Source organism: Dorea sp. BIOML-A1, from assembly GCF_009875615.1.
GTDB classification, from domain to species: domain Bacteria; phylum Bacillota; class Clostridia; order Lachnospirales; family Lachnospiraceae; genus Dorea_A; species Dorea_A amylophila.
Genome location: NZ_WWSA01000023.1, coordinates 1 through 47,408 on the forward strand (window position 1 = coordinate 1; position 47,408 = coordinate 47,408).

The window sequence follows — 47,408 nt, forward strand, 5'->3', positions numbered from 1 at the left end:
CTCAAACATTCGTTTGTCTCAAGCGACAGCTTATTAAGAATATCACAAGCAGTTGTGTTTGTCAACTGTTATTTTATTCTTTTTTTCAGGAACAATTCCCGAAGATTTCTGATTATGATCCGGCATTTCCTGCTTTTCCGTAATCAGTTCCCGCCGTCTTCTACTTCGACTCTGTTACCTCACGGCCTTGTCTAACGCGACAGCTAGATTAATATACCACAAGGGCGTTTGAATTGTCAACGTTGTTTTTATATTTTCTTCAATTTAGACAATTCAGACAATTCTACTTCTATTCTCCATCCTTCTATAGACATATTTACAAGAAGATTATCTCTGCAGACATGACAATTCAAAAAAATAAGACCAGGAATATTCTCCCTGATCTCATTTCCCATACAGACAAAAAGCTATATCCATATTAAATCAATTTCACTGCCATCCGCATGACCGGATTGCAATCATATATCAATTTCAGAATGGAATTGTTCTGTACCATTTCATAGATTTCTTTTCCGACAGCCGTCGTATACATTAATGTCACAATCATAAACAGGATCCACACAATGATAAGTGCAATTCCGATTCCAAGTGCACCGCCTGCCAGATGATTAAAGAAACCGATTACCGGTAGTTCTGATACAATATCCAGGGCAAACACAACCGCTCTTATAATTACCGTCACCACAATAAACGTAAGTATGAATGCTATAATATTGATCACCAGTCTGGCAACATAGGCCCCTATATATTGCGGAAATGTTGTAACGCCCAATTCATCATACATTTCTTTATTATTGTTTTTAAGCAACAGATTCTTGAATACCTCCGGTATATCTGCAGACTTAATCATTGTCTCCTGCAGACTTTCTGGTATGTCTGCATTTTCTATAACATTTTCTACGCTGCTTCCACTTCCACCGGTAAGACCATCCAGCACATTTGCAGAGATTCCATACTTTGCAAGATCAGAACTGTCGATCTTTCCATTTACAATATCTGAAATCGAGATTCCATACCGGTTCAACATCTCTTCACTGACACCTGCTGCCTTCAAAGCCTTCTTTACCGCTGCTTCATTCAGCCCTTGTCCGGATACAGTACCTCCTCCGGTAATTGCCGAAGTCGCCGCATCTGCCATCGTACTGACTACTTTCTGCTTTATCATATCATCCAGCGGCGTATATTTCTCTACTGCCTGAGACACATACGGCGTTGCGAAGAAAACAATCACAAACGTGACAATTGTTGCGATCAACGATACCATAATCCGGATTGCACCTCTGACCAGTCCCGTTATGATACAGATCAGAAACACGATCCCTATGGATATTTCCAGCCAATTCATATGCATACTTTCTCCTTATTTTACAAGACGGATTTTTTCCATTCCATTCGCACTCAACACAATATACTGGTTCACCCCTCCAACCGGGAATATTTCCTGTATGTTATTATCCATCCTGCCTTTGAACTTCTGTACACCATTTTTCATAAATATACTGCATGTTTTTCCGTCATACATGATCACCTGATCATCACATAATTTCACATGATTATAATCACCGGTGAATTCTTTCGACAGCACGACTTTTCCGGTCTTATTGTATAACCTGAGCTCATAACCACTCTTTCCCTGATTCTTTAGGATCAGACCGATATATTTCTCATTATGAAATACACTTTTTATCTCCTTATCCATGGTTATCTTTACAGCTTGTTTCGGAATGTCTTTTCCGGTATAGATCACCATAGCATTGTCACCGATTGCCGCCGATGTATTCTCATCCATAAAAAATCCGGATGCCATAATTGTGTTCTTGTAGTTCTTTTTAGTAACCTGATGATCTGTCTTATCTTTTCCTGCATCCCCAAAGTTATAGTAATGTAATCTGCCCTCGATCCGGCCATCCTGCGTATAAAGATACAGCACTTGCATCATCTGACCATTTGCAGACAGAGCCACATCCACCGGATATCCGCTTCCTGCAAGTGATGTCTTATGCTCTACCAGTATGTTTCCTGCCGTATCATAACAGATTACTTTCATTGCTGTATCGCTTTTTAATATTGCACTCACAATTCCCTGTTCCGATACACTGACTTTTTCAATCGGCATCGTCGTATGCACTTCACCTTTCAGGCCATCTTCTTGGAAAACCAGAATATCATTGCCTTCTTTGTCCGCAACTGCTGCCGACTTTTCTGTAATATCTATCATTGGATTCTTTATCTGATAGGATTGATTCCACTTCTCTTTTCCGGTCTGACTCAGATACGAAATACCATCTTTACTATATTTCAATACACCGTCCGAAAACTGTACATAATTATTGTCCGATGCACTCTCACCAACATAGGTATCACTGATCCGTACCTTGGTATATGTCTGTAGATTGATCAGCAGATATATCAACACGCCCACTGCAGCCACTATCGCAATACCAACCATCATCTTTTTCTGTTTCTTTTTTTTTCTTTTCATCAGCTCTTCCCGGACTTCTTTCTCCGGCATCCCATCTTCACTGTTCAGTTCATCCATAATCTCATCTATGATCTTATCCGTGGGATCTTCCGGCTCTCTCACAACATGGAGATTGCTGTTCTTCCTGCGTTCCATCCGTCGGTCATCCTTTCAACGTTTCTTCTGATACTGTGTACCCTAGTATACCACATTTCACATTTATGGGAGTAATAATTTTTGTCCTATATAGATCAGGTTGCCGTCAGACAGCCCATTCATTTTGCAGATTGCCTTCACATGAGACGTATCTCCATATAATTTCTGACTGATTCCCGCAAGCGTTTCGCCTTTCTGTACTACATAATAATCCTGATCGGAGAGTTGTCCGTCCGATGTTTCTGATGTCGTTGTCCCTTCCGCTTTCTTTACCGTTCCAGACGCTTCTTTTGCATTGTTTTTCGCCGTTTCAGCGGTTTCGGTCCTTGTCTTTGCGTCAGCCTGTCCGCCACCGACTGTTTCCGAAAGTGTTTCCAGAGAATTCTGTACCGCTTTCATTTTATCAAAATTATTAACCGTTGTGATCCCAATCACCAATACGATCAGCACAAGCACTGCACTCGTAATATAGGCAAATGCCGAACTCTGATGCTGCTCTTTATATTCTATCTTTTCTCTCACTGCACTACGAAAATTCTTTGCAGCTCGATCCTCAACCACTTCACTGGGGGTTACTCCATTCTCCTTGCGTGTATTGATCATATAGTTCTGCATCTCAGGATTCTTTTCATAATAAATGTAATGCCCTCCGATCTGCATCAGTTCACCAAATTTGTACGCATAAAATATCTCGTCCTGCTCTCTTGCGTTTTTCCACAGGAACAGACTTCCTTCCTGCCCAAATTCTCTTTCCTGTATTTTCTTCACTTCCCGGTTGCGGCTCATCGGATTGCCTTCTTCAACAATTCCCCATCCGACAATATGACTTTCCGGAAAATACTGCGCTGCTTCTTCCATCATATGTTTCATTCCATCTTGTCCGATTTCAAGTTTACCATCCTTTTCCGATAATTCTTGCATCTGTACAGCTCCTGACACAAATACAGCCTTTTCGTCTTCCAGTTCCAGCACTTCTCCAGCCAGAATCACTCCAACCGGCTGTTCTTTCGCTTTTTCTCTTAATTGGTTCAGATATGTATCTACATAATCTTCTACATATATCTTTGGATTGTCACTTACATTTCCTATCTGTCTTACGTTTTTTGGAAGTTGTCTTTCCATGACACAATCACCTCGTCTTATATATTTTTGCCTATGATATCATACAAAATATGCGTATTTTATCAGTTGATGGGACCTGTCCATGGAATTTTCCGATACAATTTTTTATTTCCCGACACACTTCCGGAATTTCAGGCAGCTTTTCTTTCAGATTTTGGTACATAAAAAGAGATTCCCGAATAAATCATTCAGAAATCTCTATCTTATTATATTCTGTTCTTATGATATGACGATAATATTTCCACAGTCCCGGTATCCTTCCGGCATCTGATCTGTAACGATTTTTGCGCCTGCAAACGGAGCAAACGTTACAGAACTCACCTCACCGAACTTAGACTCGTCACATAATACATATTTTTCCTGGCACTGTTCCATCGCAATCTTTTTGACCATTGCTTCACTCGCATCCGGTGTCGTGAACCCTGTTTTCTTAGTCACACCATTGGTACCAAAGAACCCCTTGGTAAAATGATACTTTCTGATCGTCTCCATTGCCTCACTTCCGACAACCGCTTCCGTGGAACTTTTCAGTTCTCCTCCAACCAGTCGTACTTTCACCCCGGACTTTGCCAATTGCTGAGCATGCACTACCGCATTCGTCACAACAGTTACATCTTTATCCCGCAGAAATTCCAGCATATATCCGGTTGTGGTTCCTGCATCAAGATATATATATTCACCTTGTCCGATCAATCTTGCGGCATATTCTGCAATCTGCCGCTTTTCTGATACATGAACGGTTATTTTCTGAGCCACTGTCGGCTCCTGCGGTGTTACCACGTGATCTAATGCGACCGCACCTCCGAACACTTTCACCAGTTTTCCCGCATTATGAAGTGCTGTGATATCTCTGCGCACGGTCGATTCCGATGTATCCAGAAGTTCTTTAACTTCTGTCACGGTAATACTGCCTTCTTTTTCAAGAAGCTTCAATATCTGTTCATAACGCTGTTCTGTAAGCATATGTCCTCCTACAGGTTCTCCTGCATGAATTTGCTTACTGCTTCGCAAGCTGCTTCTTCATCAGCACCTTCAAATGTAAATGTTACTTCATGGTCTTTCTTAGCGCCAAGTCCCATAAGGCCGAAGATCTTCTTGCAGTCAGCTTTCTTTCCTTCTTTTTCGATCATCACTGATGATTCGAAAGATTTTGCAAGTTTCACCAGTTCTCCTGCCGGACGAGCGTGGATTCCTTCGTTATCTTTGATTACATACTTAAATTCTTTCATTCTTCATACCTCCATAGAATATTACATTGGTGATTTTCATTCTATTCATTTTTTACAGGTCTGTCAACATCTCTGCGGACAAACCTGTATTTTACTATTATTTTTATATAATTTTCTTTTTGAGTACTCCGAGTAATACCGCTGAAATTACAGTTCCTGCTACCAGTGCCACCAGATACATGATTGCATTTCCCACTACAGGGAATACGAAGATTCCACCGTGCGGTGCCATCAGTGTACATCCAAATGCCATAGACAGTGCTCCGGCTGCCGCAGAACCGGCAATGCAGGCCGGCAGTACGTGAAGCGGATCTGCTGCCGCATATGGAATCGCTCCTTCGGTAATAAATGCGAGTCCCATAATGAAGTTTGTCGGTCCTGCTTCTCTTTCTGATTTTGTAAATTTGTCTTTAAATAATAATGTTGCAAGTGCAATTGCACATGGAGGGGTCATTCCTCCAATCATAACAGCTGCCATGATATCATAATTTCCTGCTGCGATTGCGGCTGTACCGAACACATATGCCGCCTTATTGAACGGGCCTCCCATATCAATCGCCATCATTCCGCCAAGGATCAGACCAAGCACAAGCTTGCTTGAGCCACCCATTCCGGTCAGTCCGTTGTTCAGTGCAGTATTGATCGCTCCCATGACCGGCTCAATCGCAAAGTTCATAAGAAGGCCGATTCCAAGAATTCCGGCTACCGGATAGATCAGAACCGGTGCAATCTTTTCCAGTGCATCCGGAAGCTTGTCACACAGTTTTCTAAGAAGAAGAATCAGATATCCGGACACAAAACCAGCTACTAGCGCTCCGAGGAATCCGGATTTTCCGTTTGCTGCGATAACTCCGCCTACAAATCCAACCGCAAGTGCCGGTCTGTCGCCGATTGCTTCACCTATATATCCCGCAAGTACCGGAAGCATCAATCCAAATGCAAGTCCGCCGATCGTCTTAAGCTGCGCCGCTACCGGTGTAATAGTACCAAAGTTAGCTCTATCTGCTTTTGCCAATGCATTCATATCTACGCAAAGTCCGTCGATCAAAAATGCCAGTGCGATCAGAATACCACCGCCGACTACGAACGGAAGCATATGGGATACACCATTCATCAACTGTGTGTAAATCTGATGTCCGATGCTGCCGGATGATCTTCCACCTTTACTTTCCTGCACTTCTGCTCCATTTGCCGCATGATATACCGGAACGTCCCCGCTGATCACACGGTCAACCAGTTCACCTGCTTTACTGATACCATCAGACACCTGGCAGACAATAACTTTCTTTCCGTCAAAACGATCCATCGGAACCTGTGCATCTGCAGCTACGATAATTCCGTCTGCTTCTTCGATTTCTTTTGAAGTCAGTACATTTTTCGCTCCGCCTGAACCTCTTGTCTCAACTTTTACTGCACAGTCTTTTGCTTTTGCAGCTTTTTCAATTCCTTCAGCCGCCATATACGTATGTGCAATTCCGGTCGGGCAGGATGTGACTGCAAGAATCTTAACCTTTCCTCTGGTCTCTTCTTCTGCTGCCGTTCCTTCTCCCGCAAGTCTTTCATCAATTCCTGCTTCTTTTTCATCGGCATCATTGATGATACCCATAAATTCTTCTACTGTCTCCGCATTTCTCAAAGCCTCTGTAAATTCTTCATTCATCAGAAGAACAGATAACTTACTCAATACATCCAGATGGATATTGTCTTCTGTATTCGGTGCTGCGATCAGGAACATCAGTGTAACAGGCTCCCCATCCAGCGAATCAAAATCCACACCATCCTTAACTACCATTGCTGCCAGCCCCGGTTTTGTTACCGCATCGCATTTTCCATGCGGAATGGCGATTCCTTCTCCGATTCCTGTCGTACTTTCTTCTTCTCTTGCATATACCTGCTTTCTATATGCTTCTTTATCATTGATCTTTTCGCTCTTTACCATGAGATCAACGATCTGGTCGAGTGCTTCGTTTTTGCTCTTTGGCGATGCATTCAAAAGAATACTTCTTGCATCCAGCAAATCTGTGATTCTCATATAATTTTCCCTCCTGTTGATAAATCGTTTTCTTTGCAACACTTTTCTCTTTTATGCCTTACACCAGCTGTTTATATACTTCTTCTACTTCCGGTCTGGTTGCCAGATATTCGGAAAATGCACTTGCGCTTCCTGTTGCGACTCCCATACGGAAAGCATGCTCATAATCCTGCTTTTCCATCCAGCCTGTCATGAAACCTGCCACCATGGAATCTCCGGCTCCTACACCATTGACCAATGTTCCTTTCGGCGCCGGCGAACTATATACTTCTCCATTTTCCGCAATCAGCACCGCACCTTCTCCCGCCATCGAGATCAGCACATTTCTGGCTCCTTTTTCCTGAAGCTTTCTTCCATAAGGAATGACGTCCTCTCTCGTCTTAAGTGTCACTTCGAAGATCTCACCAAGCTCATGATTATTTGGTTTGATCAGAAACGGACAATACTCCAGTACATTCATAAGAAGATCTCTTGTTGCATCCACAACGATCATGATGCCTTTATCTTTCAACTCTTTCATGATTCTGCTATAGATATCGTCTGGCATAGATGCCGGGATACTTCCTGCAAGGAATAAGACATCGCCTTCTTTCATCGTATTCAGACGCTTCATCAATTCTTCTACTTTCTCTTTCGGAATCTTTGGACCACTTCCATTAATTTCTGTTCCGTCGATGGATTTCAGTTTCAAATTGATTCTTGATATTCCTTCTTCGATCTGAATGAAATCAGATGCTACACCTTCTTCTTCCAATCGTCTTGCAATTTCTTTTCCCGTAAATCCGGCCATAAATCCAAGTGCCGTACTTTGGATTCCAAGATTCTTAAGCACGATAGAAACATTAATCCCTTTTCCACCCGGAAGCATGAGTTCTGAGCTTGTACGGTTTGTAAGTCCGAGTTTAAAATCGTCCACTGAAACGATGTAATCCAACGATGGATTAAACGTAACTGTATAAATCATATTTCTTACTCCTTTCAACTTGTTGAGTTCATTATATCGTCAAATCCAGTCATTTTCAATCACATTAGTCCACAAATATTTTGACTGTTTTTGGTTGATTTTGCACAAACAAAGAACGAATCTGACTGTTTTTAATTGCTTACCGCAAAAAAGCTGCCGCCCAACGAAATTTCTTTCGTTAAAGCGACAGCCTCTGACTATCCGTTCTATATTATTATTTTACGAATGCTTTTACTTTTGCATAAATGCTGTCTGCGTCAAGACCGTATTTCTTAATCAGTTCTACAGCCGGACCAGACTCACCAAATGTATCATTTACACCAATCTTCATTACTTTAGCCGGTGCTTTTTCTGCAACCACATCACATACAGCACTTCCAAGTCCGCCGATAACAGAGTGTTCTTCAACTGTTACGATCTTTCCTGTCTTAGCTGCTGCTGCAACAACCGCTGCTTCATCCAACGGTTTGATCGTGTGCATATTGATCACTTCTGCACTGATTCCGTCTGCTGCGAGCTTCTCTGCTGCTGCGAGGGATTCAGATACCTCAAGACCTGTTGCGATGATTGTTACATCAGTACCTTCACGAAGTGTGATGGCTTTACCAATCTCGAATTTGTATTCTGCATTATCATTGATAACTGGAACTGCAAGTCTTCCGAAACGGAGATATACAGGACCTACGTGCTCATAAGCTGCTTTTACAGCTGCTTTTGCTTCTACATCATCAGAAGGATTGATCACGATCATTCCAGGAATTGTTCTCATAAGAGCAATATCTTCGTTACACTGATGTGTAGCACCGTCTTCTCCAACAGAGATTCCGGCATGTGTAGCACCGATCTTAACGTTTAATTTTGGATATCCGACTGAGTTGCGAACCTGCTCAAATGCACGTCCTGCTGCAAACATAGCAAATGAACTTGCAAACGGAACTTTTCCTGTGGCAGCGATACCTGCTGCAACTCCGATCATGTTACACTCAGCGATTCCACAGTCAATGTGACGTTCCGGGAAAGCTTTTTTGAACATTCCCGTCTTGGTAGCTTCTGCAAGGTCAGCGTCTAACACTACCAGATCTTCATGTTCTTTTCCTAATTCTACCAAAGCATTACCGTAGCTTTCTCTTGTTGCGATTTTCTTTACTTCTGACATAATGCTTCACCTGCTTTCTCTAATTCTTCCATTGCCTGTGCATACTGCTCATCATTAGGAGCTTTTCCATGCCATCCGGCCTGATCTTCCATGAAGGAAACTCCTTTTCCTTTGATTGTCTTTGCAATAATTGCAGTCGGCATTCCCTTTGTCTTGCGAGCCTCTTTGAAAGCTGCTTCGATCTGGTCAAAATCATTTCCATCAATATTGATCACATGGAAGTTAAATGCCTCGAATTTCTTGTCGATTGGATATGGAGAGTTAACGTCTGTAATCTTTCCATCGATCTGAAGGTTGTTATTATCAACGATCACTACCAGGTTGTCCAGCTTTCTGTGTCCCGCTAACATAGAAGCTTCCCAGACCTGTCCCTCCTGGATCTCACCATCTCCGAGAAGTGTGTATACTCTGTAATCATCATCTGAAAGCTTAGCTGAAATAGCCATTCCTACTGCAGCTGAGATTCCCTGTCCGAGGGATCCACTTGACATATCAACACCTGGGATGTGTTTCATATCCGGATGTCCCTGAAGATATGATCCGACTTTACGAAGAGTTGTCAGATCTTCTACCGGGAAGAATCCTCTGTGTGCCAGTGTTGAATAATATCCCGGTGCTGTGTGTCCTTTTGATAATACAAAACGGTCACGGTCTGCTTTCTTAGGATCCTTAGGATCGATATTCATCTCTTCAAAATACAGATATGTATAAATGTCTGCTGCTGACAGTGATCCACCCGGATGTCCGGATTTTGCACTGTGAACTGCAGTAACGATGCCCTTGCGGACTTCGTTGGCTGTCTTCATAAGCTCTAATTTGTTCATGTTGTTCCTCCTGAATCATTATATATGATAGCTTTACTTATTCTTATTCTCCGAATACTGCTTTGTAATCAGCCTGGAATTTCTCGATTCCTGCATCTGTTAATGGATGATGTGTCATCTGCTCGATTACTTTGTAAGGTACAGTTGCGATATCGGCACCTGCTAATGCACAGTCTGTTACGTGGATCGGGTTACGTACGCTTGCTGCGATGATCTCTGTATCGATTCCTGCAACTTCGAAGATCTGTGCGATCTCTGAGATTAAGTCTACTCCTCTTGTAGAGATATCGTCCAGACGTCCAAGGAATGGTGATACGAATGATGCGCCTGCTCTTGCTGCAAGAAGCGCCTGGTTTGCATTGAAGATCAGAGTTACGTTTGTCTTGATACCTTCTGCTGCAAGTACTTTAACTGCCTTTAATCCTTCTACAGTCATAGGAATCTTAACTACCATATTCGGATGGATCTTAGCGATCTCTCTTCCTTCTGCGATCATGCCTTCTGCATCTGTTGTTGTAGCTTTTACTTCTCCACTGATAGGTCCGTCTACGATAGATGCGATCTCAGCGATAACTTCTTCAAATACTTTACCTTCTTTTGCGATCAGAGATGGGTTTGTTGTTACCCCGCAGATAACTCCCATATCATTTGCTTTCTTAATATCCTCTACGTTCGCTGTGTCAATGAAAAATTTCATGTTGTTTTCCTCCTTAAAATCGGTGAAATCTGTTCACCATTCCCTTGTTATCGTTTGATATAAATTATACTCTATTCATGGAACTCCGGTCAATAGCCATAATTTTTTATTAATAATTTTCTTTATTAATATTTTCAAATTATTAATCGAACTTTTTTTATTTTTTTGATAGAAATGTTAACATTATTTTTAATTTTTTCTTTTTATTATCGATTTTCACGCATTTATAAGGGGCATTAACATCTAACATGTATTTTCAGTTTGTAAAATCGAGCAATTATTAATAATAATTTTCGCAAAAGAATTAATTTTTCTTTTTTCGTGCATTTTTTGCATACGTTGTTGTTCCACGGACGATCAGCTGCGGTTCATATTCCACATGATAGGTACTGATCGGTGCTGTTTCCATATTCGCTGAATGATGTGATGCTATCTTCTTCATTATAATATCACATGCATCCCTTCCTTTAAAAGTCACAAAATGCTCGATCGTCGTCAGATTCATGTTATGCATTCTGGCAAACAGTGTGTTATCACATCCCATCACGGACACATCGGCCGGCACTTTTATCTTTGCCTCATAAAGTGCATCCATGACTCCAAATGCAATCATGTCATTTAATCCGACAATTGCTGTCACATCTGTCGTTTCATTCAACAACTCTTTCGTCAGTTCATATCCGATCTTATATTCGGAATCAATATGTGCCACATCAAGATCAATCTCTTCTTTTGCCGCCTTGATGATCACCTGGTCTCGTAGACCGGCTTTTTCATACTCTTTCAGGAAACCTTCCACCCGTTTTGAACGTTGTTTCTGTCTTGCTGTCAATGGCGGTGCTATATATGCAACCTTTCTGTGACCTAATTCCAGCAGATGCTTCGCCATCACTCTTCCAAGTTTTGAATTATCAAGTTCCACTGCATCTACATTCATCTTTTCATTCTGGTTATTTACGATCGCAACCGGTATCTGTTCTGCAATCTCTCCCACCAGATCCATAAAGCAATGGCTCGGATTACAGGTGTAGATAATCCCCAGCGGCCGTAACTGCCACATCATTTTCAGATAGCGTTCTTCCATCCGGAGATCTCTCTGTGTATTACATACAAAAAGACCAAATCCTTTTTCTTTTGCATGCGCCTCGATTCCCTGCAGCAGCATAACATAATACGGATTCGTCAGATTGGGGCAAAATACAACCAGAAGTTTCTCTCTTTTTGTCCCCTTCCTCGTTTTCCGTTTCGGCGGGACGTATCCCAGCTCTTTTGCAGCATTTTCTACTTTTTCCACAGTTTCTTTGGCAAATGACACATCATATTTTTTGTTCAGGATCATAGAAACCGTAGATTGTGATACTCCGGCAGCATGGGCAATATCTGTTGATGTAACCTTTTTCTTCATTCTCTCACCTCTGACGGGGACAAACGCTCTACAGTTCTGTCCTTCCTTCAAGTGCCCGGAGAAGCGTCACTTCATCGATATACTCCAGATCTCCTCCGACCGGAACACCGCTTGCAATTCTGCTTACTTTAATTCCCGTCGGTTTGATCAGCTTACTGATATACATCGCTGTAGTCTCACCTTCCAGACTCGAATTCGTTGCAATGATCACTTCTTTTACATCTCCCTGCAGACGCCCGATCAGTTCCTTTAATTTGATATCTTCCGGACCTATCCCAAGCATCGGAGAGATTGCACCATGAAGCACATGATACACACCATTATATTTCCCTGTCTTTTCATATGCCGCAAGATCTCTTGTATTCTCAACCACCATGATCGTCTGATGATCACGGTTACTGTTACTGCAGATCGGGCACAGTTCCTGATCGGTAAGTGTATAACATTCTTTGCAATATTTTATATTCTCTCTGGCTTCCACCATCGTAGAAGCCAGTCTTTTTACATCATCAACCGGCATATGGATCAGATGGAACGCAAGTCTTGCCGCAGATTTTGCTCCGATTCCCGGAAGGCATGACAGTTCCTCAATCAATTTGCTCATCTGATTACTGTAATAATCCATAATTTTTTAACTCCCTGTAAGAATCATTCTTTCCGGATCTTCTCTTAGAATAATCCCGGCATTCCGCCGCCCATGCCGCCGGTGAACTTAGACATTGCAGAAGTTGTCTCTGCGTCTACTTTCTCCAGTGCTTCATTGACTGCTGCCACAAGCAGATCTTCCAGCATCTCTACATCATCCGGATCTACTACTTCTTCATCCAGTTTTACTTTTAATATCTTCTTGCTTCCGGATACAGTTACTTCAACAGCACCGCCGCCTGCAGTTGCACTGAATTCTTTTGTCTCCATTTCCTTTGCCTGTTCTTCCATCTGACGCTGCATCTTCTGTGCCTGTTTCATCAGATTTGCCATATTTCCCGGCATCCCGCCTCCTGGGAATCCTCCTCTTTTTGCCATGATAATATCCTCCTATTCGTCTTCTACAGTAATTTCCATATTGATCAGATTCTCCAGATCCACAAAGTGATCCTCGAATCTGCGTCCTGCCTCCATCTGGCGGACGTCTATCTCTACTTTTTTACCGATCTTCTGCTCGATCAACGACTGGATCTCTTCTTTGTGATCCGGCGTCGCAACTGCACTGGCACTCAGTTCATCCGGCAGCACGATCAGAAGCCGGTTGCCTTCTCCGGCACTTAATCTCGCTTTTTTCAGATATGTGCGGAGCATCGGGGAAGCCTCATTGATGATCATCCGGAAATCTTTTGCCACCGCTTTCACGTCTTCATTTAATGCCTGCGGAAGTTCCGGTTTCGGCTTCGGTGCCGCTGCTTCTTTTGCATCGGATGCATACACAACACGCTCCCTGACCGGTGCTTCCCACGCTCCGTCCTCCAGCTGTTTTTCAATCGCACGGATGCGGTCCAGCAGGGCGTCCTTATTCTGATCCATTGCCGGACGGCATAATTTGATCAGGGTTACTTCCAGCAGAACCCTCTTCTGTGTCGCATATTTCAACTGATTCGTCAGATCCGAAAAAATGCGGATGTAGCGGATCAGTGTATCACTGTCAATCATCTGTGCTTCTTCTTTTAACAGTGCCAGATTCTCCGATGATACATCCAGTACATCTTCCATATCATCCGAGCTCTTCACCAGAAGCAGATTCCTCAGATACCATGTGAAATCTGCCGCCAGCTGAGACAATTCTCTTCCCTGCATTACCAGCTCATCTACCGTCTCGATCACCTGATGTACATCCATCGCAAGCAGCTGTCTTAACAGCCGGCTGAATACTTCCGTATCCACCGCTCCCAGCACTTCCAGTACATGATCATATGTCAGTGTCTCATTCATATAGAATGCCGCACACTGATCCAGAAGGCTCAGTGAATCCCTCATAGAGCCATCCGCCATCTTTGCGATATAGCGGACCGCCTTATCTTCCACATCCCATCCTTCTTTATCGATCAGTTCACGCAATCTCGCTGCGATCGTCTCAATGGAAATTCTTTTAAAATCATATCGCTGGCATCGGCTCAAGATCGTAATCGGAATCTTGTGTGCCTCCGTTGTCGCAAGAATAAATATAACATATTCCGGAGGTTCTTCCAATGTTTTTAACAATGCATTGAATGCGCCGATCGACAGCATATGCACCTCATCAATAATATATACTTTATATTTCCCTTCTGTCGGGCGATATGTGACCTCTTCACGGATCTCACGGATGTTATCCACACCATTATTAGATGCCGCATCAATCTCGATCACATTCATCGATGTACCAGCTGCGATCGACCGGCACATTGCACACTCCCCGCACGGGCTTCCATCTACCGGATGTTCGCAGTTGACTGCTTTCGCAAATATCTTCGCAACGGTTGTCTTTCCGGTTCCTCTGGTCCCGCAGAACAAATATGCATGTCCGATACGATCTGCATTGATCTGGTTCTTCAATGTCCGGACGATCGCATCCTGTCCTTTTACATCTTCGAATTCATCCGGACGAAACTTACGGTATAATGCCGTATATGACATTCTTTACACTCCTTGTCTAAATGGAGATCCTGCTCAGTCTCCGCATCTATTCATCACCGAAGCTGATACCTATGGTCTTTGCCTCGTCAATGATCGATGCTTTTGGATCTACATATTTTAGTTTTCCGGCAACTTCTGACAATGGCACGCGGATAATCTCCTGATTTCTGGTCCCTACCATACATCCGAAATCACCTTCCAAAATTGCTCTCGAAGCTTCTGCACCAAGTCTTGTTGCAAGTACACGGTCATATGCACACGGAGAGCCGCCTCTTTGTGTATGTCCGGGAACTGTGATCCTTACTTCTTTATCTGTCTTTTCCTGAATCTTCTCGGCAAGTTCATATGCAACAGAAGGATATTTCTTCTTTGCTTTTTTCTCTTTTAATTCTTTCTTTGAGAGTGCTGCATCTTCTTTTGAAATTGCACCTTCGGCAACAGCAATAATTGTAAATCTCTTCCCTGCTTTGCCGCGTTTTTCAATTGCGTCAACCACTGAATTGATATCGTATGGCATCTCCGGAAGAAGAATAATATCGGCACCACCGGCAATTCCTGCATGAAGTGTGACCCATCCTACTTTATGTCCCATTACTTCCACGATAAATACACGGCTGTGAGATGTCGCTGTTGTATGGATCTTATCAATCGTATCTGTTGCAATATCTACTGCACTCTGGAATCCGAACGTCATATCTGTTCCCCAGAGATCATTATCGATCGTCTTCGGGAGTGTTACCACATTAAGTCCTTCTTCTCTCAGCATATTGGCTGATTTGTGTGTTCCATTCCCTCCCAGAATTACCAGGCAGTCCAGATTCAACTTGTGATATGTGTGTTTCATCGCCTCTACTTTGTCAATTCCGTCCTTATCCGGTACTCTCATCAACTTAAACGGCTGTCTGGATGTTCCCAGGATCGTTCCGCCAAGTGTCAGGATTCCCGAAAAATCTTTTGACGTAAGCATCTTAAAATTCGAATAGATCAAACCCTTATATCCATCCTGAAATCCATAAATCTCTACATCATCCCTTTTTGAAACAAGCCCCTTTACGACGCCTCTCATTGCTGCATTCAGTGCCTGGCAGTCGCCGCCACTTGTAAGCATTCCAATTCTTAACATATATCTGCTCCTTTCTATATTGCCTGTGTATTCGTTTATTCTGCACCATATAGAATTTCCGGTTTAGAAAAGTCCTACCTATGAGCTTACCCACTTTCTGTATACAATACCAGTAAAATTATAACTTATTTTTATGGCCGAGACAATACGAGACAGATGTTTTTTCATCCGGCTCACTCCTGTTGACAAAAATTCCCCTGTCTCTTTTTCAAAAACGTGTTATAATACATGTGGAAAATTTGTGTAGAAAGCAGGTAGTATTGTGGATAAATTAGATATAAAATTATGGACACTTGCGTCCAAAGGTCAGATCGTTCCTGACCGTTCATTACTGAAAACACCGGAACAGATTGAAATGATTAAAAAAAGTGCAGCGTTGAACACCGCAGTTCTCGATCATGTAGCTGCTCATATTCACGCAGGAATGAGCACTGCCGAGATCGATAAACTGGTGTATGATTTTACAACAGAGCATGGCGGGATTCCTGCGCCTCTGAATTATGAAGGATTCCCAAAAAGCGTGTGCACTTCTATCAACAACGTTATCTGCCACGGCATCCCAAGTGAACACGAGATCCTGATCGATGGCGATATCATCAATGTTGATGTATCTACTATCTTAAACGGCTATTTTTCCGATGCATCCCGTATGTTCACGATCGGTGAGGTATCTCCGGAAGCAGAACGTATCGTCCGTGTCACAAAAGAGTGCGTGGAACTCGGCCTCAAAGCTGCAAAACCATGGGGACATCTCGGAGACATTGCTTATGCGATCAATTCCCACGCACAGGAAAACGGATATTCTGTCGTAGAAGAGATCGGCGGTCATGGAATCGGTCTGGAATTCCATGAGGAACCATTTGTAAGTTATGTTACTCCAAAGGGCAGCGAGATGGTTCTGGTCCCAGGTATGATGTTCACAATTGAACCAATGATCAATCAGGGATCTCCGGAATTCTATGTGGATGAAGACAACGGCTGGACCGTTTATACAGATGATGACGGTCTTTCTGCCCAGATTGAATATATGGTTCTTATCAAAGAAGACGGAGTAGAAGTTCTTACAAAATAACACAGAGAACCTGCCGCAGGCAACTCCATTTTTTGCATACTCAGATATTAAAAAAGATTACCGGAAAGGACAGTTCCTTTTCCGGTAATCTTTTTTATCTCCACTCTACAGGATATACAGCCAGTCATGCTCCTCTTCATTCCGCATTCCCAGCACCAATGCCGAATGCGGTCCCATATTTGCAACCACTTCACCATCTTCCACCAGATATTCCTCATACTCTGTTGTATATCCGTCTTTGTAAGAATACAGCAGACGTTTCATACGACATTTTGCCGGAATCTCAGCCTCCCATACAGGAACTTTCACTTCCGTACGTTCGCTGCGGTTATTGATCACGATGACGATCCGGTCATTGCCTTTGAACCTTGCATAAGACAGGACATTCTCTTCTCCGCCAAGAATCTTCAGAGAACCGGTTCTAAGTGCCGGATGCTCTTTGTGGATGCGGATCGCTTCTTTGTGAAACGCAATCAGTTCATGGTCTTCACGTCCCCACGGATAGGTCCTTCTGTTATCCGGATCCGTGAATCCACAAACGCCCGCCTCATCACCATAATATATGGTCGGTGCTCCGACCCATGTCATCTGCATGACAACCGCTTCACGCATAACCGCTTTATTTACATATTCATTTGCGGCTTCCGGTCCCAGATGTTCTACACGGCCAACCATGTGGTTCGTTCTCGTAAGGAATCTCGAATGATCATGGTTCGAAAGTTCGTTCATCGCTACCTGCAGTGAAGGGGTCAGCATATTCGACATATGATGTGCCATCGACCCGATAAAGTTATCGATGTTACCTAGAAGTTCTTCTCTGGCCTCATCACTGTGCTTTTCCATTCCTGTCAGAAACCATGTGATCGGCTCCATGAATGCATCATAGTTCATGACGGTATCCCACTCGTCACCTTTAAGCCAGTCGCTCGGATCCCCGTAATGTTCCGCAAGGATCAGTGCACTCGGATTCGCATCTTTCACGGCTGTTCTGAATTTCTTCCAGAAATCATGGTTATATTCATTGCTGCGTCCCAGATCTGCTGCCACATCCAGACGCCATCCATCTACATTATACGGCGGTGATACCCATTTCCGCCCGATATATAAGATATAATTTTCCAGCTTTACAGAATCTTCATAATTCAGTTTCGGCAAAGTATCATGTCCCCACCAGCCATCATAATTACCATTATACGGCCAGTTCTCCGGTCCTTCTTTGAAGAAACGGAAGTAGCTTCTGTACGGACTGTCTGCCGATATATAAGCACCCGGTTCATAATCTTTTTCGCCTTCGTATATTCTCTCACGGTCCATCCACTTATTGAAAGAACCGCAATGGTTGAATACGCCGTCCAGAATCACTTTCATACCACGACGGTGTAATTCTTCTACCAGCTTAATGAACAACTCATTACTTGCTTCCAGGTTCTTAAGACCTGTCGTGCGTTTTTTATACTTCGTTGCCTGACTGTTGTCCGTCACACCCTCCGGAAGCACCTCACCTCCGTCATCTACGATCTTCCCATAATGCGGATCAATATAATCATAATCCTGGATATCGTATTTATGGTTCGACGGTGACACAAATAATGGATTAAAATATACAACTTCTACACCCAGCTCCTGCAGATAATCAAGTTTATCCATGACTCCCTGCAGATCCCCGCCGTAGAATTCTCTTACCCCCATGTTCGCCGGATATTTATCCCAGTTCGTTACTCTCCGGGAATAATCTCCGATATAGTAATACTCGTTCGTCTCTACATCATTTGACTTATCTCCGTTATAAAAGCGGTCTGTAAATATCTGATACATAACCGCTCCCTTTGCCCAGTCCGGTGTGGAAAATCCGGGTACTACAACAAAGTTATAGTACTCCAGGATCTCGCGAGAGATTCCACATCGTCCATAATAATATTTTTCTGTTCCAGACTGCACTTCGAAACAATATCTGAAAGGCTCTGCCCCCAGACGCACTTCAAACGTATAATAATCAAATTCTCCCTGTGTGCATTCTTTTTCCATTACATATGTGTCAGCCGATGTCACAAGCCCTACTCTGTCTGCATCATCCTTCGCCGTACGGAACCGGAACGTTACCAGTTCATTCTCCTTCGGTTCAGGGGGATATACATACCCTTCTGTTCCATCGCAAAATAAAGCCGCCTTATTCATATAACTAACACCTCTCTCATTTTTTGTTTCCGGAAAGGAAAGCTCTTCCTCCTAGTCCTCCGATACATCTTCCGGGAACAGCGCTTCAAATTCTTCCCGGGAAATCTTTTCTTTTTCCAGCAGAAGATCTGCGCATGTATGCAGAACATCGTCATATTTTCTAATGATATGTCTTGCTCTGTCATAACATTCATCAATAATTCTCTTTACTTCCTGGTCGATTACAGTAGCCACACCCTCTCCGTAGCCTCTTGCTGTATGCGCCAGATCACGTCCGATGAACACCTCATTGTTGTCATCATCATAGTTGATCAGCCCGACTGCTTCCGACATACCGAACTTTGTAACCATGGATTTTGCCAGACCGGTTGCCTGTTTGATATCCTGGGATGCACCGGTTGTGATATCATCAAATACTTCTTCTTCGGCTACACGTCCACCGAGTGATACCGTAATATCCTGAAGCATCTTTCCTTTTGTATTAAACATCTCATCCTTTTCCGGAAGCGGCATCGTATATCCTCCCGCACTTCCTGTCGGGATGATCGAGACACTGTATACAGGTCCCACATCCGGGAGTACATGGAACAGGATTGCATGCCCTGCTTCATGAAATGCTGTGATTCTCTTCTCTTTTTCGGAAATGACACGGCTCTTCTTCTCTGCACCGATTCCGACTTTTACAAATGCTTTCTTAATATCATCCTGTTTTAAGAATACTCTGTTATCCTTCGCTGCAAGAATTGCTGCCTCGTTCAGAAGATTTTCCAGATCTGCACCTGTAAATCCTGCTGTTGTCTGCGCGATCTGCTGCAGATTGATCTCCTCACTCAGTGGTTTGCCTTTCGCATGAACCTTAAGGATCTCCTCACGCCCTTTGATATCAGGTCTTCCAACCATAACCTTGCGGTCGAATCGTCCCGGACGAAGGATTGCCGGATCAAGGATGTCTACTCGGTTGGTTGCAGCCATCACGATGATACCTTCATTGACACCAAAACCATCCATCTCTACAAGTAACTGGTTCAGTGTCTGCTCACGCTCGTCATGTCCGCCGCCCATTCCGGTTCCACGGCGTCTTGCAACTGCATCGATCTCATCGATAAAGATGATACAAGGTGCATTCTTCTTAGCCTCCTCGAACAGGTCTCTGACACGGGATGCACCGACACCGACAAACATTTCCACAAAATCCGAACCGGAGATCGTAAAGAACGGAACTCCCGCTTCTCCGGCAACTGCCTTCGCAAGCAGTGTCTTACCGGTTCCCGGAGGGCCTACCAGCAACACGCCTTTCGGGATTCTTGCTCCCACCTGGATATATTTCTTTGGAGATTTCAGGAAATCAACAATCTCCTCCAGTTCCTCTTTCTCTTCTTCCAGACCTGCCACCTGGGCAAATGTCACTTTCTTGTCACGGTCTGTACTCAGTCTTGCACGGCTCTTTCCAAAATTCATTGCTTTCGAATTCGCACCGCCGCCCTGCCGGTTCATCAGACCGAAGAGCAGAAAAACTCCGCCCAGTGTAAGAATAACCGGCAGAAATGTGGTTGCTGCCCAGCTGTCCTGCGGGATATCCGGCATCGTATACTCCACATTCTGTTCTTTCAGATAATCCTGGATCTCGTTAACATCAGAAACATACAGATATCTGATCTTATCGGAATCGTCGTCTCCCTTCAACGTAATCTCTACACGTCCTGTCGGAACACTCTTATTCTGATTCACTTCTACCGACTCGATCTTGTCATTCTGAACCAACTGTTGGAAATTCTTCCAGGTAATCTCTTTTTCTCGTTGATCGAACTGATTGGTAAACCATAGTGCTGCGAACAAAAATATGACAAACACCAGAAATACAGCACCGTTCAGTCCTCTCGCTTTCTTATTATCCAATTTTCAGGCTCCTTTCTTGTGACGCGCCTATTCTACGCCCTCTACTACTCCGATAAACGGAAGGTTTCTATATCTCTGAGCGTAATCCAGACCATATCCCACAACAAATTCGTCCGGGATATTGAATCCGACATAATCTACTTTTACATCTTTTACTCTTCTTTCCGGTTTGTCCAGAAGCGTACAAAGCTTCATACTCTTTGGTTTTCTCTTAGCCAGGATATCCATCAGATAATATAATGTTCTTCCTGAATCAATGATATCCTCTACGATCAGCACATCTTTTCCTTCCAGTGTCTCATCTAAGTCTTTGGCGATCTTAACGACACCGCTTGACTTTGTTCCGTCACCGTAGCTGCTGACACTCATAAAATCCATAGATACCGGAACGGTGATTCTCTTTGCCAGTTCACACATAAAGAATACTCCGCCCTTTAACACGCAGATCAGATGCACCTGCTTTCCCGCATAATCTTTGCTGATCTGTTCTCCAAGTTCTTTGATCCTCTTTGCAACATCCTCTTCAGGAACTAATACTTTAACTGTCTCTGCCATCTTCTTCTCCTCCGTTAAATTCTATTTCCAAAATCCTTTTGGTCTTATCTGTAATCTGATACGCCTGGTTCTGTCTGTATCCGATAATCCACAGAATGTGACTGCCATCTGCTGCCAGCCAGATCTTATCTCTGTCTTCCCGCGGGATCTTCGCATTGATAAAATACTTCTTCAGACTCTGCGTTCCGCCATTTCTGTCGATTGTGATATAGTCACCGGGCTCTTTATGTCTTATTTTTACAGTGCTCTTAATTATATCATAGTCAAACCATTTCGTGTAGGTTTTTTTAGGAAATGCGCCTGTTTCCGCCGTTTGTTCAAACATCCGCATATGCACTCCCGGTTCATTGCCGGCGTCCTCTTTTTCCCCTGTTTTGAGATCTGATCTGTCAAGCAGGATTCCATCATAACATTTTTCCGCTGTCATTTTATAAGGAAGGCTGATCTTTCTTCCGGTCTGAAGCCGTGCCAGATCTTCGATCAGTCTTACATGCACCTGCTCGATATCTTTTCTGCGCCCCGCCAGTTCACATAGCAGCGCATGAATCAGGAACGAACGTACAGTCTTATCGACATCCCGGAATAATTCCTCTTTGATCAGCAGTTCCGGAACGTTTTCACGTTCTTCATACAGATCTTCTGCAGTCCCACACGGCCGCTTTTCCACATATCGCTCCCTGCATTTTTGCACTTCCTGTTCCATAAACGCCCACACTGCACGCATCTGTTCCATCGTCTCGGACATGTGCATGACCGCCTGCGGATTGACCTCTTGTTCGAGATAGGGAATCACATGATTCCGGATCCGGTTTCTCGTATAGTGATCTTCCAGATTCGTCTCATCCGTACAATAACTGATTCCCTTTTCCTGTAAAAATGCTTCAATCTCACATCTCTGCACACAGAGAAGCGGACGGATATACCGGACGGTATCTCCTTCTGCCGGGCTGATACCGCCAAGTCCACGCAGGCCGCATCCGCGGCTTAAGTTCCACAAAAGCGTCTCCGCATTGTCATTTTGGTGATGCGCCAGCGCAATCTTTGTACCGTTTTTCTCTTTGCACACCTTTTCAAATATCTGCCGCCTGATATTCCTGCCCGCCTCTTCCAGCGTCAGGCCCTGTTCTTTTGCATACTGCTCCACATTCTCATGAAATGCCAGATACCTGACCCCGAGTTGTCTGCATAGTGCCTTTACATATCTCTCATCGGCATCTGCACTGTCACCGCGGATCCCATGATGGATATGCACCACCGTCAGTTCCAATGGCATCTCATTTTTAAATTCTTTTAACATGAAAAGAAGGCATACGGAGTCTGCGCCTCCAGATACGCCTGTGATTACATGATCATTCTCCTGTAACATATGGTATTTTTCCACATATGCTTTCACCCGTTGATACATTCCGGCCTTCCTTTTCCTTTATTCTGTCTGTATAAATTCTTCCTGCCCGGTCCTTGATCTTCCACTCACCGGTATGGCAAATATATAAGCTATATATAAATTAAATATATAAAATTTCTTATAGAAAGTCAACTTAAGCCCCATATTCCAATCACCAGCACCGTCATATCATCCATCGGCATCCCGCCGGAACTTTTCAACACCTGACTTAAGATTCCGCGGGCAAATTCCGTCGGATTGACAATATCCGTCTCCCGGATGAATTCCACTAATTTTTCTTCCTGTGAACCTTCAGGCAGGGCATCCATCACGCCATCTGTCACCATGATCACATATTCTCCCGATTCCAGATTCCGCTCTTCCCTGTCCAGTTCTATATTCTGTACAACACCGATCGGAAGTGTCGTCGACTCGATTTTTTCAACTTCTTTCTTCCTCTTAATAAAAGTCGCCGAGGCTCCGGCCTTTACAAATTCACAACTTCCCTGATACAGATCAAACAGACAGACATCCAATGTACAGAACTTCACTTCTTTCCGTCCTGTTACCAGCGCCGTATTCATCATCTGCACCGCTGTCTCTACCGGAAATCCTGCTTCCAGCAGTTCTTCCAGCATCTCCACCACCATTGTACTGTCCCGGAATGCTTCCTCTCCGGAACCCATGCCATCCGAAAGCGCAACTCCTTTGCGTCCGCCCGGAAGATCCTTCATCAGAAACGTATCTCCCGATATCTCTTCCAGTCCTTTTCCGATCCTCGCAACACCCTGCAGTGTCTGGAACTTTGCTCCCTCCATACAGGCAATGGTGCCATATTCTTCTCCGATCACAAGCCTTTCCCCCTGTCTCGGAATCATCGTTCTTCCTATACATTTTCCCACCAGAAACGCAACATCTTTTGCAAGGACGACCCGTCCTTTCATGGCTTTTACCGTCAGATGGACTTCATATTTTCCCTGCTGTGTCATGTAAAACACAACCGAAAGCAGCTTCACATTTTCTTTTTTCAGCGCTGCCTTTATACGCTTCTCCAAATGGTCATCCTGGAAGATCCCGGCATCCAGTTCCCTGGTTGTATACTGTATCATTTTAGCGAAGCTCGTAAGTTGTCTTGCATACCCCTCTCTTGCCTGCACCAGTCTGTGATTCCACATCAGGATCTGCTTGGCATTCTCGAATTCTTCCAGACTCTCTCTTAAAAAACGTGGTGCAAACAGGCACTGTCTCTTCAGCCTGCGTTTTAATTCCATATTCAGTTCTGCGCCATATTCTTCTGCCGCACACAGGATCTCATACATCATCTGATATGTCACCGAGTGCTTTTCTCCCAGACATTCTCCCCGCCGTTCACAGCCTGCACAGACATTCCCTGTCACCTTTTCAAACATTTCATCAATTTCTTCTCTGGACAAGGTTCCTTTGCATGCCTCCATATTCAGAAATGTTTTGGATAAATGCTGCAGTGAATCGGCAAATTTGTCCATCTGTACCACATATGGATTTACAAATATTTCCTGTTCCTTTATCTGTGCCAACTTTGTCGTTCCCCTTTCTTCTGAATACATGACGGAAAAAAGCTTCAGGAATCTCTTCCTGAAGCTTATCATTCGTCTTTTATAGTCTTATTTCGATTTAAAAACAATCTCGTTGTCATGTACCAGACCCAGCTTTTCTTTCGCTACATCTTCTACATATTTATCCGTTCCAACGTATTTTTCCAGTTCTTTAATCTCTTTTTTCCGATCCTGTTCCGCCTGGATCTGCTCTTTTAATTCCGTCTCCTGCGCCTGATACTCCCTGTTCTTTGCCTTTAATGTCATACTGTTTGCAGACACCATAACTGTCAACATAAGAACAACTGCGCTGATCGCCAACACACTTCTCTTATGATTCTGAGAACGCTTGCGCTGCCGTCTTCTGCGGTTTCTCTGCTTTACATCATTCATATTAATTTACTCACCCTTGCCGGCAGCCCTGCCGTTTCACTCACCTGTTAATTATTTTTATTCTATCTTTTTTCCCCGGGTTTTTCAAGTGTTTCGGTAAAAAATCTGCTATGCCGCCGTACAATTTTCCGACAAATTTTCCCCGTAATCGCAAGAAAAACTGACATAATGATCCCGCCGATTCCAACACCTAGTATGAAATACCATCGCACACTACCACTGCTTGTGTAGTAAATCTGCACAAACAAAAAAATCGCGGTTCCGATCCAATAGATCAGATCCTCCAGTTCAATAACCCACTGAGCATGGTGTACCACTTCCCGCAGGCAGCTGATACAACGGTATGCAAGACGTACGATTGCTCCAGCCAGGACCGCCAGCAGAAATATGAACAGTTCTTTTCCTATCCCCATCTTACATTTCACCTTATTTTCCTTATTCCTCATGACATTCCCGGTTCTCCGGCAGATCACCGGAATAACTTTTCAAAAAGACTTCCTGCCTGCTTTGCTGTCGAATGGATATCCGAATATGAGATACTGTCAATGTTTCCCGACAGATCGATCTCTCCCTTTTCAAGATTCACACGGTTCACATGCAGATCCGTTCCTCTCACCATCAGCATTCCCTGCTCTGTCTCCAGCAATATCTCATTCAGATTAAAAGACAGCACATCCAGAACACCTGTCACCAGTCCTGCCTTCCGGTTATTCAATATCAGTTTATGGTTTTTCTGTGCTGCTACCGTCTCCAAAACTATCACAACCTTTCTTACTAATCATATGAAAAGGAAATCGAAATTATGACTTTTCACATAATTATGCAAGAAAGGTTGTGATGATCCCCGCCGCTTTTTCACCGGCCATTAATAAGGTTTATAAATATTTGAAAAGGTCTCCTGCCTCTTCTTTTTTCGTTGTATCTTTAATATCAAGAACTTCTACTTTTACGGTTCTTGTTCCGAACTGGATCTCTATGATATCTCCTTGTTTTACTTTTACAGACGCCTTGGCCGGTTTATCATTTACCAGTACACGGCCGGCATCGCAGGCTTCATTCGCAACCGTCCGGCGTTTGATCAATCTGGATACTTTTAAAAATTTGTCTAATCTCATCTATCTGTTCTCCTGTATACTTTACTGTCAGCCGGTTCTTTCGAACGCATAATGCTAAAAAACCGAAGAGTATCAGGACACTCTCCGGCATAAATCCTTTCGGATAAATATTACAAATTCAGACTACTCGTTGATAGCATCTTTTAATGCTTTACCAGCTTTGAACTTTGGTGCTTTGCAAGCTGCAATCTTCATAGTCTCGCCTGTCTGAGGATTTCTTCCTTCTCTCTCAGCTCTCATGCTTACTTCAAAAGTACCAAATCCAACAACCTGTACTTTATGCTCTTTCTTTAATTCATCTGTTACAACATCAACGAATGCTTTTAAAGCTTTCTCGGAATCTTTCTTTGATAATTCTGCCTGGTCAGCGATTGCTGCGATCAGTTCTGTTTTGTTCATGGATATATCCTCCTCTTATTTACATTTAGAATTCACAATTTCGATTCTTTTTATACAAAGTCACTGTCCATACCCCGTCATATGACATGCCTTTATGTACTGTTATACCTGTTTTCATACGGAATGTCAAGGTAAATCCCCTGTTTTCCCTGTATTTTCAAGGTTTTCCGGCATTTTCAGGTGCCCTCAGAGTTCAAATCCAAACAGCTCTTTTAAAAACATTTTTTTCTCTTCTGTCTGCTTTATTGCAGTCTTTAGTTTCTCTGTATTTTTTACCGATATCCACGCTTTATTCATGCAATAGTATGAATTTGCAATTTTCCAGAACTTTTCCGGATAAATCAGACGGATTTTCAAATATTCTGTTTCGCTTCTGGTAAGTGGGTGGATTGCAGAATACGCATTCAGCATGCCATCTCCGAGCCGGAGCTTCCACCCGCTTTTCTCCATTACTTTTCTGAGAAAATAGTACAGATCCTCTACCTGGATATCCCGATGGAATTTTTCAAAATTCATTGTCGCGATTCCTTCTCTTGTCATGATGATATTATGGTAATTATACTCTCCGTGCGTCATACCGGAACGGTTCATCTCTTCCTGATACAATTGTTCATAATCCGACTGTTCCAGTTCACACACCGCAGCTTCTGCCCACTGATACATCAGTTCAAACTGTTGCAAAAATGCAAATTCAAATTCCCCTTTCGGGACAGCTTTTCTGACAAACTGCCGTACTTTTTTTAACTCCCGGTTATGCCGTCTGTATTTTTCACCGGTCTTAATCCCTTCTGTAATCCCATACTCCAGTTCATGCCTCATAACAGTATGTAATTTCGCCAGATTCCCGGCCGCTTCTAATATTTCCCTGGTCTTTTTTATGTCGCATTCACGGCCTGCATACCATTTTTTCAGCATATACCGGTCACCATTATCCAACGAAGAGATATATTCACCGTTCCGGTTCGCTATCATATAATCGATCTGATGCTCTCCTTGTTCATAAAGCCATGTATAAAGTTCGCATAACGCAGGGATTCTTTTTTCGGATGTTGTAACTTCCTTCAAAAGGAATACCCCTTTGTTCGTTTCGCATAAAACAGCACCTCTGACTTTACGGGTGCTGTTTACTTCTATATCATATTGTTCCAGTATTTTTTGTTCAAATTCCTGCATTTATATTCCCCGCACTTTACACTTGATATTCTTTTTAAATGTATGTGGGAAATATAAAAAATATTCACTGCTGTTATACTTCTTTATCCGTGGAAATATAATTCAACAGGGTCTCTTTCGTATTCATTTCCGGATTCTCGATCACAAGGTTCAATAATTCGTTTAACTTTTCCCCGATCTCTTTTCCCGGCTTCATTCCTGCCCGGATCAGATCTCTGCCGGTCACAGCTAATTCTTTTAACGATACACACTGCCCTTTTTCTATAATCTCTGCATATGTCTGTTCTACTTCATCCAGATTTTTTAATTTTTCTGCCCTCCGGTACTCACTTTGCGCCAAAACATCTGCTCTTCTGACTTCCATATAATATGGGAAAATATCTTCGCCGATCTTATTCATTGCTCTTCTGACATTCTTCGGCACGGCCGGCATGCGGTAATCATGATTCAGCACGAGCCTTGTAACTTTATGCAGTGTATCATTATCGAATTTTAATCTCCGGAGTACTTCTTTCGCAATGCGCTCACTTCCCAATGCATGCATTTTAAAATGCGCAACGCCGTCTTCATCCATAGTTTTGTATTCCGGTTTTCCTGTATCGTGCAGTAACATTGTCAATCTTAAGATCTTATCATTGCGGACATTCATCATCGCATGAATGGTATGTTCCCCGACGGTATACATATGATGCGGTGTCTCCTGCTCTGTCTCCATCATCCGGTCAAATTCCGGCAAAAATATCTTCGTAATTCCAAGTTCATAGGCAGTTCTTATCAGTTCTGGCCGGTCAGATGTCAGCATCTTCACCAGCTCTACCTGTATCCTCTCCGCACTGATATTTTCGAGTGTCGGTGCAAGAAGCCTCATTCCTTCTTTCGTCTCCTCATCGATCTCAAATCCCAGCTGCGCTGCGAACCTGACACCTCTTAAAATCCGGAGTGCATCTTCCGAGAACCGTTCCTTGGCATTTCCCACGCAATGGATCATATGCTTTTCCAGATCCTGCATTCCTCCAAAGATATCTACAATCCCATCCTTGTCATTGTATGCCATAGCATTGATCGTAAAGTCTCGTCTGAGCAGGTCTTCTTTCAGATTTCTTGTAAATGTGACTTCTTTCGGATGTCTGCTGTCTTCGTATTTTCCATCGATTCTGTACGTCGTAACTTCGTATCCCTCATGATTCAAAAGTACGGTTATCGTTCCATGCTCAATTCCCGTATCAAATGTTTTGTCAAATAATGCCTTTGTCTCTTCCGGCATTGCTGATGTTGTAATATCCCAGTCGCCCGGTTCTCTGCCAAGGATGGAATCTCTGACACATCCTCCGACTGCGTATGCTTCAAATCCATGCAACTGTAAGGTATGAATGATAAACTGTACATCATCCGGTAATTTTATATTAAAGTTATTCACAAATATTTCCTCCGTTTATCCACGTTATCAACATTCTATATCATACCATATTTTTGCCGGTGGCTGTTGATAAAAAATGGACGGTAGATTCCTAAAATCCACCGTCCATTACTTATAATCTCTTTATTCTTAGTATGATTTTCCCCAGTAAGCCATGTGTTTCGCAGGTTTTCCGCAATAGATACATTTATCGGAAATAAACTCTTCATCTTCGATCAGACATCTTGTTGCAGCTCCGCCTGTCTGATATTTTACTTCGCCCTCACATTCCGGATCTCCACACCAGCATGCTTTTACGAATCCGCGATTGGCTTTGAACTTCTCAACCATTTCATCCATTGTAGTAGCTGTATCGATATGGCTGTTCAGGAATTCTTCTGCTCTGTTGTACATATCCTGCTGCTCCTGCTCTAAGATCTCGCGCAGTTTTACTGCGATCTCATCGAGAGATACAACAATCTTTTCACGGTTATCACGACGTACAACAACAACCTGGTTCTTCTCGATATCCTTTGGTCCGATCTCGATACGTGTTGGGATACCAAGGATCTCCTGCTCAGAGAATTTCCATCCTGTACTCTTATCAGAATCATCGATCTTCACTCTGTATCCTGCTTTTTTCAGTTCGTCAAGCAGTGCATAAGATCTGTCAAGTACACCTTCTTTGTGCTGGGCGATTGGGATGATTCTACATTCAACCGGTGCTACGTGTGGTGGCAGTACCAGTCCGTCATCGTCACCGTGAACCATGATCAGAGCTCCGATACTTCTTGTTGACCATCCCCATGATGTCTCATACGCACTGTGCAGTTCGTTGTTCTTATCTACATATTTGATTCCGAATGCATCCGGGAATCCGTTTCCGAAGAAATGGCTTGTCGCAGACTGAAGTGCTTTTCCGTCATGCATCAGTGCTTCGATCGTGTATGTGTCTTCTGCTCCGGCGAATTTCTCGTGTTCTGCCTTTCTTCCTGCTACGAATGGGATAGCCATTGTCTCTTTATAGCAATCCTTATAAACTTCCCACATCTGGATTGTTCTTTCTTCAGCTTCTTCATATGTTGCATGAAGTGTGTGACCTTCCTGCCATAAGAATTCTCTTGAACGAAGGAATGGTCTTGTTGTCTTCTCCCAACGGAGAACGGAGTTCCACTGGTTCCATACCTTTGGAAGATCTCTGTATGATTTTACTGTTTTAGCCCAGAGGTCACAGAACAGTGTCTCTGATGTAGGGCGTACACATAATCTTTCCTGCAGTCTTTCCATTCCCCCGTGTGTTACCCATGCAACTTCCGGTGCGAATCCTTCTACGTGATCAGCTTCTTTTTCCAGAAGTGATTCCGGAATCAGTACTGGCAGGTATACATTCTCAACTCCTGTTTCTTTAAAACGTCTATCCAGATCTGACTGGATCAGTTCCCAGATCGCATAACCATTCGGTAAGTAGTTCATGCATCCTTTTACGCTTGAATAATCACAAAGATTTGCTTCACGTACAACGTCTGTGTACCACTGTGCGAAATCTTCGTCACGAGATGTAATGTTTTTGACTAATTTTTCCTTTGCCATGTTTCTCTTCTCCTTTTCAATTTTGGTGGAATCCTTATTCCACGTTATTTTTTTGCCGGGAGTTCCGCAACCTGGCACAAAAAACGCCGGGCCTTTCGACTCCCCGAAAAAGGGACCGAAAAGCTCGGCGGTACCACCCTAGTTAACTGCGACCCTTTCGCAGCTCTCTTCATTGGCCGTTAACGCCGGCTGACACGCTGCACTTTCATACAGTGGCTCCAGGACCGGTTCCATGTGATGAACAGCAGATATCTCACACCATATGATATCCTCTCTGCAGCTGGATTCTCATGTACTAATTCCCTTCATCGCCATAAAAAATATTGAATTGTCAATTATTTTAATCCATGAGGTATGTTTTGTCAAGATATTATCCCTGCTTCTGCCAGTACTTTCCCGCTCAATTATGTTTTCCTCTTTTCTCCCCAACTTCTTGCAGTTTTTTCCCCTCCATGATTTAATAAGTATAACATTTGTTTTAACAAAGGAGAAGTATATGGCTACTTTAAATATATTATATGAAGACCCGCACATTTTAGTCTGTGTCAAGCCACACGGCATCGCAACCCAGAGCAAAAGTATCCGTTACCCAGACATGGTCAGCCTGATCAAAAACCATCTGGCGAAATCCAGTGGTTCCAGGAACCCCGGCTCAGCTGAGCCTTACCTTGCCGTCATCCACAGACTGGACCAGCCGGTCGCCGGAATCCTTGTCTTTGCTAAGACTCCGGCTGCTGCAAAAGATCTGAATAAACAATTACAGAATCAGGGATTCGGGAAATATTACCGGGCACTTGTTGCCAATACACCTTCAACAAAAGAAGGAACACTTAAGAATTATATGGTCAAAGATGCCAGAACAAACACTTCCCGTATCTGTTCTGCAAAGGAAAACGGATCAAAAATTGCACGGCTGCATTATGATACAGTTCCTGTTACGGACTGGCTGTTTACCGCACCTGCTGCTTTCCACGGAACTGAGCTGGAAATCCATCTGGATACCGGCCGCCATCATCAGATCCGTGTACAACTCGCATCTGTCGGTTGTCCGATTGTTGGAGATACCAAATATAATCAGGAACTTTCTGACACCACGGGCTGGCAGACAATCCGGCTGTGTGCTTATAAACTAGATTTTAAACACCCAATTACACATAAGACTATGCATTTTCAGTTAGCAAATGATCCTGTGTAATTTTTACCGATAAAAAATAACTGTCATAAGACATTTTTAAACAAACTGCTGACAGCTTGTTCTGACACACAACATTCAAAAAAGGAGCAGGAAATTCCTGCTCCTTTTTTCGCCGATACATATACCATCTATGCTTCTGCTGCATCCTCTGCCAGTGCTTCTTCATATTTCTCAAGGATGAAATTCTGAATGCGCTCTCTTGTTCTTGAATTGATCGGATGTGCAATATCTCTATATTCCCCATCCACAGCTTTCTTGCTAGGCATTGCAATAAAGAGTCCCTTTTCTCCTTCAATCACCTTAATGTCATGTACCACAAATTCCTCATCCATGGTAATGGAAACGACAGCTTTCAGCTTGCCCTCCTTTGCTACTTTACGCACGCGTACATCTGTAATCTGCATTTTTCTAGCCCCTTTCTTCTAGCCTTTGCACCATTTTCTCTTAAAGTGCATACCTCTCATTTTTTTCTACGACTACTCTCACACCATTTTCACCAACATAACGTGTATTTGCCCGAATCGTATCTCTGCTTTCCACAATGCAATTCTCAATATATACATTATCTCCGAGATAGACATCATTCAAAATAATGGAATTCTTAATGACACAGTTGTTCCCCACGAATGTCTTCTTGAAAAGAATCGAATTCTCGACTGTTCCATTAATAATGCTTCCGCTTGCCACAAGACTGTTCTTAACCATGGATCCCGGATTATACTTTGCCGGCGGCAGATCACTGACCTTAGAATAGATGCTCGGCTGTGTCCGGAAGAAATACTCCCGTACTTCTGGCTTCAGGAAATCCATATTTGTCTGATAATATGCATCCACTGTTGAAATGTTGCTCCAGTAATCTTTTATTTTATAACCGTAGATTTTCTTCAGATTCTTATACCTGATGAGAATATCGGTCACAAAATCATGTCTGTCATCTTCTGCGCAACGTTCGATCAGATCGATCAGCTGGCGTCTTCTGATTACATAGATACCCGTTGATACAATCTGTGACTGTGCCACCATCGGCTTCTCTTCGAATTCTTCAATGCGCATAGAATCATTCATTTTGATTGTTCCGAAACGACTCGCATCTTCGTTCGGACCAAGTTCTTTACAAACAACTGTAATATCTGCTTTCTTTGCAATATGATATTCCAGCACTTTGTTATAATCCATCTTATATACTGCATCACCTGATGTAATAATAACATAAGGTTCATGACAACGTTTTAAGAAATCCAGATTCTGGTATATCGCATCTGCCGTTCCGCGATACCAGTATCCGTTCTCCGCTGTGATCGTCGGGGTAAATACATAAAGTCCCCCTTGTTTTCTTCCGAAATCCCACCATTTTGAGGAATTCAGATGTTCATTCAGTGAACGTGCATTGTACTGCGTCAGAACTGCCACCTTCTGAATATGAGAGTTTGACATATTGCTGAGCGCAAAGTCAATTGCTCTGTAGCTTCCTGCGATCGGCATCGCCGCTACTGCTCTCTTATGTGTCAGTTCACGCATCTTGTTGCTGTTACCACCTGCTAAAATAATTCCAACTGCTCTCATGCCTGTCCACCTGCCTTTATCAATGTTTCGCCACTTTCCAGTACTCCATCCGGGTAATCTTCTTTGGATGTTACGCCACTGACAGCAGTATTCTTTCCAATCTGTACGCCATCCGGTATCACGGATTTTTCACCCACAGCAACCAGTCCAAAGGAATAGATCGCCGGTTTTAATTTGTTCGGCACATCGCTTCCGATACCAAATGTAACATTATCTCCGACAACACAATTTTCAGCAATGATCGCCTTATCTACCACGCAATTCTTTCCAATTCTGGCGTCTTTCATAATAATAGAATCCTTGATAACAGAACCTTCTCCTATAATAACGCCGGATCCTATAATACTGTTATGTACCTCTCCATACACTTCTGCCCCGTTACAGATAATGCTTCTTTCTATCACAGACTGTGCGGAAATATACTGTGGCGGCAGGATCTCACTGTTGGTATATATCTTCCAGAATTCTTCATACAAATTAAATTCCGGAATAATATCGATCAGTTCCATATTGGCCTCCCAATATGATCCCAATGTTCCTACATCTTTCCAATATCCGTTATATTCATATGCAAATAATCTCTCGCCTTTATTGTGACAATACGGAATGATATGTTTTCCAAAATCACATCCAGGCTCGTCCTTCAATGTCTCAAGCGCTTCCTTCAACGCTTTCCATGAGAAAATGTAAATTCCCATGGATGCCAGGTTACTCTTCGGCTCTGCCGGCTTTTCCTGGAACTCCTGAATTCTTCCATCCTCGTCTGCAATAACGATTCCAAAACGGCTCGCCTCTTCCATCGGTACAGGCATTGTCGCAATCGTTACATCGGCATTATGTGCCTTATGATAATCCAGCATCACCTCATAATCCATCTTATAAATATGATCTCCCGATAAGATCAGAACATAATCCGGATCAAACTGCTCCATATAATCCAGGTTCTGATAAATCGCATTCGCAGTTCCGGAGTACCATTCACTGCTTCCACTTCTCTCATATGGCGGAAGCACTGTTACGCCTCCGTAATTCCTGTCAAGATCCCATGGAATACCAATCCCTATATGTGCATTCAACCTTAATGGCTGGTACTGTGTCAATACACCTACCGTATCGATTCCTGAATTAATGCAGTTGCTGAGTGGAAAGTCAATAATGCGGTACTTACCACCAAATGCAACGGCAGGCTTTGCAACTTTTGCTGTGAGAACTCCAAGTCTGCTGCCTTGTCCTCCTGCCAGCAACATTGCTATCATTTCCTTTTTCCTCATGTCATCACCCCTTCTCAGTAGTCTTGCTTTTTTTATTATATCATACTTCCTCCCATGTTGCTAACAATTTTTACAATTTTTCAAACATTTCCGCAATCTTTTTGTTAAATTATTACAAAAACTTACGGGTTGGATTTTTTTTGATATATGTTTATAATAATATGAAGAACATGTAGTTTTTATGATGATATTTTTACCAAAATGAACATAAAGGATGGTATATTATGTATAAAATTAATTTTGAAACCCCTATACACGTACACTTTATCGGAATCGGCGGAATCAGCATGAGCGGTCTTGCAGAGATTCTTTTAAAAGAAGGCTTCACTATTTCCGGATCCGATAATAAAGAATCTGCCCTTACAGATCACCTTGAGCAGATGGGTGCAAAGGTATTCTACGGACAGAAAGCTTCTAATATCATTCCCGGTATTGATGTAGTTGTATACACAGCAGCTATCCATCCGGATAACGAAGAATATGCCGAAGCAGTAAGACAGAAGCTTCCTATGCTGACCCGTGCGGAATTACTCGGACAGTTGATGACAAACTATGATATGCCGATCGCAATCTCAGGTACTCACGGAAAGACAACCACAACTTCGATGCTTTCACACATTCTCCTCGCCGGAGAATTGGACCCTACGATTTCCGTAGGCGGAATCCTGAAAGCCATCGGCGGAAATATCCGTGTGGGCGACTCTGAATACTTTGTTACCGAAGCATGCGAATACACGAACAGTTTCCTGCATTTCTTCCCGAAGATCGGTGTGATCCTGAATATTGACGAAGATCATCTGGATTTCTTCAAGGATCTGGCTGATATCCGTAATTCCTTCCATCGTTTCGCTAAATTACTTCCGAAGGACGGAACCCTAGTCATCAATGATAACATTCCTGATCTGGAAGAGATCACTGCAGACCTTGACTGCCGTGTGATCCGTTACGGCAACGACAGCTCCCTTGACTACAGTGCAACCAACATTCTCCACGACAAGAAGGGTGAAGCTTCCTTTGACCTGATAAAATCCGGGGAATTTATCGACCGAATCTCCTTATCTGTCAACGGAGACCACAATGTATCCAATGCATTGTCTGCAATCGCAGTCGCTGATCTTCTCGGAGTTCCTTTCAGCAAGATCAAAGAAGGTCTGAAGTCCTTCCACGGCACTGACCGTCGTTTTGAATACAAAGGTGAAGTCAACGGATTTACGATCATCGATGATTATGCACACCATCCGACAGAGATCAACGCTACGTTAACAGCAGCAAAGGAATATCCGCACAAAGAAGTCTGGTGTATCTTCCAGCCGCATACTTATACACGTACCAAAGCGTTATTCCCTGAGTTCGTAGATGCCCTGACACATGCCGACCATGTGATCCTCGCAGACATCTATGCAGCCCGTGAGACAGATACTCTGGGCATGTCCTCTGAGATGATCGCAGAAGAATTAAAGAAAAAAGGATGCGATGCTTACTATTTCCCAAGCTTCGAAGAGATTGAATCTTTCTGTCTGGACAGATGCCAGAAAGGGGATGTGTTGATAACTATGGGAGCTGGAAACGTTGTAAACATTGGGGAAAACCTGCTTAACCGCTAGTTATCCACATTATCCACACAATTTTATCCACAAAAAAGTCGGATTTCGGCTCAAAAATTTCTTTTTTCCCCGGCTTCCCGGTGCTATAATGTGTCTACAATGAAACGAACGATACAAAGGTTCCGGGGAGGACGGGGAATTATTATGAAGGAATTAAAACTCACAAAATATGTACAGACGAATGCAACTGTACTGGATAATGAATTTATTGACCATTATATGGTCAGAGCGAATGGAGAGTATGTCAAAGTATATCTCCTGCTTCTCCGTCATATGAATCAGTCCTCCGGATATCTTTCTGTTTCCGAACTGGCTGATCTTCTTGAATGCACCGAGAAAGATATCCTTCGTGCATTGAGATACTGGAAAAGCGAAGGACTGCTCGATTATCTGGATGACACTCCGGATGATCCCTCACCAAAGAGCACGGCTCCTTCACCGGCAGCCTCTTCTGGATTACACGATGTGCAGTCCGGCTATATGACATCTTCCATACCTGCAGACTCTGTCTCTGACTCTGCAGCTTTGGCGTCTACAACGAACATCCAGCAGTACCGCAGCCGCAAAGAACGTGCAGAGTTCAAAGAATTACTGTTCGTAGCAGAGCAGTACCTCGGAAAGACACTTTCTGCTACTGATATTGACCAGATTACTTATTTTTATGATACACTGAATATGTCAGCTGAACTTATTGAATATCTGATTGAATATTGTGTCGAGAATGGTCATAAGAGTATGCATTATATTAATAAGGTGGCCTTATCATGGCATGAAGAAAACATAACAACTGTGAACCTTGCCAAGACAAGTTCATTTCTCTATAATAAAAATTGTTATTGTGTCCTGAATGCATATGGTATCAAAGGACGCGGTCCTGCTGCTTCTGAGATTGCTTATATCCGCAAGTGGTCAGAAGAATATGGTTTCGCTTTGGAGGTCATCCTTGAAGCCTGCGACCGCACGATGAATTCCATTCATCAGCCAAGCTTTGATTACACCGATTCCATTCTGAAGCGCTGGAAGGACAAGAACGTCCGTCAGTTGAAAGATATCGATGCGGTTGATGCTGACTACCGCAAAGAGAAAGAACGTGCAAAAGAACGCAAGAGACAACAGCAGGCTCAGAAGCCTGTAAGCAGCCAGAATAATAAGTTCAATAACTTCGATGGCCGTTCCTATGATATGAACGATCTAGAACGCCGCCTGGTTCAGCAATAAATTATACATATCAGATTTTATTATATGAATGCAAGAGAGCCTGTCACTGACAGTTTTTCTTGCATACTTAGGTATGAAGGAGTTTCCATTACATGGCACTTTCCAATTCTCAGTACGATCACTTAATGCGTACTTATGAACAAAAACAACTGGATAATGAATTTCAGCTCAGAAAACGCTATGAGAAGGCATACGCTCTCATTCCTGAATTGGAGGAAATGGATCATTCCATCTCTTCTTTAAGTGTAAAAAAGGCAAGGCTGCTTTTGGACGGAGACCAGACTGCTTTATCTTCATTAAAGTCAGAGATTGAAGAACTCTCTGCCCAAAAACCTGCACTGTTAAAATCACACGGTCTGCCCGCCAATTATCTGGAAATGCATTACCAGTGTCCCGACTGTAAGGATACCGGTTATATTGGCACACACAAATGTCACTGTTTCAAAAAAGCGATTGTAGACTATTTATACACACAATCCAATCTCAAAGATATCCTTGACAAAGAGAACTTTTCAACCTGTTCTCTGACCTATTATTCCAGAAATCATATCGATCCTCTTACCGGACGGTCTTCTCTGGAATCCATGGAAACCGCATTAAATGTCTGTCACAACTTCGTAGATACATTCTCTGAAGAATTTCATAACATACTATTGTATGGAGACACCGGTGTGGGAAAGACTTTTCTTTCCCACTGCATTGCAAAGGAATTAATGGATTCAGCTTATTCCGTTATCTACTTTACAGCAGCCGGACTTTTTGATATCCTTGCAGAGAACACATTTGGGAAACGGCAGAACAAGGATTCTGATGTATTCGAACATATCTACGACTGTGACTTACTGATCATTGATGATCTGGGAACAGAACTGCCGAATTCATTCACTGTATCCCAGCTGTTCATTTGTCTGAATGAACGTATATTGAGACAGAAATCAACCATAATATCTACCAACCTTGCATTGGATGATATAAAAACTATTTACTCGGAACGGACATTTTCACGCATCAGCAGTAATTACACCATTCTGCGTATTACCGGTGATGATATCCGTATCCAAAAAAAATTATTAAACCTGGGAGGTACTAATGATGTTACGCCGTAACGATCGTAATCTTGAGAATATACCGGTAGGAGCACTTGGACTGATCGCTCTTGACGGTTGTACAGAGATGGGAGCAAAGGTTAATGACTATCTCGTAAAATGGAGAAAAGAAGATGGACATGTTCATAAGAACGATGTTGCTTTCACAGGCTATGAGAAAGACACATACTTAATTGATGCAAAAGTTCCACGTTTTGGTTCTGGTGAAGCCAAGGGTATCATCAACGAATCTGTTCGTGGTAAAGACCTTTATCTTATGGTCGATGTATGTAACTATAGCCTGACATATTCACTGACAGGAAATGTAAATCATATGTCCCCTGACGATCATTTTCAGAACTTGAAACGTATTATTGCTGCAGTAGGTGGAAAAGGACGTCGTATCAACGTCATTATGCCATTCTTATATGAAAGCCGTCAGCACAAGAGAGGCAGCCGTGAATCTCTGGACTGTGCACTTGCTCTTCAGGAGCTTGTCCGCATGGGTGTTGACAACATTATTACTTTTGATGCACACGATCCTCGTGTACAGAATGCGATTCCATTAAATGGATTCGAGACAATCCGTCCGACTTACCAGTTCATCAAAGGTCTTCTCCGTACATTCAAAGACCTTCAGATCGACAGCGAACACATGATGGCGATCAGCCCGGATGAAGGTGCTACAGGACGTGCAATCTATCTTGCCAACGTACTTAATCTTGATATGGGTATGTTCTACAAACGTCGTGACTTCTCGCGTGTGGTAGACGGACGTAACCCAATCGTTGCCCATGAGTTCCTCGGATCGTCCGTAGAAGGAAAAGATGTAATCATTCTGGATGATATGATTTCTTCCGGTGACAGTATGTTAGATGTTGCCCGCCAGTTAAAACAGCGCAAGGCAAAACGTATCTTCTGTGCCGCTACATTCGGTCTGTTCACAAACGGACTGGAGAAATTTGACCAGGCATATGAAGAAGGTATCCTGGATGCTGTTCTGACTACCAACTTAATCTATCAGACACCGGAACTTCTGGAACGTCCATATTATATCAACTGTGACATGAGCAAATATATCGCACTTGTTATTGATACACTGAACCATGACGGTTCTATCAGCAGCATCCTGAATCCGATTGAAAGAATTCAGAATGTTGTTACTAAATATAAAAACGGCGAAGAAGTTTAAGATTCTAAAAATGCTGCCTGGAAATTCCCGGCAGCATTTTTATTTTCTATCTTACTTCAATTCAACACGTTATAGTTCTATTTTATGATAAGCAATTCCCGCTTCCTTCATCACCTGTTCTTCTCTCTTCTGACAGGTAAACAACAATACCTGTTTCTTATGTGCTTTCAGCCACTTAAGTGTCTGCAGCATTCTCTCTTCATCGTAATATGCGAACACATCATCCAGAATCACTGGCATCTCTTCTTCGCACAACAGTTCTCCGACCGCCATACGCAATGCCAGATAGATCTGTTCTACTGTTCCCCGGCTTACCTGTTCAATCTCCACCAGTTTTTCGTCTGTCACAAGCGATACATGAAGTTTTTCATCTGTGACGAGCTTTGTATATTTTCCCCCGGTGATCTCACGGATGATCGCAGAAGCCTTCTCATTCAGATCTCTTTTCAAATATCCGCGCATTGCTCCTGACAGCTGCTCCAGATGCTCTGCTGCCATCTGAACTGCCTGGCGTTTCATTTCGTATTCTCGGGATTGTTCATTGATCTCATCCAATTCTGCCAGCTGCTCTCCAAGATTATCATACTGAATTGTTTTTTCTTTCAGTTCTTCTGTAATATGGGCCTTTTCCCACCGTAACTTCTCGATCGGAACCTTTTCTTCTTCCTGCGTGATCTCTTCCAAAATGATCTCCGGTTCCGTCTTTACCTGTTTCTTTCCGACTTTCATCCGGTTCCATACATACAGGCCAAATGCAAGGAACAGTACAATCGCCACCAGATAATTCCATGGTCTCGAAAGTATGATCACTGCAGCCACGATAACCAGTGCGAATATCAGTATCTCCATCGGATGGATCCTCCATTTTTCCGGACGTATCTCATCCATGACACCTTTTCCATGTTCTCCTTCCAGCTGCCGTTCTTTCCGTTTTTCTTCCTCTTTTCCGGCTCTGTACTCCAGTTCTTCCTCCACCCGGTCGAGTTCCTCCTCCAGATGATGAACATCACGCCAGATAAACGAGACTTCCTGTTCCAGTTTTTCACGCTTCTGCTGCTTTCTGGACATCTCCATGCGAATCTCATTTTCCAGAACCTTCTTCCTGCCTTTCAGCTGTTCCAACGCCCCATTCAGATCGATCTCTCCATTGCCTGAAGTATAATAATTTGTCGCATAATTTTTCAATTCCATCGCCATACTTTCGCCCATCTGTGCATTTCTCTGACTCATGGAAACCGTATTCTCATAACGGTCAACATTCATCTCTCCAAGCAGCATCCGCAGATCCCCGTCCTCTACAGAAAGGACCTCTCCATCCTCTATACAGACAAGCTCTGCCTTTTTGGAATATTTATCAAAATTTCTTTCAATACGGAAATGTTTCCCTCCGCTTGCAAATTTCAGTGTTCCAGAATAATAATTCGGATTGTCCCACGGTTCATAGATGCTGAATGTATCATTCTGCGCCGCTCTGCCTCTTCCCCGTTCGATTCCGAAGAGCATCCCTTTGATAAAGGTATGGATCGTAGATTTTCCAGATTCATTTTCCCCATGGATCAGATTGATCCCTTCTTCCAGATTGATCTGCCGGTCATGAAATTTTCCAAAGTTTTTTAACAATAATTCATTAATCTGCATTTTTCGGTTCTAGCCTCTTCTTGTCTCCATCAACGCCCGTACTCCCTCACAGAGTGCCTGATACTCCAAGCTGTCTGCCGGATACCCCTCCAGGCTTTCAATGTATTGCCCAAGAATATTTCCTTTATTTTCATTTTTTAATTTTGTAAAATCATACGCCGGCTTTGTATGATCCGTAATCTCCACTATATTACCATAGGGATCCATATGATCCAACTCATACCAGATATCCGGATCACGATATCCGGTTAATGTGATCTTATACATATGCTGCATTCCCTGCTCTGCGATCATATCTGTAATTTTCTGCCTCAGTACATGACCGGTTACAGATTTATCCACCTTTACCTCGCAGTTTCTGTATTCCCGCAACGCATGTGGTACAAACCGGATCTGACAGCCTTTTCCGGTAATTCTTCCCTCGATATAGCCATGCCTCCCGATATCTCCTGTATCCGTCGGTTCCAGCGAACCGGCATACGCCATCCTGTTTTCCACCAACAGCTGTGGTTTATGAATATGACCGAATGCCACATAATCATAGCCAAGTGTCATAATCTGATTGCTCTTGATCGGAATATGTTTCTCATCACCGCCGTGTGCAAGCAATATCTCATATTTCTGCCGTCCTTCCGGGGCTGCATGATCATAGACCGGATCATGGATTTCTCTGGAATGATAACTGCATCCATAGACAGCCGTCTGGATCCGTTCAAGTTCCACACAATCGATCTCCTGCGAACAGATCATATGCACATGCGGTGCCCAGGAAAATGTCCTGTAATAAGAATTTTTCTTAATATAGTCATGATTGCCGGCAATCATGACCACCTCCGTATGTTCCAGCATCTCCAGTATGGAATTCATTTCTTTTAATTCTCTTAACAGGGGTTGTCTGTGAAACAGATCTCCGGCAATCAGCAACAGATCTGTCTTCTTCTGGTTACAGATTGTTATGATATCCCGAAAGCTGTCCCAGAGTTCCTGTTCTCTATTTTGACTGTAGGCGTTTCCCGCGTCCGGTTTTGCCCCTAAATGCAAGTCTGCGATGTGTATGAACTTCATCCTTGCTTCCTTCTTTCTGTTCTGTCTTTTCCTTCGATGGCAATGTCACGACAAACTGCGTCTGATTGTCATCACTTTTTGCCAGAATTCTGCCCCCATGCAGCTCCACAATCTGTTTGGCGATTGCAAGTCCGAGACCTGCGCCGCCGGTTCCCGTTGATCTGGAACCATCCACACGGTAGAACTTTTCGAATATTGTCTGAAGCATATCACCCGGAATCTTATCTCCTGCATTGGTAAATGTGATCTCGATATCCCCGTCCTTTATCTTTGCTTCAATCCGGATCTCCGTATTTGCATAGCAGTAAGCAATTGCGTTTCTTAAGATATTATCAAATACTCTTGCGAGCTTGTCCGGATCTCCGTAGATCATCAGATCTTCTTCTACATCCACTTCACAGGTCAGTTTCTTCTCCTGCAGAACTCCGTACAGCTCGTCTGCCAGCTGTTCCAGCATCATCGTGAGATCAATCTCTACCGGTTCCAATTCAATGTTCTGAAGATTATATCTGGTGATGTCAAAGAATTCGTTGATCAGTTCACCCAGCCGGATGGATTTTTCCAGGGCAATATGTGTATATGCTTCTCGTTCTTCTTCCGGCATGTCCGGATGATCTTCCAGCATCGTAAGATATGCCACAATGGAAGTCAGAGGTGTCTTCAGATCATGTGCCAGAAAAAGTACCAGGTCATTTTTCTTCTTTTCACCTTCCGTTGCTTCCAGCTCCTGCCGTTTCAATGTCGCTTTGATCTCATTTAACCGGATCTCGATAGGCTTTAATTCTGTGATCAGGTGGATGGGATCTGTTGATTCCGAGATGATATTTTCAATTCCGTGATCGATCTGATCCAGATATTTAGTCATCTGGGAAAGTGCCACATAAAAGAAAAGCGCAAAAAGGATCAGATACCCAACGATCATATAGAATGTCTTGTTATCTCCGACCAGTTTCCAATAGAGGTGGATCGCCGTCTTTTCATTTACATTCAGAAACACCAGAGCATCTACAAAAAACCTGGCAAAACTGTCATTATAAATTCCATCGATCACAAATTTGAGCAGTACCCCTCCTACCAAAACGGTAAGTGCTGTAACCAACACTGTCTGCAGGAGGATACTGAATTTCAATTTCCGATAATTATTCTTCAACCTTATAGCCCACTCCCCACACAGTCTTGATAAAATCAGACTTGCCTGTCGGTGCACTCATCTTCTCGCGGAGATGACGGATATGCACCATCACCGTGTTGTTACTGTTCTTATAATATTTCTCATGCCATACTTTCTCAAATAACTCTTCCGAGCTTATGACCTTTCCCCGGTTCTCACAGAGAAGCCAAAGGATGTCAAATTCTATCGGAGTCAGTGTCAGCGGCACTTCATTGTATACACATTCATGAGACGTACGGTTCAAAAGTAATCCTCCGAAGTCCAACACATCGCCTTCTTCCTTGGTTCCTTCGTTGTATTGTGTATATCTGCGAAGCTGTGCTTTCACTCTCGCAACTAATTCCAGTGGATTGAACGGCTTCGGAATGTAATCATCCGCTCCCAGCGTAAGTCCTGTGATCTTGTCCATGTACTCCGTCTTCGCCGTCAGCATGATCACCGGGAATGTATACTTCTGCCTAATCTGCTTCAGTATCTGGAAACCGTCAATATCCGGAAGCATGATATCCAGGATCGCGAGGTCGATCTTCATACTATTGATACAGTCCAGTGCATCCTGGCCGTTATAAAATTTGAATACTTTGTACTGATCATTCTGAAGATAAAGCTCTACTACATCAGCGATTTCCTTTTCATCGTCTACTACTAATATATTCATACTGCCCTCGATTCTATACAGGGACGGGAGATTTCCAAAAATCCCCCGTCCCCATATATATTTTTATATAAGTTTTTCAAGTGTCGTTATCCACCATTACAGTTCGCAGTTATTGACAGTTCTTGGGAACGGAATCACGTCACGGATATTACCCATTCCTGTCAGATACATTACGCATCTCTCAAATCCAAGTCCGAAACCTGCATGTCTTGTAGAACCGTATTTACGAAGATCCATGTAGAACTTGTAGTCTTCTTCCTTCAGTCCCAGTTCGTCCATTCTTGATTTCAGCTTATCGTAGTCATCCTCTCTCTGGCTTCCTCCGATAATCTCACCGATTCCCGGCACCAGACAGTCTACTGCCGCAACCGTCTTGCCGTCATCATTCAGCTTCATATAGAATGCTTTGATCTCCTTCGGATAGTCCGTCACAAACACCGGACGTTTGAAGACTTCTTCTGTCAGATATCTTTCGTGCTCTGTCTGAAGATCTGTTCCCCATGTTACTTTGTATTCGAATTTATCGTTGTGTTTTTCAAGAAGTTCAACGGCCTCTGTATATGTCACTCTTGCGAAATCAGAAGATACTACATTGTGCAGTCTCTCCAGAAGTCCCTTATCCACAAATGAATTGAAGAAATTCATCTCTTCCGGTGCATTCTCCAGTACATAATTGATGACATATTTTAACATTGCTTCTGCAACAAACATATTGTCGTCCAGATCTGCAAATGCCATCTCAGGCTCGATCATCCAGAATTCTGCCGCATGACGTGTTGTATTAGAGTTTTCTGCACGGAATGTCGGTCCGAATGTGTAAATGTTACGGAATGCCTGTGCATAAGTCTCTCCATTCAGCTGTCCGCTTACGGTAAGGCTTGTCTCTTTTCCGAAGAAATCTTTGGAATAATCTACGCTTCCGTCTTCATTCTTCGGTACATTATTCAGATCCATAGTCGTTACCTGGAACATCTCTCCCGCACCCTCACAGTCACTTCCTGTGATCAGTGGTGTATGCACATATACGAATCCTCTCTCCTGGAAGAACTTGTGAATCGCATATGCCGTCAGAGAACGTACACGGAATACTGCCTGGAACGTATTCGTTCTAGGTCTTAAATGTGCGATCGTTCTCAGATATTCAAAACTGTGGCGCTTCTTCTGAAGCGGATAATCCGGTGCCGATGCTCCTTCAACTTCTACGGTATCCGCCTGGATCTCAAATGGTTGCTTTGCCTGCGGTGTTGCTACCAGCGTACCTGTAACGATCACTGCTGCCCCGACATTTAACTTGGAAATCTCTGCAAAGTTATCCATCTTGTCATGGTATACAACCTGTAAAGGCTCAAAGAAGGTTCCGTCATTTACCACGATAAATCCGAATGCTTTGGATCCACGGATACTTCTTACCCATCCTCCGATTGTTACTTTCTGATCCATGTATGAATCTCTGTTTTTATACAATTCTCTGATTGTTGTCAATTCCATACCAATGTTTCTCCTTTTTTAAAAACTCACATATATTTCTATTATACCATATCCCCCTGGTTTATGTTATACTATATTTACTGAATTTAAAAAGTTAGGAGATTATCATATGAAGAACTTACTAGTTGCACAGTCCGGCGGACCAACTTCTGCAATCAACGCAACCCTTGCCGGAGTAGTTGAGAACGCACTTTCCAGCCCGTCCGTAGATAGGATTTACGGATCGATCAACGGAATCCAGGGAGTGCTGACTGAGAACCTGATAGATCTGAAAACTAAAATTACAAATGTATCCGAACTGGATCTTCTTTGTCAGACCCCTGCTTCTGCACTCGGCTCCTGCCGTGTGAAATTAAAAGATCCTGCTATGTGTGCAGATGAATATGAGACCATTATCTCTGTTCTTAGAAAATACAATATTGACTGCTTTATCTATATCGGTGGAAATGATTCCATGGATACAGTGGACAAGCTTTCCAAATATCTGAACGCCAAGGGAATCACAGATATTACGGTTGTCGGTGCTCCTAAGACCATCGACAATGATCTCTGCGGAACGGATCACTGTCCTGGTTTTGGTTCTGCCGCAAAATATATCGGAACTACATTTGCCGAGCTGGAACGCGACTGCCACGTATACGCAACTAAAGCAGTAACTATCGTAGAAGTCATGGGCCGTGACGCCGGATGGCTGACTGCCGCTTCCTGCCTTGCCCGTGCAAATGGTGCGAAAGGACCTGACTTCATCTATCTCTGCGAAGTACCATTCAGCATTGATACATTCTTAAAAGATGTAAAAGCAAAACTGGAAGAACAGGATGCCGTGATCATCGCTGTCAGCGAAGGCGTGAAGAACAAAGACGGCCGTTACATTTCCGAAGAAGTACAGAGCTCTGCTGTAGATTCCTTTGGTCACAGCTATATCGCCGGTGCCGCAAAGGTTCTGGAAGATGCTGTCAGAAATGAGATCGGATGCAAGGTACGTTCGATCGAACTGAACCTGATGCAGCGCTGCGCCGCACATCTTGCAAGTGCTACCGACATCCAGGAATCTAGAATGCTCGGAAAGACCGCCTGCCAGTATGCGCTCGGGGGTGCAACCGGTATGATGGCTGCTGTGATCCGTACTTCTGATAAGCCTTATGCTACAGAATTCAAGGCACTTCCAGTATGTGATATTGCCAATGCGATCAAGAGTGTGCCTGCGGATTATATTAATGATGCGGGAAATGATGTGACGGAAAAGATGGTGGATTATCTGACGCCGTTGATTCAGGGGGAAATGAATACGGTGTATGAGAACGGGATTCCGAAGTATCTTTATTTGTATTAAATTGGGATTTAATTCAGAAAAGCACGACGACCCGGACCTGCATAAAAAGTAGAAAGCCATTCCTGTTCAGGTTCCGTCGGCGGGAAATACTAAAGCGTCAAAATTATGCTAAAAACGGGCTTCCGAAATTTGCAACTCGCCATTCGGCTCAAACAGGCAAATTTCGAAAACCCAACGCATAATTTTGACGCTTAACTATTTCCAACACCTTCTTCACATTCACTGGAACGGCTTTCTACTTTTTATTCCGTGGGTGNGTAATTGGGATTTAATTCAGAAAGGCACGACGACCCGGACCTGCATAAAAAGTAGGAAGCCGTTCCTGTTCAGGTTCCGTCGGCGGGAAATACTAAAGCGTCAAAATTATGCTAAAAACGGGCTTCCGAAATTTGCAACTCGCCATTCGGCTCAAACAGGCAAATTTCGAAA

Annotated in this window: 43 protein-coding genes and 1 other annotated feature; of the genes, 7 read left to right on the forward strand and 36 right to left on the reverse strand. The window is 43.2% G+C overall.

Annotation, left to right across the window (positions count from 1 at the left end; genetic code table 11):
* Positions 1 to 418: 418 nt before the first annotated feature.
* The 15 genes from GT508_RS09725 to GT508_RS09795 all read right to left on the reverse strand — a co-directional run bounded on the left by GT508_RS09725 (position 419) and on the right by GT508_RS09795 (position 15,776).
* Positions 419 to 1,345 (reverse strand): CvpA family protein, encoded by a 927-nt coding sequence (locus tag GT508_RS09725; protein WP_118310016.1) that lies wholly within the window; start codon positions 1,343 to 1,345, stop codon positions 419 to 421.
* Positions 1,346 to 1,360: 15 nt separating this feature from the next.
* Positions 1,361 to 2,617, reverse strand: a complete 1,257-nt coding sequence (locus tag GT508_RS09730; protein WP_161144125.1) for a DUF5711 family protein — start codon at positions 2,615 to 2,617, stop codon at positions 1,361 to 1,363.
* 63 nt (positions 2,618 to 2,680) lie between these two features.
* Entirely contained in the window at positions 2,681 to 3,739 is a 1,059-nt protein-coding gene (locus GT508_RS09735) for a LysM peptidoglycan-binding domain-containing protein (protein WP_161144126.1), read from the reverse strand.
* Between the two features lie 219 nt (positions 3,740 to 3,958).
* A complete protein-coding gene (locus tag GT508_RS09740; protein WP_055284702.1) occupies positions 3,959 to 4,702 on the reverse strand; it encodes a DeoR/GlpR family DNA-binding transcription regulator in 744 nt (247 codons plus the stop codon).
* Between the two features lie 8 nt (positions 4,703 to 4,710).
* Positions 4,711 to 4,968, reverse strand: a complete 258-nt coding sequence (locus tag GT508_RS09745) for an HPr family phosphocarrier protein (protein WP_117598253.1) — start codon at positions 4,966 to 4,968, stop codon at positions 4,711 to 4,713.
* 103 nt (positions 4,969 to 5,071) lie between these two features.
* Positions 5,072 to 7,000, reverse strand: coding sequence for a PTS fructose transporter subunit IIABC (locus tag GT508_RS09750; protein WP_117598254.1), 1,929 nt, complete (start codon positions 6,998 to 7,000; stop codon positions 5,072 to 5,074).
* Between the two features lie 58 nt (positions 7,001 to 7,058).
* Positions 7,059 to 7,964, reverse strand: coding sequence for a 1-phosphofructokinase (pfkB, locus tag GT508_RS09755; protein ID WP_117598255.1), 906 nt, complete (start codon positions 7,962 to 7,964; stop codon positions 7,059 to 7,061).
* Positions 7,965 to 8,178: 214 nt separating this feature from the next.
* Positions 8,179 to 9,120 carry a transketolase family protein gene (locus GT508_RS09760; protein WP_055284708.1) on the reverse strand — a complete coding sequence of 314 codons (942 nt, stop codon included), beginning with the start codon at positions 9,118 to 9,120 and terminating at the stop codon, positions 8,179 to 8,181.
* Positions 9,108 to 9,944: a transketolase gene (locus tag GT508_RS09765; RefSeq protein ID WP_055284710.1), complete on the reverse strand. Its 837-nt coding sequence runs from the start codon at positions 9,942 to 9,944 to the stop codon at positions 9,108 to 9,110. The genes GT508_RS09760 and GT508_RS09765 overlap by 13 nt, the downstream gene beginning before the upstream one ends.
* 43 nt (positions 9,945 to 9,987) lie before the next feature.
* The gene (gene fsa / locus GT508_RS09770) at positions 9,988 to 10,641 is read right to left on the reverse strand and encodes a fructose-6-phosphate aldolase (protein ID WP_028087640.1); all 654 of its coding nucleotides are present in this window, start codon (positions 10,639 to 10,641) and stop codon (positions 9,988 to 9,990) included.
* A 304-nt stretch (positions 10,642 to 10,945) separates the two neighbouring features.
* Positions 10,946 to 12,046, reverse strand: a complete 1,101-nt coding sequence (locus tag GT508_RS09775; RefSeq protein WP_117598256.1) for a LacI family DNA-binding transcriptional regulator — start codon at positions 12,044 to 12,046, stop codon at positions 10,946 to 10,948.
* 28 nt (positions 12,047 to 12,074) lie between these two features.
* Complete coding sequence (gene recR, locus GT508_RS09780) at positions 12,075 to 12,671, reverse strand: recombination mediator RecR (RefSeq protein ID WP_028087642.1); 597 nt, start codon at positions 12,669 to 12,671, stop codon at positions 12,075 to 12,077.
* A 44-nt stretch (positions 12,672 to 12,715) separates the two neighbouring features.
* Complete coding sequence (locus GT508_RS09785; protein WP_006427477.1) at positions 12,716 to 13,069, reverse strand: YbaB/EbfC family nucleoid-associated protein; 354 nt, start codon at positions 13,067 to 13,069, stop codon at positions 12,716 to 12,718.
* Positions 13,070 to 13,081: 12 nt separating this feature from the next.
* Positions 13,082 to 14,653 carry a DNA polymerase III subunit gamma/tau gene (gene dnaX, locus GT508_RS09790; RefSeq protein ID WP_055284714.1) on the reverse strand — a complete coding sequence of 524 codons (1,572 nt, stop codon included), beginning with the start codon at positions 14,651 to 14,653 and terminating at the stop codon, positions 13,082 to 13,084.
* Positions 14,654 to 14,699: 46 nt separating this feature from the next.
* Positions 14,700 to 15,776 carry a 6-phosphofructokinase gene (locus GT508_RS09795; protein ID WP_138376055.1) on the reverse strand — a complete coding sequence of 359 codons (1,077 nt, stop codon included), beginning with the start codon at positions 15,774 to 15,776 and terminating at the stop codon, positions 14,700 to 14,702.
* 262 nt (positions 15,777 to 16,038) lie between these two features.
* Between GT508_RS09795 and map the strand changes: the two genes are divergently transcribed.
* A complete protein-coding gene (gene map / locus GT508_RS09800; protein ID WP_028087646.1) occupies positions 16,039 to 16,848 on the forward strand; it encodes a type I methionyl aminopeptidase in 810 nt (269 codons plus the stop codon).
* A 105-nt stretch (positions 16,849 to 16,953) separates the two neighbouring features.
* On the opposite strand, the gene GT508_RS09805 is transcribed toward map, so the two are convergent.
* The 13 genes from GT508_RS09805 to proS form a co-directional block, all read right to left on the reverse strand.
* Positions 16,954 to 19,023, reverse strand: coding sequence for a glycoside hydrolase family 13 protein (locus GT508_RS09805; RefSeq protein ID WP_161144127.1), 2,070 nt, complete (start codon positions 19,021 to 19,023; stop codon positions 16,954 to 16,956).
* 51 nt (positions 19,024 to 19,074) lie between these two features.
* Complete coding sequence (gene ftsH, locus GT508_RS09810) at positions 19,075 to 20,919, reverse strand: ATP-dependent zinc metalloprotease FtsH (protein WP_161144128.1); 1,845 nt, start codon at positions 20,917 to 20,919, stop codon at positions 19,075 to 19,077.
* Positions 20,920 to 20,946: 27 nt separating this feature from the next.
* Positions 20,947 to 21,474 (reverse strand): hypoxanthine phosphoribosyltransferase, encoded by a 528-nt coding sequence (gene hpt / locus GT508_RS09815; protein ID WP_161144129.1) that lies wholly within the window; start codon positions 21,472 to 21,474, stop codon positions 20,947 to 20,949.
* On the reverse strand, positions 21,458 to 22,879 hold the full coding sequence (tilS, locus tag GT508_RS09820; protein ID WP_161144130.1) for a tRNA lysidine(34) synthetase TilS: 1,422 nt from the start codon (positions 22,877 to 22,879) through the stop codon (positions 21,458 to 21,460). The genes hpt and tilS overlap by 17 nt, the downstream gene beginning before the upstream one ends.
* Positions 22,880 to 23,007: 128 nt before the next feature.
* Positions 23,008 to 24,414, reverse strand: coding sequence for a SpoIIE family protein phosphatase (locus tag GT508_RS09825; RefSeq protein ID WP_161144131.1), 1,407 nt, complete (start codon positions 24,412 to 24,414; stop codon positions 23,008 to 23,010).
* 87 nt (positions 24,415 to 24,501) lie between these two features.
* A complete protein-coding gene (locus GT508_RS09830; protein ID WP_028087652.1) occupies positions 24,502 to 24,825 on the reverse strand; it encodes a septum formation initiator family protein in 324 nt (107 codons plus the stop codon).
* 62 nt (positions 24,826 to 24,887) lie between these two features.
* Entirely contained in the window at positions 24,888 to 25,238 is a 351-nt protein-coding gene (gene yabQ, locus GT508_RS09835; RefSeq protein WP_161144132.1) for a spore cortex biosynthesis protein YabQ, read from the reverse strand.
* 56 nt (positions 25,239 to 25,294) lie between these two features.
* Complete coding sequence (gene yabP, locus GT508_RS09840) at positions 25,295 to 25,579, reverse strand: sporulation protein YabP (RefSeq protein WP_117598261.1); 285 nt, start codon at positions 25,577 to 25,579, stop codon at positions 25,295 to 25,297.
* 121 nt (positions 25,580 to 25,700) lie between these two features.
* Positions 25,701 to 25,940 (reverse strand): RNA-binding S4 domain-containing protein, encoded by a 240-nt coding sequence (locus GT508_RS09845; protein WP_055284728.1) that lies wholly within the window; start codon positions 25,938 to 25,940, stop codon positions 25,701 to 25,703.
* A gap of 123 nt (positions 25,941 to 26,063) precedes the next feature.
* Positions 26,064 to 26,339 (reverse strand): HU family DNA-binding protein, encoded by a 276-nt coding sequence (locus GT508_RS09850; protein ID WP_028087656.1) that lies wholly within the window; start codon positions 26,337 to 26,339, stop codon positions 26,064 to 26,066.
* Positions 26,340 to 26,525: 186 nt separating this feature from the next.
* Positions 26,526 to 27,512 (reverse strand): CotS family spore coat protein, encoded by a 987-nt coding sequence (locus GT508_RS09855; RefSeq protein ID WP_117598262.1) that lies wholly within the window; start codon positions 27,510 to 27,512, stop codon positions 26,526 to 26,528.
* A gap of 73 nt (positions 27,513 to 27,585) precedes the next feature.
* Positions 27,586 to 28,929 carry a CCA tRNA nucleotidyltransferase gene (locus tag GT508_RS09860; protein WP_161144133.1) on the reverse strand — a complete coding sequence of 448 codons (1,344 nt, stop codon included), beginning with the start codon at positions 28,927 to 28,929 and terminating at the stop codon, positions 27,586 to 27,588.
* Positions 28,930 to 29,058: 129 nt separating this feature from the next.
* Positions 29,059 to 30,498: a proline--tRNA ligase gene (gene proS / locus GT508_RS09865; RefSeq protein ID WP_117598264.1), complete on the reverse strand. Its 1,440-nt coding sequence runs from the start codon at positions 30,496 to 30,498 to the stop codon at positions 29,059 to 29,061.
* Between the two features lie 107 nt (positions 30,499 to 30,605).
* Positions 30,606 to 30,816 (reverse strand) — a binding site (T-box leader).
* A 178-nt stretch (positions 30,817 to 30,994) separates the two neighbouring features.
* Between proS and GT508_RS09870 the strand changes: the two genes are divergently transcribed.
* A complete protein-coding gene (locus tag GT508_RS09870; RefSeq protein ID WP_161144134.1) occupies positions 30,995 to 31,693 on the forward strand; it encodes an RluA family pseudouridine synthase in 699 nt (232 codons plus the stop codon).
* Positions 31,694 to 31,821: 128 nt separating this feature from the next.
* Here the strand turns inward: GT508_RS09870 and spoVG are convergent, their stop codons facing one another.
* The 3 genes from spoVG to GT508_RS09885 are packed head-to-tail and all read right to left on the reverse strand — an operon-like array spanning position 31,822 to position 34,527.
* Positions 31,822 to 32,097 carry a septation regulator SpoVG gene (gene spoVG / locus GT508_RS09875; protein ID WP_028088346.1) on the reverse strand — a complete coding sequence of 92 codons (276 nt, stop codon included), beginning with the start codon at positions 32,095 to 32,097 and terminating at the stop codon, positions 31,822 to 31,824.
* Between the two features lie 40 nt (positions 32,098 to 32,137).
* A complete protein-coding gene (glgD, locus tag GT508_RS09880) occupies positions 32,138 to 33,256 on the reverse strand; it encodes a glucose-1-phosphate adenylyltransferase subunit GlgD (RefSeq protein ID WP_055284739.1) in 1,119 nt (372 codons plus the stop codon).
* A complete protein-coding gene (locus GT508_RS09885) occupies positions 33,253 to 34,527 on the reverse strand; it encodes a glucose-1-phosphate adenylyltransferase (protein WP_055284741.1) in 1,275 nt (424 codons plus the stop codon). The genes glgD and GT508_RS09885 overlap by 4 nt, the downstream gene beginning before the upstream one ends.
* A gap of 224 nt (positions 34,528 to 34,751) precedes the next feature.
* On the opposite strand from GT508_RS09885, the gene murC reads away from it, so the two are divergent.
* The 4 genes from murC (at position 34,752) to GT508_RS09905 (ending at position 39,626) form a co-directional block, all read left to right on the forward strand.
* Complete coding sequence (gene murC, locus GT508_RS09890; protein ID WP_055284743.1) at positions 34,752 to 36,131, forward strand: UDP-N-acetylmuramate--L-alanine ligase; 1,380 nt, start codon at positions 34,752 to 34,754, stop codon at positions 36,129 to 36,131.
* Between the two features lie 144 nt (positions 36,132 to 36,275).
* On the forward strand, positions 36,276 to 37,349 hold the full coding sequence (locus GT508_RS09895) for a DnaD domain protein (protein WP_161144135.1): 1,074 nt from the start codon (positions 36,276 to 36,278) through the stop codon (positions 37,347 to 37,349).
* 92 nt (positions 37,350 to 37,441) lie between these two features.
* Entirely contained in the window at positions 37,442 to 38,455 is a 1,014-nt protein-coding gene (locus tag GT508_RS09900; RefSeq protein ID WP_028088351.1) for an ATP-binding protein, read from the forward strand.
* A complete protein-coding gene (locus GT508_RS09905) occupies positions 38,442 to 39,626 on the forward strand; it encodes a ribose-phosphate pyrophosphokinase (protein ID WP_028088352.1) in 1,185 nt (394 codons plus the stop codon). Before GT508_RS09900 ends, GT508_RS09905 begins: the two co-directional genes overlap by 14 nt.
* 69 nt (positions 39,627 to 39,695) lie before the next feature.
* Here GT508_RS09905 and GT508_RS09910 read toward each other — a convergent pair whose 3' ends face one another.
* From GT508_RS09910 to asnS, 5 genes are all read right to left on the reverse strand, one after another.
* The gene (locus GT508_RS09910; protein ID WP_117598267.1) at positions 39,696 to 41,264 is read right to left on the reverse strand and encodes an ATP-binding protein; all 1,569 of its coding nucleotides are present in this window, start codon (positions 41,262 to 41,264) and stop codon (positions 39,696 to 39,698) included.
* Between the two features lie 9 nt (positions 41,265 to 41,273).
* A complete protein-coding gene (locus tag GT508_RS09915) occupies positions 41,274 to 42,329 on the reverse strand; it encodes a metallophosphoesterase family protein (protein WP_161144136.1) in 1,056 nt (351 codons plus the stop codon).
* On the reverse strand, positions 42,256 to 43,479 hold the full coding sequence (locus GT508_RS09920; protein WP_028088355.1) for a sensor histidine kinase: 1,224 nt from the start codon (positions 43,477 to 43,479) through the stop codon (positions 42,256 to 42,258). Before GT508_RS09920 ends, GT508_RS09915 begins: the two co-directional genes overlap by 74 nt.
* Entirely contained in the window at positions 43,469 to 44,158 is a 690-nt protein-coding gene (gene vanR / locus GT508_RS09925; protein WP_055284751.1) for a VanR-ABDEGLN family response regulator transcription factor, read from the reverse strand. Before vanR ends, GT508_RS09920 begins: the two co-directional genes overlap by 11 nt.
* Before the next feature lie 96 nt (positions 44,159 to 44,254).
* Positions 44,255 to 45,646 (reverse strand): asparagine--tRNA ligase, encoded by a 1,392-nt coding sequence (gene asnS, locus GT508_RS09930; RefSeq protein ID WP_117598270.1) that lies wholly within the window; start codon positions 45,644 to 45,646, stop codon positions 44,255 to 44,257.
* A 109-nt stretch (positions 45,647 to 45,755) separates the two neighbouring features.
* Here asnS and GT508_RS09935 point away from each other — a divergent pair, with 109 nt between their 5' ends.
* Entirely contained in the window at positions 45,756 to 46,979 is a 1,224-nt protein-coding gene (locus GT508_RS09935; protein ID WP_161144137.1) for a 6-phosphofructokinase, read from the forward strand.
* The last annotated feature ends 429 nt before the right edge of the window (positions 46,980 to 47,408 follow it).

Coding starts and splice junctions, on each gene's coding strand:
- vanR (WP_055284751.1), bottom strand. CDS start 44,158: ATGAATATATTAGTAGTAGACGATGAAAAGGAAATCGCTGATGTAGTA.
- GT508_RS09885 (WP_055284741.1), bottom strand. CDS start 34,527: ATGAGGAAAAAGGAAATGATAGCAATGTTGCTGGCAGGAGGACAAGGC.
- GT508_RS09735 (WP_161144126.1), bottom strand. CDS start 3,739: ATGGAAAGACAACTTCCAAAAAACGTAAGACAGATAGGAAATGTAAGT.
- GT508_RS09795 (WP_138376055.1), bottom strand. CDS start 15,776: ATGTTAAGAATTGGAATGCTTACAAGTGGCGGCGACTGCCAGGCACTG.
- glgD (WP_055284739.1), bottom strand. CDS start 33,256: ATGAGAGCAGTTGGAATTATTTTAGCAGGTGGTAACAGCAACAAGATG.
- GT508_RS09760 (WP_055284708.1), bottom strand. CDS start 9,120: ATGTCAGAAGTAAAGAAAATCGCAACAAGAGAAAGCTACGGTAATGCT.
- asnS (WP_117598270.1), bottom strand. CDS start 45,646: ATGGAATTGACAACAATCAGAGAATTGTATAAAAACAGAGATTCATAC.
- GT508_RS09855 (WP_117598262.1), bottom strand. CDS start 27,512: ATGCAGGAATTTGAACAAAAAATACTGGAACAATATGATATAGAAGTA.
- GT508_RS09870 (WP_161144134.1), top strand. CDS start 30,995: ATGGCTACTTTAAATATATTATATGAAGACCCGCACATTTTAGTCTGT.
- murC (WP_055284743.1), top strand. CDS start 34,752: ATGTATAAAATTAATTTTGAAACCCCTATACACGTACACTTTATCGGA.
- GT508_RS09895 (WP_161144135.1), top strand. CDS start 36,276: ATGAAGGAATTAAAACTCACAAAATATGTACAGACGAATGCAACTGTA.
- GT508_RS09785 (WP_006427477.1), bottom strand. CDS start 13,069: ATGGCAAAAAGAGGAGGATTCCCAGGAGGCGGGATGCCGGGAAATATG.
- proS (WP_117598264.1), bottom strand. CDS start 30,498: ATGGCAAAGGAAAAATTAGTCAAAAACATTACATCTCGTGACGAAGAT.
- spoVG (WP_028088346.1), bottom strand. CDS start 32,097: ATGCAGATTACAGATGTACGCGTGCGTAAAGTAGCAAAGGAGGGCAAG.
- tilS (WP_161144130.1), bottom strand. CDS start 22,879: ATGTATCAACGGGTGAAAGCATATGTGGAAAAATACCATATGTTACAG.
- GT508_RS09740 (WP_055284702.1), bottom strand. CDS start 4,702: ATGCTTACAGAACAGCGTTATGAACAGATATTGAAGCTTCTTGAAAAA.
- GT508_RS09910 (WP_117598267.1), bottom strand. CDS start 41,264: ATGCAGATTAATGAATTATTGTTAAAAAACTTTGGAAAATTTCATGAC.
- hpt (WP_161144129.1), bottom strand. CDS start 21,474: ATGGCAGAGACAGTTAAAGTATTAGTTCCTGAAGAGGATGTTGCAAAG.
- GT508_RS09775 (WP_117598256.1), bottom strand. CDS start 12,046: ATGAAGAAAAAGGTTACATCAACAGATATTGCCCATGCTGCCGGAGTA.
- GT508_RS09745 (WP_117598253.1), bottom strand. CDS start 4,968: ATGAAAGAATTTAAGTATGTAATCAAAGATAACGAAGGAATCCACGCT.
- recR (WP_028087642.1), bottom strand. CDS start 12,671: ATGGATTATTACAGTAATCAGATGAGCAAATTGATTGAGGAACTGTCA.
- GT508_RS09905 (WP_028088352.1), top strand. CDS start 38,442: ATGTTACGCCGTAACGATCGTAATCTTGAGAATATACCGGTAGGAGCA.
- GT508_RS09830 (WP_028087652.1), bottom strand. CDS start 24,825: ATGAATGATGTAAAGCAGAGAAACCGCAGAAGACGGCAGCGCAAGCGT.
- GT508_RS09805 (WP_161144127.1), bottom strand. CDS start 19,023: ATGAATAAGGCGGCTTTATTTTGCGATGGAACAGAAGGGTATGTATAT.
- GT508_RS09845 (WP_055284728.1), bottom strand. CDS start 25,940: ATGAGATTAGACAAATTTTTAAAAGTATCCAGATTGATCAAACGCCGG.
- dnaX (WP_055284714.1), bottom strand. CDS start 14,653: ATGTCATATACGGCATTATACCGTAAGTTTCGTCCGGATGAATTCGAA.
- GT508_RS09730 (WP_161144125.1), bottom strand. CDS start 2,617: ATGGAACGCAGGAAGAACAGCAATCTCCATGTTGTGAGAGAGCCGGAA.
- GT508_RS09850 (WP_028087656.1), bottom strand. CDS start 26,339: ATGAACAAAACAGAACTGATCGCAGCAATCGCTGACCAGGCAGAATTA.
- yabQ (WP_161144132.1), bottom strand. CDS start 25,238: ATGGGGATAGGAAAAGAACTGTTCATATTTCTGCTGGCGGTCCTGGCT.
- GT508_RS09935 (WP_161144137.1), top strand. CDS start 45,756: ATGAAGAACTTACTAGTTGCACAGTCCGGCGGACCAACTTCTGCAATC.
- fsa (WP_028087640.1), bottom strand. CDS start 10,641: ATGAAATTTTTCATTGACACAGCGAACGTAGAGGATATTAAGAAAGCA.
- GT508_RS09900 (WP_028088351.1), top strand. CDS start 37,442: ATGGCACTTTCCAATTCTCAGTACGATCACTTAATGCGTACTTATGAA.
- GT508_RS09725 (WP_118310016.1), bottom strand. CDS start 1,345: ATGAATTGGCTGGAAATATCCATAGGGATCGTGTTTCTGATCTGTATC.
- GT508_RS09915 (WP_161144136.1), bottom strand. CDS start 42,329: ATGAAGTTCATACACATCGCAGACTTGCATTTAGGGGCAAAACCGGAC.
- pfkB (WP_117598255.1), bottom strand. CDS start 7,964: ATGATTTATACAGTTACGTTTAATCCATCGTTGGATTACATCGTTTCA.
- GT508_RS09765 (WP_055284710.1), bottom strand. CDS start 9,944: ATGAACAAATTAGAGCTTATGAAGACAGCCAACGAAGTCCGCAAGGGC.
- GT508_RS09750 (WP_117598254.1), bottom strand. CDS start 7,000: ATGAGAATCACAGATTTGCTGGATGCAAGAAGTATTCTTTTGAATGCA.